Below are 53,794 nucleotides of genomic sequence, written 5' to 3' on the forward strand. Positions count from 1 at the left end.
CCGAACAGGACAGTGAAACGACTCAGCGCCGATGATAGTGCGGGTTCCCGTGTGAAAGTAGGTCATCGTCAGGCTCTTACAGCCCAGAAAACCCCAGTCAGCAATGACTGGGGTTTTTTGCTTTGCAGAAATGGGAATTAGATGCCGAAGAAAATCCAGCCGGATTTAAACGCGCAAATAAACACCCCCCAACAAGACGAAAAAAAGCCCGATGAATCCATCGGGCTTTTTAATTGCACGCCGAGTTGAATATCAGTGCTTCAGCCAGTCCTTCAACTCGTCCGCATGCTCTTCTTCATCCGAAAGGATGTCTTCGAGCATCCGACGCGTTGTCGGGTCCTTGTCGCCGATCAGGGCGATCATCTGACGGTACGACTCCACGGCGATACGCTCCGCAATCAGGTTTGCGCGGACCATCGATTGCAGATCGGTCGAGTCGTCATACGCTGCATGGCTGCGGTCTTGAAGATGGTTCGGCGCGAAGTCCGGCTCACCGCCGAGTTGCACGATGCGCTCTGCAATGCGATCGGCATGGCCTGACTCTTCGTTGGCATGCACCAGGAATTCGTCTGCAATTGCAGGCGATTCGACGCCGTTGGCGGTGAAGTGGTGGCGCTTGTAGCGCAGCACGCACACCAGCTCAGTGGCCAGCGCATCGTTCAGCAGCTTGACCACGTCGTCGCGCCATGGCCCATAGCTGGGCGTGACGGCGCCGTCATCGAGGCTCTGGCGGGCAGCGTCCAACCCGCTTTGATCGAGCACCAGACGCTCGTGGCCGGCGCCCTGGGCAGCAGAAGAAGCATTGGCTTTCATGGAAGGTCCTTTCGTGAGGGGCTTTGGTTCTTTTGCATCAACGTGCTGACAACGTCAGCCATGTCGGATGTTTTCAGTACCGCTGCGAGCACGGCCGTAACCGACAGCAATCGCCACGGTTTGACGAGCACCACCACGGCGCCCGTGGCTGCGGCAATCGCCATCAACTTCGCGGGCTTTTTGCGCGCATAGCGTTCCAGCAGCGGCCGCGCCAATTGCCCGACCGCGTGTGCAGGGTGACGCCGCCACCAGCGTTGAGCAACGCTGCGCCCCATCGAAAACCAAACGTTGGCACCGATGCCGGGTGCATGCCCGTCGTGTTCGCCAAGCGGAGGTAGCGCCATCGAGGCGTCTCGCTGCGCGTATTCCAGCGCGTCGTCGGCGTTTTGCGCAGAAGTCCGCTGATTGTCGTCGTAAGCCTCTGAACCGCCATGAAGTTGGCGGACCAAAGCGCGCCGAGACAGCGCAAGGCGCTGTTTGGGCGTCAGGGCAGAAGAGCGGTCAGTGCTGGTCATGGTGCGCTCCTGCTTCATGCAAGGCCTGCAGATCGGCATTGACCTGTGAGCGCAGGTCATCGAATCCGTGGGTCGGGCTGGGTCGTGTCGCATACCAGGCGCTGAGGCCCGCAATGACGATCGCCACACCAGGCACCGCGACCAGCACCCAGTGAAAACTACCGTGCAGAACACCGAGGAGCACGGCAACGCCGATCAGCCCCAGTGCCAACATGGCGCTGGCGGCTGCCAGCACCCCCGCGACGATGCGCTTGACCAAGCCACGGCCTGCCTGAGAGGTTTCCTCTCGAATCAGAGCCGCGTAGTTGGCAATGTGATCGGCGACGAGTTCGGGATGCCCGAGCACCGTGGAAAAAATGGGATGAAGCATGGTGCCGGGGATCAGTGGAACAACGGTGACTCAGCGGATCAGTAGTCGTCCCGTGTGCGGCGGCTGGCCAGCACGATCAGCGCGGTGATGGCCGCGCCGGCTGCGGCTGCCAGCAGCACCGAACGCACCGGCTGGTCGGAGATGTAGCGGCCGGTCACGTCTGCGGCGGCTTCCAGGCGGCGCTGTGCGCGTGCGCTGGTGGTCGACGCTGCGTCCAGGCCGCGCTGCACGGCTTGCTGCACGCGGGCTGCGAGTTGTTCGACAGCGGGTTCCGCGTCGCGGCGCAGGTCGCGGACCTTTTCGCCGGCTGCGTTCACAGCGTTCTGTGCGTAAGCGCGGGTGGATTCCACCGCGTCGTTGGCGGTCTGGCGTGCGTCGTCTGCGAGTTGCGAGGCGGTCTTGTTCGTGTTCATGTGAAAGTCCTTTTCGGGAAGATGAAATGCGGGAGCCTGTGGATCGTAACGACGCTACTTGCGTCGGAGCAAGCCGGCAACAAAGCTGGCAATGGCAAGGATGGCGAAGATCACGAAAAGGATCTTTGCAATCCCGACAGCGCCGGCAGCGATGCCGCTGAATCCGAGCAATGCGGCGATCAGCGCGATGACCAGAAATACCACGGTGTAGTGCAACATGCGGAACTCCTTCGAGGGTTGCCTCGTTGTCTTTGAAACGGCGCATTCGGGATCTCTTGGGAGAAATTCCTCAGCACAGGAGCAACCTTAAATGCGACCCCGCCGGGGACCTGTCAGCGGTCGGTGGCGGGGTGCGTAGGAGGAGGCCGAGTGGCCCGGGCGGCGCGGCGTGAAGCAGTTCCGCCGCGTTCCGACAAAGCGTGCGGCGTGATGAAGAGGCTTGAAGATCAGGCGCCCGCGGCCGCCTTGACCACGGGCAGCATGGCGCTCAGCAGCGTGCCCTTGCCGGGCGTGGAAGATACCGAGAGCTTGCCGCGTGCCGCTTCCACGCGGTGGCGCATGCCTGCCAGGCCGTGCGTCGACGGGCGCATGCGCTGCGTATCGAAGCCTTTGCCGTTGTCGGCGACTTCCACGATCACATGGTTCTCGTAGTTCTTCATCACGATGGTGGCCTCGCTGGCCTCCGCGTACTTGCCGATGTTGGTCAGGCTCTCCTGCACCATGCGGTAGATGGTGAGCTGGCGCGACTCGTCCATCGTCACCGGCTCCAGCGCCATTTCTATCTGCAGGCCCGAACGCTCGGCGAATTCGCGACCCAGGATTTCCAGCGACGCCACCAGCCCCAGGTTCGACAGCGACGAAGGGCGCAGGTCCTCGATGATGCGGCGCTTCAGCGCAATGCCGCTGTTGAGCAACTCGGTCAGATGCTGCAGGCGCTGAATGGCGTCGGGTGCATCTGCCAGCCGCGACTTCAGTCGTGCCACGTCGAGCTTGGCCGCCGTCAGCAGCGAGCCCAGTTCGTCGTGCAGTTCGCGCGCGAGAAAGCCGCGCTCGGTTTCGCGCACGTCCTGCAAGTGGGTGGCCAACTCGGCCAGAGAGGCGGTGCGCTCGCGCACCTCGTCTTCCAGGGCGTTGCGTTCGCGCTGCAAGGTTTCCTTCTGGCGCTCGCCGATCAAGCGCAGCGCATGGGTCTGCCGCAGGTACAGAAAGAAGGCGATCAACGCGGCCAGCGCCACGATGGCGGTGCCCGCGCGCGCCAGCCGCAGCGACTTCAGCACCTGCGCCTGGCTCTGGTGCAGGGTGGTGTTGCTGATCTTCACCAGCTCTCCGGCGGTGTTGCGGATGGCGTCCATTTCCTCGCGGCCGACGTCCGTGGTCATGACGAACTTCCAGGCGTCCTCCTTGCCGTCCTGGCGCAGCCGCACGCTCATGTCCATCTCGGCCACCTTGCGCAGCACGTGCTTCGACAGTTCGGTGAGCTGGGCGAGCTCGGTCTGGCGCCCGGCATACAGCTGGCGCAGCGCGGCGATGTGGCCGTCGACCTCCTTCACCGCCGTGTCGTAGGGTTGTCGGTAGCTGGGTTCACCGGTGAGCAGATAGCCTCGCTGACCGGTCTCGGCGTCCAGCATGTTCTGCAGGATCTGGTTCAGCGTGCCGTGCACCTGCTGCGCCTCTTCGATGTCGGCCAGGGCGCGGCTGGACTGCCGATAGCCCGCCTCGTTGATGCCGACGAGGGCCAGCGCGGCAAGTGCCGCGAGCAGCAGGCTCACGGCCATTTTTTGAGGGGCTAACCAGTGCATGAAACTTTCGAGGCTGCTTGTGACGCAAGTTCGTGAATAATTGACAACTATCAGGGACCCGGAATGTTGCCGCCCGGATGTCCGCAACACAACGACGAAAGTAACAGATGATCAAAATTGGAATTGTGGACGACCACGCCATCGTGCGATCGGGCCTCCGGCAGTTCTTCTCCGAGCACGTGGACCTGCGCGTGGCGGGCGAAGCTGCCAGCGGGCGCGAAGCCATCGAGTTGGTGCGTACCACGGAGCTGGATGTGCTGGTCATGGACCTTTCGATGCCCGGGCAAAGCGGTATCGACGCGCTCGCCATGATTCGCGCCAAGGCGCCGGACGTGGGCATTCTCATCCTGAGCGGCTACCCGGAAGAACATTACGCGATGAACCTGATTCGTCAGGGCGCGAGCGGCTACCTGAACAAGGAGTGCGATCCCATCGAGATCGTGAACGCCATTCGCACCATTTCGTTGGGCCGTCGCTACATCACGCCCGCCGTGGCTGAACTGCTGGCCCGCCAGCTCGACCGCAAGGACGACGCCGCGCCGCACGAGCAGCTGTCCGAACGCGAGTTTCAGGTTTTCCTGAAGCTGGCCAAGGGCGAGACCGCCGGCGACATTGCCAAGACGCTGTCGCTGTCCGTGAAGACCGTGAGCACGTACCGCACGCGCCTGATGGAAAAGATGAACCTTTCTTCCAACAGCGACCTGACGTACTACGCGCTGAAAAACAAGCTGATCGACTGAAGCGGACGCTGGGAGCGGGAAGGGGCCCTCAGCGGCATGCACTCGGGCCCGGTCGGTGCGCCGGCCGCGGTGCGAGTCGAAAATCCAGCAGCCCATCGATTTCGCGCGCCGCGTGGTCGGTCTCGGCATGGTCGACGACCGCGCTGTGCGTGCGCTCTTACGGGTGGGCAATAGGGGTTTCACGGATCTTGAGCTTGTCTTCGACAGCGTATGTCTGCAATCTGAAATCCATGCCGAACCGCGCTTCTTCTGACGTTGGCTGGTGCCTCCGCAGCTTTCCACCGCGGGAAATGACTGCCGGCGAAGCTTGCATTCATTCCGTCGCGCATCATGCAAGCTTCGTGGGCTGGGCGCTGTAGGCGGGTTCCGACGTTTGCACCTGAATTGCATTGCAGCCCTGTCCGTAGGCAATGCCCCACGGCCCGTGCGGTCGATGGACGACCCTGATGGCGCCTATCGTGGGTTAACAAGCACACCATGGCAACGAACCTATTCCGCACCCGGCCGCTTTGGCAAAAACTGCTTGGCTCCGTCGTGCTGCTGTTCGCGGCGCTGGTCCTCGTATTGATGTTTTTTCCGTGGGACGTGCTGCGCGAGCCGCTCAACCGCTATGTGAGCGAGAAGACCGGGCGCAAGTTCGAGATCACGCGTCGCCTGGACGTCGGCCTGGGTTGGCGTCAAGCCACCGTCAAATTCGATGGCATCGAGTTCGCCAACCCCGACTGGGCACGCGACCCCTATCTGGTGAAGGCCGATCGCGCGGAATTCGACATCCGCATCTGGCCGCTGCTGGCCAGCAAGATCGTGATTCCGCGCCTGGCGTTGTTTTCGCCCGCTGTGGGCCTGCAGATGGAAGCCGATGGCCGCCGCACCTGGGCGCTTGGCAAGGACACGTCCGACTCGGGAACAGTGCCCGACATCGGCCTGATCCAGATCGACACCGGCGTGGTCGATTTTCTGGCCAAGCATCTTGGCGTGGACATCCATGCCGACCTGAGCTACGACACCAACCGCGGCGAGATGCCGCTCAACTACCGCATCAAGGGCCGCTACAAGGGCCAGCCGCTGACCGCCAATGGGCGCACCGGCAACGTGCTGCAGATCAACGCAGTCGGCGCGCCGCCGTTCCCCATAGAGATCAACGCCGCGGCAGGGCAGACCCAGCTGAAGGCCGCAGGCACCGTGGCCCAGTTGTCGGACCTTGATGGCATCGATGCCAAGTTCGACATCAAGGGGCAGACGCTGGGCGCCTTGTTCCCGTTGCTCGGCATTGCGCTGCCACAGACCTCGCCTTACGCGCTGAGTGGAAAGCTGGACAAGCGCGGCAAGCTGTGGGAGGCCACGGCCCTCAAGGGCAAGCTGGGCCTGTCCGACATTTCCGGCGACATGCGCTTCGACCAGGCCGGCCAACTGCCGCGCCTGGCAGGCGACCTGCGCTCGCGCGTGATGAACATGGACGACTTGGGCCCGCTGATCGGCCTGCCGCCCACGGCGCGCACCGCCAACACCGTGGAGGGCGTTGCCCCGCCGCCCACCGTCACGCAAGTCAAGCGCCCGGGCGGCAAGGTGCTGCCCACCGCGCCGCTCGACTTCGAACGCCTGCGCGCCATGAATGCCGACGTGAAATACACGGCTGACAAGATTCAGAACGTGCGGGACATTCCGCTCGACCGGGGCAGCGTGCAGGTCAAGCTCGCCGACGGCGTGCTCACGCTCGACCCGCTCGACCTGGGCGTGGCCGGCGGCAAGCTGGCCGGTGCAATCCGTATCGATGCTTCAAAGAATCCGGCAGACATCCGGGCCTCGCTCGATGTGCGCGCCATGCAGCTGGCGCGCCTCATTCCCAAGCTGGAGACCACCGGAAACAGCGTGGGGCGGCTGGACGGGCGCATCAACCTTTCGGGCTCGGGCACCACGGTGGCCAACTGGCTGGGTGGTGTGTCGGGCGATGTGGCGGTCATTTCGGGGAGCGGTCAGTTTGGCAACCTGTTGCCGGTGTTCGCCACGCTCGTGGGCGGCGACATCATCAAATTCCTGCTGCGCGGCGACCGCAATGTCGAGCTGCGTTGCGCGGCGATTGCCTTCGACGTCAACAAGGGTCTGATGACGGGGCGCACCCTGGTGGTAGATACGACCAATGCGCTGTTCACCGCCACCGGGCAGGCTAACCTGGCCACCGAGGGGCTGGACTTCGTGGTTCGGCCTGAGCCCAAGAGCAAGAGCATCCTGTCGATTCGCACGCCGCTGGTGGTGAGTGGGACTTTTGGCGCGCCCCGGGGCGGTGTGCAGGTCGGGCCGCTGGCCGAGCGCGGGCTCGCTGCGTTGGCACTGGGCGCCATCAACCCCTTGCTGGCGCTGGCCGCAACCATCGAAACCGGTCCCGGCGCCGATGCCGATTGCACGGGCGTGCTGGCGGGCGCGAACAAGCCGACCGCCGGCGCGGCCGCCAACGGCGCTGCCCGGGCCAAGGGCGCCAAGCAGGCTGCCAAGCCTTAAGCGGCAGCTGCTGAAAGGGACGCGGGCAAAGAAGGGCGCTGTGCGCAAACCCCGCACTGCGGGTCGCGCGCCACGCGCAACGTGTCGAACGAGGTGCTGCGCCCGTCGAACATCAACAGCTTGCCCGCCAGCGACGGGCCGATGCCCGCCAGCAGCTTGAGCGCTTCGCTCGCCTGCAAGGTGCCGATGGTGCCGACCACCGGCCCGAAGACCCCCAGCACCGCGCAGCGCGTTTCCTCGAAGGCCGCATCGGGCGGGAACAGGCAGGCGTAGCAGGGCGAAACGGCGTCGCGGGTGTCGTAAACGCTCAACTGCCCATCGAAGCGGATTGCTGCGCCCGCCACCAGCGCCTTGGCATGCATCACGCAAACGCGATTCACCGCGTGGCGGGTCGAAAAGTTGTCGCAGCAATCGACCACCACATCGGCCTTTGCGACCAGGCGTGACAGCAGTGCCTCGTCCGCCCGCACGGCGTGGGTTTCGATGGAAATACCGGGATTGATGTCGCGCATGGCCTGCGCGGCAGATTCGACCTTGGAGTGCCCGACCCGCGCATGCGTGTGCGCGACCTGTCGCTGGAGATTGGTGAGATCGACCTCGTCGTCGTCGACCAGCGTGATGTGGCCGACACCCGCTGCCGCGAGGTACAGGGCCACCGGCGAGCCCAGCCCGCCGGCGCCAATGACAAGAACCCGCCCGGCACTGACGCGCTCCTGGCCGTCGATGCCGAACTCTTCCAGAAGGATGTGGCGCGAGTAGCGCAGCAGCTCGCTATCTTCCATGCGCCACCGGATCAGTTTTCCTTCTTCTCTTCCTTGTTCTCGACGATCACCTGCGTCTTGCTGACCAGCACCGGCTGGCCCTTCAGGCGGTTGATGGCCTGCACCAGCGGAAAGTCCTTGTCGGTGCCGAACTCAGGCGTCTTGCGGTCCTGTGGCGGCTTCTTGGCCTCTTCCTCGAGGCGTTTGCGGGCTTCGTCACGGGCCTTTTCGCGTTCCGGGTCCTTCACTTCGGGGCCCTGGCCGCTGGCCAGGTGCTTCTCGAGGTCGGCCTCGCGCATGCGCAGGGCGGCAAACGGGCTGCCTTCGGCGCTTTCGTCGACCAGCACGTTGGGCACGATGCCCTTGGCCTGGATCGAGGTGCCGCTCGGCGTGTAGTAGCGCGCCGTGGTGATTTTCAGGCCGGTGTCGGGGCCGAGCGGGCGCACCGTCTGCACCGAGCCCTTGCCGAAGGTCTGGCTGCCCATGATCACGCCACGCTTGTGGTCCTGCAGCGCGCCGGCCACGATTTCGCTGGCCGAGGCCGAGCCTTCGTTCACCAGCACCACCAGCGGCACGGTCTTCAGCGCGGCCGGCAGGCTGCGCAGCGGGTCGCTGCCCGAACGGCGCTGGTAGAACTCCGGCGCCGCCTTGTAGACCGACTTGCTTTCGGCCAGCTGGCCATCGGTGGTGACCACCGTGACGTTCTCGGGCAGGAAGGCCGAAGACACCGCCACCGCCGCGTCGAGCAGGCCGCCCGGGTCGTTGCGCAGGTCGAGCACCAGGCCCTTGAGGTTCGGGTCTTCCTTGTAGAGCTCGTCGATCTTCTTGACGAAGTCGTCGACGGTGCGCTCCTGGAACTGCGACAGGCGAATCCAGCCGTAGCCGGGTTCGATCATCTTGCCGCGCACCGACTGCGTGCGAATTTCTTCGCGCGTGATCGTCACCGGGAAGGTGCGGCTCTCGTCCTTGCGGAAGATGGTCAGCAGCACCTTGGTGTTGACTTCGCCGCGCATGCGCTTGACCGCCTCGTTCAGCGACAGGCCGCGCACGGCGGTGTCGTCGATCTTGGTGATCAGGTCATTGGGCTTCAGGCCGGCGCGAAACGCCGGGGAGCCTTCGATGGGAGAAACAACCTTGATCAGGCCGTCTTCCTGCGAAATCTCGATGCCCACGCCGACGAATCGGCCGGTGGTGCCTTCGCGGAATTCCTTGAAGGACTTCTTGTCGAAGTACTGGGAATGCGGGTCGAGCCCGGCAACCATGCCGGAGATGGCGTCGGAGATGAGCTTTTTCTCATCGACCGGCTCCACGTAGTCGCTCTTGACCATGCCGAAGACGGCAGCGAGTTGCTGCAATTCCTCGAGCGGCAGTGGCGCAAGCGATCCGCGTGCGACTGTCTGCAACGAGACGGTGGTCAGGACGCCAGCTACGGCGCCGGCGGCGACCCAGCCGGTGATCTTCAATTTCTTGCCCATCATGAGTGGTTGTCCTTGTCGGCGGCTGTCGAACCAATATACACAGCTTGGAAGCAAATTGCCTGCCGGGGTTCCACGAAGTGGCCGGCAGAAAGGGGTTTCTTCAGCCTTTACCTTGCGAAGCCACCGCGGCGGCGGCCCGTTCGGCGGCCGCGGCATCGCCGAGGTAGTAGTGGCGAAGCGGCTTCAGGTCGTCGTCGAGCTCGTAGACCAGCGGAATACCGTTCGGAATGTTCAGGCCGACGATGGCGTCGTCCGAGATGCCGTCGAGGTACTTCACCAGCGCGCGGATCGAGTTGCCGTGGGCCGCCACCACCAGGCGGCGCCCGGTGCGGATGGCCGGCGCCATCGATTCGTTCCAGAACGGCAGCACGCGGGCGACCGTGTCCTTCAGGCATTCGGTGAGCGGAATCTGCTCGGGCGACAGCTTGGCGTAGCGCACGTCACCGCGCTCGCTGCGCGGGTCGGTGGTTTCCAGCGGCGGGGGTGGGGTGCCGTAGCTGCGGCGCCACACCAGCACCTGCTCGTCGCCGTACTTCTTGGCGGTCTCGGCCTTGTTCAGGCCCTGCAGGCCGCCGTAGTGGCGCTCGTTCAGGCGCCAGGAGTGCACCACGGGCAGCCAGGTGCGGTCGAGCTCGTCTAGCGTGTGCCACAGGGTGCGGGTGGCGCGCTTGAGCACGCTGGTGTAGGCGACGTCGAAGTCGTAGCCCTCGGCCTTGAGCAGCCGGCCGGCCTGCTTGGCCTGCTCCACGCCGGTCTCGGTCAGGTCGACGTCGGTCCATCCAGTGAAGCGGTTTTCGAGATTCCAGGTGGATTCGCCGTGACGGATCAGTACCAGTTTGTGCATGTGGGAGGCCTTTGGCTGCGCTTGCGAAACCTCGCATTCTAAAATCCCCGGTTTGCCATTCAAGGAACCCTCGTGAAATTGATCGAATTCGTCACCGCGAACTGGATGTTGATCCTGATCGCGCTCAGCTCGGGCGCCATGCTCGCCTGGCCGCTGGTGCGGGGCGCGGGCGGCGGAACGCTCACCGCGCAGGGCGCCGTGCAGCTCATCAACCGCGAGCGCGCCGTGCTGGTCGACGTGCGCGAGCCGGAAGAGTTCGCCACCGGCCACATGATCGGCGCGAAGAACGTTCCGCTGAAGCAGCTCGAAGAAAAGCTCGCCGCCGCCGTCAAGAACAAGAACGTGCCGCTGCTGCTTGTGTGCGCCACCGGCGCGCGCGCCCAGCGCGCCGTGGCCACCGCCAAGAAGCTCGGTTATGAGCAGGCCCAAGCGGTCGCTGGCGGGCTGAAGGCCTGGAAAGACGCTAACCTGCCGGTTGAAAAAGCCTGAGTCTTCCCAAGGTAAAGAGCATGCAAGCCGTCAAGATGTACACCACCGCCGTCTGCCCGTACTGCACCCGTGCAAAGCAGATCCTGAAGTCCAAGGGCGTCGAGCAGATCGAAGAGATCCGCATCGACACCGACCCGCAGGCCCGCGCCGCCATGATGGAAATCACCCAGCGCCGCACGGTGCCGCAGATCTTCATTGGCGAGACGCACGTCGGCGGCTGCGACGAACTGATGGCGCTGGACAGCCGTGGCGGCCTGGTTCCGCTGCTGCAAGGTTCCTGAAACACAAAGCAACCGGCGTCACGGAAGTGGCCCGGTCACCGGGCGATAATCGCCCGCTCTTCCATCTGCAGCCCGCTGCGGGAACCTCTCCCCGGCGGGCATTGTTTTGATCCTCGAAAGTTCAGCCATGGCCGACCAGCAAGCCCAAGATCCCATTTTTCAGATCCAGCGCGTCTACCTCAAGGACCTGTCGCTCGAGCAACCCAATTCGCCCGCGATCCTGCTGGAACAAGAGCAACCCACCGTCGACATCCAGCTCGGCGTGGACGCCCAGCCCGTGGCTGACGGCATCTTCGAGATCACCGTGTCGGCCACCGTGCAGACCAAGATCGGCGACAAGACCGTGTTTCTGGTCGAAGCCAAGCAAGCCGGCATCTTCGAGATCCGCCACCTGCCCGAAGACCAGATGGGCGCCATCCTGGGCATCGCCTGCCCGCAAATCGTGTACCCGTACCTGCGCGGCAACGTGGCCGACGTGATCCAGCGCGGCGGCTTCCCGCCCGTGCACCTCGCCGAAATCAACTTCCAGGCGATGTACGAGCAGCAGCAAGCGCAGGCCGCCGGCCAAGCCGCCGCGCCGACCCTGACGCAGTAAACCGGCACAACGCCGCCAACGCACGATGAAGATCTGCGTTCATGGCGCCGGTGCCTGGGGCACGGCCGTCGCAGTCAACGCGGCGGCCCGCCACGAGGTCACGCTCTGGGCGCGCAACGCCGCCCAGGCCGACGCCATGTCGGCCGCGCGTGAAAACACCCGCTACCTGCCCGGGCTGGCCCTGCCGGCCTCGCTGGCCGTGCGCGCGGGCGACATCGCCTTGGCGCAGGTCGGCGCCGACCTTGTCATCGTCGCCACCCCCATGGCGGCCTTGCGCGAACAGCTGGTCGCACTGCGTGGCACCGCCGCGCAGGTGGCGTGGCTGTGCAAGGGCGTCGAGCCCGCGCTGGACACTTCCCCCGCATCCTTCGGCCTGCTTGCCCACGAAATATGGGCGCAGGTTGCGCCCGGCTTGAGAGCCGGCGTGCTCAGCGGCCCCAGCTTCGCGCAAGAGGTCGCCGAAGGCCGCCCCACCGCATTGGTTGCCGCCAGCCCGCATGCCAGCGTGCGCGATGCGCTGGTCGACGCCTTCCACGGACCCGCATTGCGCGTGTACGCCAACGAAGACATCGTGGGCGTCGAAGTGGGCGGCGCGGTGAAGAACGTGCTGGCCATCGCCACCGGCCTGTGCGACGGCCTTGCGCTGGGCCTGAACGCCCGCGCGGCGCTCATCACCCGCGGCCTGGCCGAAATGACACGCTTCGGCCTTGCGCTGGGCGCGCGCGCCGAGACCTTCATGGGCCTCTCGGGCCTGGGCGACCTGGTGCTGACTTCCACCGGCGACCTGTCGCGCAACCGCAAGGTCGGCCTGCTGCTGGCCCAGGGCCGCACGTTGGCGCAGGCCGTCGATTCCCTGGGCCATGTCGCCGAAGGCGTGTACTGCGCCCGCACCGTGGTGCAGCGCGCGCGCGGCCTCGGCATCGAGATGCCGATTGCCGAAGGCGTGGTCGCCTTGCTCGACGGCCGCGTGAGCCCGCAGGACGCCGTGGCCGCGCTGACCGGGCGCGACCCGGTGCCGGAGTCGGTCCAGCCCGGCGCCTCGGCTTCTCCCCGCCAATCCCCCTAAAAAAAACGCAGAGACAAAGAGAACCATGAGCCCTCGCTTCGATTTTTCAGCGTCGGCCGTGGCCGCGCTGGCCCAGTCCGACGCCGCGCGCGCCTTGCAGGAAGACGTTGCCGACGGCGACCTTACCGCCTCGCTGGTCGACCCCACGCGCACCGCGCGCGCCCGTGTGCTGGCACGCGAAGCCGCCGTGGTGTGCGGCGCGCCATGGGTCGAGGCCACGCTGCGGCAACTCGACCCGAACGTGCGCATCCGGTGGCTCTGTGCCGAAGGCGAGCGCTGCACCGCCGAGCAGACCGTGCTGGAGATCGAAGGCGCCGCCCGCGCACTGCTGACGGCCGAGCGCACGTCGCTCAACTTTCTGCAGTTGCTGAGCGCGGTCGCCACCAAGACCGCGCTGTATGCCGACGCCATTCGCAGCACCCGCGCGCGCATCGTCGACACGCGCAAGACCATTCCGGGCCTGCGCCTGGCGCAGAAGTACGCGGTGCGCACCGGCGGTGGGCTGAACCACCGCATCGGCCTGTACGACGCGGTGCTCATCAAGGAAAACCACATTGCCGCAGCCGGCGGCGTGGCGGCCGCCTTGCGCGCCGTGGCGCCGGTGGCTTCGCAGGCCGCCTTCGTCGAGGTCGAGGTCGAAACCCTGGCCCAGCTGCACGAGGCGCTGGAGGCTGGCGCGCGCATGGTGCTGCTCGACAACATGGACCTGCCCACGCTGCGCGAGGCCGTGCGCATCAACGACGCGGCGGGCGACGCACGCAAGGCCGTGCTCGAAATCTCAGGCGGCGTGACGCTCGACGGCTTGCGCGCCCTGGCCGAGACCGGTGTCGATCGCATCTCGGTCGGCGCGCTGACCAAGGATGTGAAAGCCATCGACTATTCGATGCGCTTTCAGTAGCCAGAAAACGAGAAGAACACGCCCCATGACGACCGCTGCAGTCATCGACGTCGACTACGAACAACCCGCCGAGCAAGGCACCACGTGCGACACCCGCCACGCCTGGGCCCGCGTGCCGCCCGCGCCGTCGCCCGACGAGCGCGCCGCGCTGAAAGAGCGCATTCGCCGTCTACTGCGCGAGCACAACGCGGTGAAGGTGTCGCACTTCTACGTGCACCCCGACCTGCAGGACCTGGCCGAGGAAACCGGCGGCATCGTGAGCGACTCGCTGGAGATGGCGCGCTTCGGCCGCGACCATGCCGCGCAAACGCTGGTGGTGTCGGGTGTGCGCTTCATGGGCGAGACCTCGAAGATCCTGTCGCCCGAAAAGCGCGTGCTGATGCCCGATCTGGACGCGAACTGCTCGCTCGACCTGGGCTGCCCTGTCGAACAGTTCAGCGCCTTCTGCGACCGGCATCCGGACCGCACCGTGGTGGTCTACGCCAACACCAGCGCGGCCGTGAAGGCGCGCGCCGACTGGCTCGTCACCTCCAGCTGCGCGCTCGACGTGGTGAACGCGCTGCATGCGGCAGGGCAGAAGATTCTGTGGGGGCCTGACCGCCACCTGGGCGACTACATCCAGCGCCAGACCGGCGCGGACATGGTCAGCTGGAACGGCGCCTGCATCGTGCACGACGAGTTCAAGGCGCTGGAGCTCGAACTGCTCATGAAGCAACACCCGCAGGCCAAGGTGCTGGTGCACCCGGAGTCCCCGTCGGACGTGATTGCGCTGGCCGACGCGGTGGGCTCCACCTCGGCCATTCTGAACGCCGCGCAGCGCCTGGACGCGAGCGAATTCATCGTGGCCACCGACACAGGCATGCTGCACAAGCTGCGCACCCTGAACCCCGGCAAGACCTTCATCGCCGCGCCCACGGCGGGCAACGGCGGCACCTGCAAGAGCTGCGCGCATTGCCCGTGGATGGCGATGAACGGGTTGGTGGAACTGGCGAATGCGCTGGAGACGGGGGCGGGAGAAATCCACGTCGATCCGGCGCTGGGGCTGCGGGCAAGGGTGCCGATCGACCGCATGCTGGCGTTCACGGCAGGGTTGAAGAATGGGCAGGCGGCTGGGAGCTTGGTAGCGGGCATCGGCGCGGCCTGACCCCGTGTTGCTCCCTCCCCCGGAAGGGGAGGGAGCAACCTCAGAACTCCACCGTGCAACTGTCCCCCAGCGCCTCCCGCCACACCCGCACCCGCGCCAGCGACCCCCGCAGATCCGGCAGCGCATCGGCAATGAACACGCACAGGTTTTCCAGCGTCGGCGGGTGCAGCCCCGGCACATCGTCCAGCAGGTGATGGTCGAGCTGCTCGCGCACGTCGTCCAGCCGGCGGCGCAGCAGGCCCAGGTCGATCACCATGCCCGTTTCGGGATCGCGTTCGCCCGCGAGCCACACCTCCGCGTGGTACGTGTGGCCGTGAACACGGCGGCTGCCTTCGACTTCGATCTCGCGCTTCAGCGTGTGAGCGGCGTCGAAGAAAAAGCGTTGGCTGATGGTGAATCGCATCGTCGAAAAACTCAGGAAAAAAGGGGTGGCCGCTTCAGCGGATTCCAGTGATCTTGTGGGTCTGCACGCTCAGGCGCCATGCGGGTTGCCGCATGCATTCGGCAATGCACAGTTCGGTATTGGCCAGCCGGTCGGGTCCGTCCATCGGCTGCAAAAAGCGGTGGGTGAACTCGCCGGTGCGCGCCACCGTGTCCAGGTCGAACGCGGTCTGCGGCCACACCAGCTTGAGCTCCTGCCCGCGCTGCTGCACCCACGGCGCGCCGGCCTTGGGGCTGATGCACAGCCAGTCGATGCCTTCGGGCGCCTCGACGGTGCCGTTGCTTTCCACCGCAATGCGAAAGCGCCGCGCATGCAGCGCGTCGACCAGCGCCGTGTCCACCTGCAGCAGGGGTTCACCGCCGGTCAGCACCACCAGCCGGTGGTCGGCGTCGCCCGCCGGCCATTGCGCGGCGATGGTGTCGGCCAGCAGGTCGGCGGTCTTGAACTTGCCGCCCAACGTGCCGTCGGTGCCGACGAAATCGGTGTCGCAGAAGCGGCAGACGGCGGTGTCGCGGTCGGCCTCGCGGCCGCTCCACAGGTTGCAGCCGGCAAAACGGCAGAACACGGCCGGCATGCCGGCCTGGCCGCCTTCGCCTTGCAGGGTGTAGAAAATTTCCTTGACGCTGTAGCTCATAAAAATGTCACGACGCCGTGGGCGCCTCGATCTCCAGGTTGTCGATCAGCCGCGTGCTGCCCAGGCGCGCCGCGGCCAGTGCCACGAGCGGCTCGCCGCGCAAACCGGGGGAGGGCTCCCGCAGGTCGGCGCGGCGCCGCAGCACAAGATAGTCCGGTTGCCAGCCGCGCTGCGCCAGCGTCTGCATTGCCCGCGCTTCGATCGCGGCCAAATCGGTCTCGCCCGCACGCACCGCCTCGGCCATGGCCTTGAGCGCCTTGGACAACTGCACCGCCTCGGCGCGCTCGTCCCGGCTCAGGTAGCCGTTGCGCGACGACAGCGCCAGGCCGTCGTCGGCGCGAAAGGTCTCGCCGCCGACGATCTCGATGGGCATCGCAAACTGCCGCACCATGTGGCGGATTGCCATGAGCTGCTGGTAGTCCTTCTTGCCGAACACGGCCACGCGCGGCTGCACGCATTGAAAGAGCTTCATCACCACCGTGCACACGCCGACGAAGAAGCCCGGCCGGAAGTGCCCTTCCAAAATGTCGGCCAGCGCCGGGTCGGGGTGCACCTTGCAGGTCTGGGGCTCGGGGTAGAGCACCTTCTCGGTGGGCGCGAACAGCACGTCGCAGCCGGCGGCGCGCAGCTTTTCGCAGTCGCTGTCCCAGGTGCGCGGGTAGGTGTCGAAGTCTTCGTGCGGCAAGAACTGCAGCCGGTTCACGAAGATGCTCGCTACCGTGGCGTCGCCCAGCGGCTTGGCCTGTTTGACGAGCGCGATGTGCCCGTCATGCAGGTTGCCCATGGTGGGCACGAAGGCCGGACGCTTGCTGGCGGACAGGCGACCGCGCAGTTCTTCGACGGTGGTGGCGATGTACATGGGAGTGGGTTCCTTTGATCCTTACCAGGCATGAAGCCGGTCGTCGGGAAAGCTGCCGTCCTTGACGGCGCGCACATAGGCCTGCAGCGCGGGCAGCACGCCCGGCGCGTCGGCCATGAAGTTGCGCACGAACTTCGGCATCTTCCCAAGGTTGATGCCCAGCATGTCGTGCAACACCAGCACCTGGCCGGCGGTGGCCCGGCCGGCGCCAATGCCGATGGTGGCGCAGTGCTTCAGTTCGGCCGTGAGCTCGGCGGCCAGCGCGGCCGGCACCATCTCCAGCACCAGCATGGCCGCGCCCGCGTCCTGCAGCGCGTGGGCCTGCTGCTTGAGCAGCGCGCCGGCTTCGTCGCCCTTGCCCTGCACGCGGTAGCCGCCCAGCGCATGCACCGTCTGCGGCGTCAGGCCGAGGTGGGCGCACACCGGAATGCCACGCGCCACCAGAAAGCGCACGGTGTCGGTGGTCCAGCCGCCGCCTTCCAGCTTCACCATGTGCGCGCCGGCCTGCATCAGCACCGTGGCGCTGCGCAACGCCTGCTCGCGCGACTCCTGGTAGCTGCCGAAGGGCAGGTCGGCAATGAGCCAGGCCGTGCCCTGCACGCGGCGCAGACCGCGCGAGACGCTGTCGGTGTGATAGCGCATGGCCTCCAGGCTCACGCCCACCGTGCTGTTCAGGCCCTGGCAGACCATGCCGAGCGAGTCGCCCACCAGCAGGCAGTCGATGCCCGCCGCGTCTGCCATGGCCGCGAAGGTGGCGTCGTAGGCCGTGAGCATGGCGATCTTCTCGCCGCGTGCATGCATCTCCGCCAGGCGCGGCAGGCTCACGGGCTTGCGCGAGGCGGGCAGGGAGGCCGGCGGCAGCGTGCCATAGGGCGACGCACCGGACGTGCTTGACGTGCTGGCGTTGGGGCTTGTGTTCGACATGGTTGGGTTTCTCCCTGCGGGCGTCGGTGGCCGGGCATCCTTGAGTGACAAAACGAAAGCGGGTGGGTCGTCAGCCGCCGGGCGGCACCAGCACCGTGGGTGCCAGCGGTGACAGCACCGTCGGTGCCGTGGGCTCGGCAAGCGAGGGATAGTCGCGGCTGAAATGCAGGCCCCGGCTCTCGTGGCGGGCCTGGGCGCAGCGCACGATCAGCTCGGCCACCTGCACCAGGTTGCGCAGTTCGAGCAGGTCGCGCGTGACATGGAAGTTCGCATAGAACTCCTGAATCTCCGCCTGCAGCAGCGCGATGCGATGGCTCGCGCGCTCCAGGCGCTTGTTGGTACGCACGATGCCCACGTAGTCCCACATGAAGCGGCGCAGCTCGTCCCAGTTGTGCGAGATCACCACTGCCTCGTCGGCGTCCGTCACTCGGCTGTCGTCCCAGGCGGGCAGCACGGCGGGTTCGCGCGCAGGCGCTTCGGCAATGGCGCTGGACGCCGCGCGCGCGAAAACCATGCACTCGACCAGCGAGTTGCTGGCCAGCCGGTTGGCGCCGTGCAGGCCGGTGCAGGCGGTCTCGCCGATGGCGTACAGGCCCGGAATGTCGGTGCGCCCGCTCAAGTCGCTGAGCACGCCGCCGCAGGTGTAGTGCGCGGCCGGCACCACGGGAATGGGCTCGCGCGTGATGTCGATGCCCAGCTCGGCGCAGCGCGCCAGGATGTTGGGAAAGTGTTCCTGCAGAAACGCGGCCGGCTGGTGCGAGATGTCGAGGTACACGCAGTCGAGCCCGTGCTTCTTCATCTCGAAGTCGATGGCGCGCGCCACCACGTCGCGCGGCGCGAGTTCGGCGCGCGCGTCGTGTGCGGGCATGAAGCGCGTGCCCCCCGCCGATTCAGGCAATTTCAGCAGCCCGCCTTCGCCGCGCACCGCTTCGCTGATCAGGAACGACTTGGCATGCGGGTGGTACAGGCAGGTCGGGTGGAACTGGATGAACTCCATGTTCGACACCCGGCAGCCCGCGCGCCACGCCGCGGCAATGCCGTCGCCGGTGGCGGTGTCGGGGTTGGTGGTGTACAGGTAGACCTTGCCCGCGCCGCCCGTCGCCAGAATGGTGTGCGGCGCGCGAAACGCCAGCACCTCGTCGGTGTCGCCGTCCAGCGCGTACAGGCCCACGCAGGCCGGGTCTGCCAGCCCGAGCTTGGTGCCGGTGATGAGGTCGACCAGCGTGTGGTGCTCGAACAGCGTGATGTTCGGTGTGCGGCGCACCCGCTCGATCAGCACCTGCTGCACGGCGGCACCCGTGGCGTCGGTCACGTGCACGATGCGGCGCTGGCTGTGGCCGCCTTCGCGCGTCAGGTGCAGGTTGCCGCCTTCTTCGGAAAACGGCACGCCCAGTTCGCGCAGCCAGCCGATGGCCTCGGGCGCATGCTCGACCACGAAGCGCGTGGCCTCGGGGTCGCACAGGCCGGCGCCGGCCACCAGCGTGTCCTGCACATGCGCGTCGAAGCTGTCGCCCGCGGCCAGCACCGCCGCAATGCCGCCCTGCGCCCAGGCGCTGGAGCCGTCGTTCAGCGCGCGCTTGGTCAGCACGGCCACGCGGTGCGTGGGGGCCAGGTGCAGCGCGGCCGACAGGCCGGCCAGGCCGCTGCCGACGATGAGAACGTCGAAGTCGCGCACGGCGGAGTTCACGGGCGGGCAGGAACCGGTTGAATCAGGTCGGCGCGTAGGCCAGCCGGACGTAGATGGGGGCGAAGGCTTCCGCCTGCGTGATGTCGATCAGCGTCTCTTTCGCGAGTTCGAGCATCGCAATGAAGGTGACGATCAGCACCTGCGAGCCGCGCGAGGGGTCGAACAGCTTTTCGAACTCCACGAAGCGCTGCCCCTGCAGGTGGCGCAGCACGATGCTCATGTGCTCGCGCACGTTGAGCTCTTCGCGCGAAATCTTGTGGTGCTGCACGAGCTTGGCGCGCTTCATGATGTCGGCCCACGCGTCGCGCAACTCGACCACGTCCACCTCCGGGAAGCGCGGCTTGAGCGACTGCTCGATGTACACCTGCGCCTTCCAGAAGTCGCGCCCGTAAGTCGGCAGGGCGCTGATGGCGGCGGCCTGCAGCTTGGTCTGCTCGTACTCCATCAGGCGGCGCACGAGCTCCGCGCGCGGGTCTTCCGCCTCTTCGCCGTCGGCCACCTTCTTGGGCGGCAGCAGCATGCGCGACTTGATCTCGATCAGCATCGCGGCCATCAGCAGGTATTCAGCCGCCAGCTCCAGATTGGTCTGGCGAATTTCGTCGACGTAGCTCAGGTACTGCCGCGTGAGCCCCGCCATCGGAATGTCGAGAATGTTGAAGTTCTGCTTGCGGATCAGGTAGAGCAGCAAGTCCAGCGGGCCTTCGAAGGCCTCCAGAAACACCTGCAGCGCCTCGGGCGGGATGTACAGGTCCTTCGGCATCGCGAACAGCGGCTCGCCATACAGCCTGGCAAGCGCGACCTGGTCGACCACGTCGGGCATGGCGACCACCAGCGCGCCGGTGTCCTCGTTTCTGCTCATTGGGCGGCCGCTATCAATTCAATAGCGAGTTGCGCAATGTGGACGTGCGTGTCCTGCCAATTCGGCATCGACAATTACTTGGATTGCGTCTGGTAGACGTACGGCTGCATGGGCACGCTGCCTTCGCTGTACTCGTTCAGCAGGCTGCGGTCGAGGTGCTTGTCCCACAGAAGGGCGCGGCCGGCGCGTTGTTCGGCTTCCAGCGTGGGCTTCTTTTCCTTCATCTCTTCGATGAAGTTGGTGATCTCGGAGGAGTAGTGGGGGCGACGGAAGATGGACATAGACTGGACCTTTATGGCGCGAATTTTACCGGGGACGGCATGACGCAACGGCGAGGGTGGCAGATTGGCATGGCAACGGCGTTGCTGGCGGTGGTCTTGGGGCTTGCCGCATGCGATTCCAGGAACATCAGCGAGCTCGAAGAAGGCGTGGCCACCGAGGCCGATGTGCGCGCCCGTTTCGGCCAGCCCGAGAACATCTGGGACGCGCCCGGTGGCCGTGTCTTCGAGTACAACCGCCAGCCCGCGGGCCAGAAGAACTACATGATCACCATCGGTGCCGACGGCAAGATGAGCGCGCTGCGCCAAGTGCTCACGCCCGAGAACTTCGCCAAGGTGAAGCCCGGTCTGATGATGGAAGACTTGCGCAAGCTGCTCGGCAAGCCCGCCAAGGTCACGCCCTATGCGCTGAAGCGCGAGACCGAATGGGAATGGCGCTGGGTGCAGCCGCCCAACTCGCCGATGGTCTTCACCGCCACGCTGAACGACGACCAGCGCGTGGTGCGCAGCGGCTCTTCGCCCGACCGGGGCACCGAGGCGCCCTGAACGGGCGACAACGCGGCTACTGGCTGTCGGGAATTACCGCGTCGGCCGCCGCGCCCACCGCCTTGCCGGTGATGCGCACGGTGCCGATGGCCGCATCGGCCGCCAGGCCGACCGCACTGGCGCCCACGCTCACCGCGGTGCTCGCCACGGTCACGACCGCGCAGCCGCCCAGCAGGGCGAACACGCCGGACAGAGACAGCATCAAAAGGGCGCGGTGCGGCGTGGTCATGGCGGGTGTCCTTGCAGGTCAGCGAACGCACATGCCCGGCGTGGCGCCCGGCCAGGGTTCGAGCACGTGGATGCCCGGGTGGGCCTTTTCGTCGCCATGGCTGGCGGCCAGCACCATGCCTTCGCTCACGCCGAACTTCATCTTGCGCGGCGCGAGGTTGGCGACCAGCACGGTGAGCTTGCCCACGAGCTGCTCGGGCTGGTAGGCGGAGGCGATGCCGCTGAACACATTGCGGGTCTTTCCTTCACCCGCGTCCAGCGTCAAACGCAGCAGCTTGGTCGAGCCCTCGACCTTCTCGCAGGCCACGATCTGCGCGATGCGCAGGTCGATCTTGGCGAAGTCGTCGATGGTGATGGGGGGCGCGATGGCTTCGCCGCCCGGCAGCACTTGAGCTTCAGCGGAAGCAGGCGCGACTGCTGCGGGTTCGGGCGTGTCGAACAGCTTGTCGACCAGCTTGGCGTCCGCACGCTGCATCAGGTGCTTGTAGTCGCCGATGGCGTGGCCGGCCGGCAGCGCCTGTGCCGCGTCGCTCCAGTGCAGCGGCGCGATCTTCAGGAAAGCCTCCACGTTCACCGCCAGCGCCGGCAGCACCGGCTTCAGGTACAGCGTGAGCAGGCGGAAGGCTTCGATGCACACGGTGCACACATCGTGCAGCCGCGCCTCGGCGCCTTCTTTCTTGGCCAGCTCCCAAGGCTTGTTCTGGTCGACGTACTCGTTCACCTTGTCGGCCAGCGCCATCACTTCGCGCAGCGCGCGAGCGTAGTCGCGGCTGTCGTACAGCGAATGGACCTGGGCCGAGGCATCGCGCAGGGCGGCCAGCAGCGCCGCGCCGTCGGCCGACACTTGGCCCAGCTTGCCTTCGAAGCGCTTGCCGATGAAGCCCGCCGCGCGGCTCGCGATGTTGATGTACTTGCCCACGAGGTCGCTGTTGACGCGCGCCACAAAGTCCTCGGGGTTGAAGTCGATGTCCTCGTTGCGGCCGTTGAGCTTGGCCGCGATGTAGTAGCGCAGCCACTCCGGGTCCAGCCCGATCGACAGGTACTTGAGCGGGTCGATGCCGGTGCCGCGGCTCTTGCTCATCTTCTCCCCGCTCACCGTGAGGTGGCCGTGCACGTACACCGCGTCGGGCGCCTTGCGGCCGCTGAAATGCAGCATCGCGGGCCAGAACAGCGTGTGGAAGGTGATGATGTCCTTGCCGATGAAGTGCACCTGCTCCAGGTCTGGGTCGGCCATGTACTCGGTGTACGAAATGCCGTCGCCGCCCAGCTCGATGCAGCGCTTGTCCAGCAGGTTCTTCAGCGACGCCAGGTAGCCCACGGGCGCGTCCAGCCACACGTAGAAGTACTTGCCCGGCGCATCGGGGATCTCGATGCCGAAGTAGGGCGCGTCGCGGCTGATGTCCCAGTCGCCCAGGCCGCCCTTGCCTTCGTCGTCCTTGTAGAGCCACTCGCGGATCTTGTTCTGCACCTCGCTCTGCACGTGGCCGGGGGCGGCGGTCCATTCCTTCAGGAAGGCCTCGCAGCGCGGGTCCGACAGCTTGAAGAAGAAGTGGTCCGAGCTGCGCAGCTCGGGCTTGGCGCCCGACAGGGCCGAGTAGGGGTTGATGAGCTCGGTGGGCGCGTACACGGCGCCGCACACCTCGCAGTTGTCGCCGTACTGGTCCTTGGCGTGGCAGTTGGGGCACTCGCCCTTGATGAAGCGGTCGGCCAGGAACATGCCCTTTTCAGGGTCGTAGAACTGCTCGACGCTCTTGGTGCTGATCAGGCCGTTGGCGCGCAGGTCGCGGTAGATGTCTTGCGCCAGCTGGTGGTTCTCGGGTGCGTCGGTCGAGTGCCAGTTGTCGAAGGAGATGAAGTAGCCGTCCAGGTAGGGCTTGCGGCCCGCGGCAATCTCGGCCACGAAGGCCTGCGGCGTCACGCCGGCCTTGTCGGCGGCAATGGTGATGGCGGCGCCGTGGGCGTCATCGGCGCACACGAAGTTGACCTCGGCGCCATTCATTCGCTGGTTCCGCACCCAGATGTCGGCCTGGATGTATTCCATCATGTGGCCGATGTGGAACTTGCCGTTGGCGTACGGCAGGGCGGTGGTAACGAAGAGCTTGCGCGGGGCGGACATCGGGGAGGGCGCTTTCGGGAGTGGAGCTGACGGAACCGCGCATTTTAGGTGGCCCGCCCGGCGTGCGGGTTTGCTGGCAGCATCGCCCCCATGCCGCATGCCATCGACCTTGCCGACTACATCGCCGGATTTGCCGGCTCGCCCCTGGCGCCATGGGCCGCCTCGCTGCCCTGGGAACTGCCGCTGCATGCACCCGACATCGTGCGCCGCTTGCTGGCCGGGCTGCCGGCCGATGACTACCTTGTCGACGGCGAGGTGGCCGTGCACCGCAGCACGCGCGTCGAGCCCGGCGCGGTGCTGAAGGGCCCGCTGATCCTCGGGCCCGGCTGCTTCGTGGCCGCGGGCGCCTATCTGCGCGGCGGCAACTGGGTCGATGCGCACTGCAGCATCGGCCCGGGCGTGGAGCTGAAATCGTCCTTCGTGTTTGCCGGCACGGCGCTTGCGCACTTCAACTTCGTCGGCGACTCGGTGCTGGGCGCGGGCGTCAACATGGAGGCCGGCAGCATCGTGTGCAACCACCGCAACGAGCGCGCCGACAAAGAGATCTTCGTGCGCAGTGGAGCGCGTGGCGCGCTGCAGCCCACGGGCTGCGAGAAGTTCGGTGCGCTGATCGGCGATGGGGCGCGGATTGGTGCCAATGCAGTGATCGCGCCCGGTGCGTTGCTCGCGCCGGGCCGCGTCGTGAGCCGCGCTTCGCTGCTCGATCAGGAGATGCCCGACGACCTGCCATGAGCCGGAAAAACAGCGAAATTCACATGGCATGATTTCCGCCTCAAACAACAAGGAGGACTCCATGCACAGCACCAAGTCATTTGGTTTCAAGGCCATTCTGGGCGCGGCCATCGCGGCCGCGGCAACCACCAGCGCCATTGCCGCTGCACCCTCTTTTGCCGACTGCTTCCAGCTCAAGCCCGGTGTGGCCTACACGCTGAGCGATCGCTCGAAGATCCAGATCGTCAAGGCCCGGTTCGCGGGCAAGGCCGCCATGGGCGTGGTGAGCACCGATGGCGGCGTCAAGACCACGAAGTTCTTCGACGAAACCGGCCGGCAGCGGCTGGGCTCCGAGCAGTACGGTGTCGCGGCGCTGGGCGGCAACGCCGGCAAGGTGGTCATCAAGGAAGTCTTCGCGGCGCCGTTCCCCGAAGTGCCGGCCGATGTGAAGCCGGGCGCCACGTTCAAGCTGGCCGGCAAGGGCGTGAAGACGACGAGCGCAGGCAAGGAGGCCTTCGATTTCGACAAGAAGTACCAGTCGGAGCACGTTTTCGTGGGCTTCGAAAACCTGGAGCTGAACCCGAACTACAACGCTCGCACCTTCGAAAACGTCTGCCATGTGCGCTCGCGCGGCGACGACAACTCGGTCGACTCCTGGTACGCGCCGCAGTACGGTGTCATCAAGATGCAGGTGAAGACCGCCAAGGGCGAGTCGCTCTACAGCTACGAACTCGACGGTCTCGAAGAACGTTGAGGCTTGGGCGGAACGCCGGCCGGAAATCGGCCGCTTCGCCGGGCGCATAAGGTCTTGATCCCGCCGCGCTGGCACGCCGTGGGATGATTCCCGGCGGAGACCGCTCGGCGAGTGTTCGCTGCGCTTGCCGTACGTGATGCACATGACGCAGGACGACGGGTCCCCACAAGTTCTTTCGCCAACCGACCTGAGCGCCCAACCCATGACCACTCCCATTCCCGCAACACTGATACCCGGTGACGGCATCGGCCCGGAAATCGTCGACGCCACGCTGGCCGCGCTCGACGCGCTGAAGGCCCCCTTCACCTGGGACACCCAGATCGCCGGTCTCGGCGGCGTCAAGGCCTCGGGTGACCCGCTGCCGGCCGCCACGCTCGACAGCATCCGCCGCACGCGCCTCGCGCTGAAGGGCCCGCTGGAGACGCCCTCGGGCGGCGGCTACCGCTCCTCTAACGTGCGGCTGCGTGAAGAGTTTCAGCTCTACGCCAACCTGCGCCCCGCGCGCACCATCATTCCGGGCGGCCGCTTCGAGAAGATCGACCTGATGATCGTGCGCGAGAACCTCGAGGGCCTGTACATCGGCCACGAGCACTACGTGCGCATCGACGACGACCCGCATGCCGTGGGCATGGCCACCGGCATCAACACGCGCCAGGGCTGCCGCCGGGTGCTCGAGTACGCGTTCGAGACCGCCATTGCCACCGGCCGCAAGAAGGTCACGCTGGTGCACAAGGCCAACATCATGAAGGTGCTGACCGGCCTCTTCCTGGAAACCGGCCTGCAGCTCTACGAAGAAAAGTACAAGGGCAAGTTCGAGCTCGACTCGATCATCGTGGACGCCTGCGCCATGAAGCTGGTGCTCAACCCCTGGCAGTTCGACATGCTGGTGACGACCAACCTGTTCGGCGACATCCTCTCCGACCTGGTGGCCGGCCTGGTCGGCGGCCTGGGCATGGCGCCCGGCGCCAACATCGGCACCGACGCGGCCATCTTCGAAGCCGTGCACGGCTCGGCGCCCGACATTGCCGGCAAGGGCATCGCCAACCCCACCGCGCTGCTGCTGGCCGCCGCGATGATGCTCGACCACACCAAGATGCCCGAGCTGGCCACGCGCCTGCGCACGGCCATCGACCAGACGCTCAATGTCGACAAGGTGCGCACCGGCGACCTGGGTGGCACGGCGAACACGGCGGCTTTCACCAAGGCGTTGGTCGGCCGCATCAACGGCGGCTGAGGCACAGGGGAACCCGCTGCGGGGCTGAAAATTTTCAGCACAGCGGAAGCGAAAAGGGCGACGCGCGCGGCTACAGTGCTGGCCGCGCACGCGCCTGATTTGATGAGTCGGGCGGTGCAGAAAAATCAATCAAATCAATGCAAGCCTGGAGGGGTTTCCCAATGAAGAAGTTTCTTGTTGCCACCGTGGTGGCCGTTGCCGCGCTCAATCTCGTCGGTTGCGCGTCCGTGAGCATGGGCAATGCCGAACAGGACGCGGCCGTGAAGAAGTTCACCGCGCCCGCCGCAGACAAGTCGGCCCTGTACATCTATCGCAACGAGTCGATGGGCGGCTCGGTGAAGATGGATGTGAACGTCGATGGCAAGCCCATCGGCCAGACCGCCTCGAAGACCTTCCTGTACAAGGAAGTCGCGCCGGGCAAGCACACCATCACCTCGACGGCCGAGAACACCGACACCCTGGTGGTCGACACCCAGCCGGGCATGTCGTACTACATCTGGCAGGAAGTGAAGATGGGCGTCATGTACGCGCGCAACAAGCTTCAGCTGGTGGACGCAACCACCGGCAAGAAGGGTGTGCAGGAAACCAGCCTGGCCGTGACCAAGTAACGGCTGTCGAATGACACCGGTGGCGCAAGGCCATCGCTGAACACGTGTACGCTGCCGGGGCCATGCTCCGGTGGCGTTTCTTTTTTCAGCTGCCATGTCCTCGACCTCCCTTCCCGTTCTGTCCCTTGTCGAAACCCGTGTCCTCGGCGTGCTGGCCGAAAAGCAGCGCACCGTGCCCGACAGCTACCCGCTCACGCTCAATTCGCTGGTGTCGGGCTGCAACCAGAAGACCAGCCGCAACCCGGTGCTCGAGCTCACCGAGTCGCAGGTGCAGGCCACCATCGACAGCCTGAAGGGCTATAGCCTCGTGGCCGAGACCAGCGGCGGGCGCGCCTTTCGCTACGAGCACAACATCGACCGCGTGCTGCGCATTCCGTCGCAGTCGGTCATCCTGCTCACCGTGCTGATGCTGCGCGGCCCGCAGACCGCGGGCGAGCTGCGCATCGCCTGCGACCGCATGCACAACTTTGCCGACATCTCGTCGGTCGAGGGCTTTCTGAACGAGCTGGCCGAGCGCCAGGCCGGCGCGCTGGTGGTCCGGCTGGCCCGCTTGCCCGGCGCGCGCGAAAGCCGCTGGGCGCATCTGCTGAGCGGCGCACCGGCGGAAGAGGTCGCGGGGCCGGGCGGTGCTTCGTCCGATGCGCCATATGCCGCGCACGACGTGTCGCTGGGCGAGGTCGCGGCGCTGAAGGCCAATGTGGCGCGGCTCGAGACCGAGGTCGCGTCGCTCAAGGCCTTGCTGGGCCGCGTCTGCTCGGAGCTGGGGATTTCGGCGGAAGACTGAAGACCCGCTCTTGGCTGGTTGCCAGCCGGGGGCGCGCTGCGGTATCTTGCGCGGCATATGACGCACACCTGCCCGCGCTGCAAGCAACCCGGCATCAGCAACCTCGCCAAGCGCTGGTCCAGCCGCGCCGTGCCGGCCCAGTGCACGGTTTGCAGCGGTCTGTCGCATGTGCTGAAGAGCACGGACAACGGCATCTGGGCGGCCGGTGTCGTGATTCTGGTGGTGTCGCTGATAGGCGCGCTCGGGCTGAATTCGGCGCTGTTTTTCGTGAGCGGACTGGTGCTTGCGGTGGCGCTCAACATCCGGGCATGGCGGCGCGCAAAGATGTACCCGATCTCACAGGAAGCCGTGGCGAACGCCAGCAAGGTGGGTTTGGCCATGCTGGGCGTCTACGCTTTTCTCGGGCTCTTTCAGTAGCGACAGCGCCCGCGCGCTGGCATGTGCTCGCACCACTTCACACGGTCTTCACGCTGACCGCACAGTGCGCGCCTACCTTCGGACCCCATTGCAGACTCAATGGAGCACCGAGCATGGACAACGGACACACCGCAGCGTGGAGCGACCACGCGCCCTTCGACGACATCACCCGGCGCGCACTCGCGTGTCTTGCGGCGCTGGCCGGCACAGCCAGCCTGTATGCCTTCTTCTGGTGGGCCGCTTCGGCCACCGGCTTCTTTCTGTTCGACGGCTACCGCCACACCTGGCAAGGCCTGGGCACGGCGATCGCGTTTCGCGACATGGGCACCGTCTACTACCTGGCAAGCTGGGTCGTCTCGGTGTTCGGTGGCCTGTTCGGCTGGGCCGCGCTCATCGGGTTCGCGGTGACGCACCGCCGCGGCTGGGATGCCGTGGCGCCGTGGATCAAGGTCGGCTGCGCCGTCGGCTTGGCCGCCGGGCTGGCGTTCGAGCCCGGCCGGCTGATGGCGCTGGGCCCCATCGTCTGCGCATTCGCGCTGCTGTTGCGTTCGATGCTGGTGCCCGCGGGCGACCCTGCGGTCAGCCCGCAGGCGCGAGCCACCGGTACAGGCGCACCAGCAGCCCACCGCCCACATTGAGCGCAAAGGCCCACAGCGCCTGCCCCGGCACCACAAAGCTCAGTGCCATGGTGAGCAGGCAGGACGCCAGCAGCAACAGCAGCGACACGCGCCGGTCCAGCCAGTGGGCGTCGCGCACCGGGTCGGGCAGCAGCGACATCAGCACGAACGCGATCAGCGCAATGGCGCCGATGTTGGCCGCGTACAGCACAGTGGCCGTGGCATGCGAGGTGAACCGGCCCATCAGCACCGTGGAGAACGGCACCAGCGTCACGAACAGCAGATAGAACAGGCTCCACTTGGCATAGGGCTCGCCCACGGTTTCGCCGCGCGAGCGCGCCTTGATGAGCGACAGCCAGCTCACGCCCAGCACGTAGAAGCTCAGCAGGTACGGCAGCAGCTTGGGGCTCAGCGCGGCCAGGGCGCGCAGCAGCGAGGCTTCGTCCGCGCCCACCGCGGTTTCCTCCGGAATGTGCAGGTCGAGCACGAGGAGGGTCATGGCCACGGCAAAGATGCCATCGGTCAGTGCGTCGAGGCGGTTCTTGGGGTACATGTCGGGTGCTCAGGCGGGGGGTGAAACGGGCACGTCGAGGCCGAGCTTCACCGGGTCCATGGTGACCAGCGTGCGAAAGCGCTTGACGTTGTTGCTCTGAAAGAAAAGCTGCCGCGTGAGGGCCGTGTACTGCGCCATGTCGCGCACCACGAAGACCAGAATGAAGTCCCACTCGCCGGTCACGTAGTAGCACTGCTGCACCTGCGGGCAGGCCTTGAAGCTGCGCTTCATGGCGTCGAGCAGGTCGATCTGCTCGCTCTCGGTTTCCACCTCGGCCACGATGGTCAGCGGGTGGCCCAGCGCGGCGGGAGACAGCACCGCGCCGTATCGCTGGATCACGCCCTCGTCGCGCATGCGCTTGAGCCGCCGGTTCACGGCCGCGGTCGACAGATGCACCCGCTCGCCCAGCTCGCTCTGCGGCATGCGGCTGTCGGCCTGAATCAGTTGCAGCAAGCGAAGGTCCAGGGCATCGAGGGGTGTCATTGGCGGGCGAGTGACGCAAAGACGTTGCGTTGAACGGGCTGATTTTGCGCACCTGTCCCGCCGGGTTGTCAATAGCATCTCGCCATGACCTTCCTTGACGCACCCCTGCGCGACACGCTCACCGGCTGGCGTCGCCAGTTGCACGCCATGCCCGAGACCGGCTTCGAGGAGGCCAGGACCTCGGCCTTTGTCGTGCGCGTGCTGAAGGCCCTGGGGCTCGATGTGCACACCGGCATCGGCGGCACCGGCCTTGTGGCCAACCTGAAGGTGGGTGAAGGCAAAGGTGTGATCGGCCTGCGCGCCGAGATGGACGCGCTGAACATCACCGAGCTGCCCGCCGACCGCGCTTACGCCTCGGCCACGCCCGGCAAGATGCACGCCTGCGGCCACGACGGCCACATGTCGATCGTGCTGGGCGCGGCGCAGCTGCTGCGCGAGCGGCAGGACTTCGACGGCACCGTGCGCTTCATCTTCCAGCCCGCCGAAGAGCATGGCCGCGGCGCCAAGGCGATGATGGACGACGGCCTGTTCACGCGCTTTCCGGTGGACGAAATCCATGGCCTGCACAACATGCCCGGCATGCGCGCTGGCAGCATCGCCATGCGCGCGGGCGGCATCATGGCCAGCGAGGACAACTTCGTCATCCACGTGAAGGGCCGCGGCACGCATGCCGCACGGCCGCACATGGGCGTCGACCCGATCGTGATTGGCGCGCAGCTGGTGCTGGCGCTGCAGACCATCGTGTCGCGCACGCTCGACCCCGGCGCGCAGGCGGTGGTGTCGTGCACCGAGTTCATCACCGACGGCATTCGCAATGCAATTGCGTCGAACGTGGTGATCAAGGGCGACACCCGCAGCTACGACCCCAAGGTGCAACGCATGCTGGCTGCGCGCATGCGCGAGATCAGCGAGGGCGTGTGCCGCATGCACGGCGCCGGGTGCGACTTCAGCTACACGCACGAGTTCGCGCCCACCGTGAACTGGGCGCATTGCGTGTCCACTGCGGTGGCCGCGGCCACGGCCGTCGTGGGCGCGGAGAACGTCGACGCCAACGTGGCGCCGATGATGATTTCGGAAGACTTCGGCGCCTTCCTGCAGGTGGTGCCGGGCGCCTTCGTGTTCCTGGGCAACGGCGCCGAGGGCGAGGCAGGTGGCACGCCGCTGCACAACGCCAGCTACGACTTCAACGACGAGGTGCTGGCGACGGGCGCGCGCTACTTCGCGGAAATTGTTCGCCTGCGCCTGCCGCGCTGAATTGCCGCACGCATCGCCACGACCCCCGCCAAGACACTCACCCCGGACACCCATGCTGGTCATCAACAAGAACGCCGTGCGCGCCGCCTACCCGCGCGAACTGCAGCGCATCCTGTGCATTGCCGAAGCGCGACGCACGCGCGACTGGCTCTCTGCGTGGCCGATGCTCGCAAAGCAACCCACGCCGCTGTGGTCGCTGCCCGACACCGCGCAGGCGCTGGGCGTAGCCGGCGTGTGCGCCAAGGACGAGTCGAAGCGCTCGACGCTCGGCAGCTTCAAGGCACTGGGCGCGCCGGCCGCGCTGGTGCGGCTGGTGCTGCGCGCGCACCCCGCGTGGGACCCGAAGGCCGTGCTGCTCGGCGCCCACGCCGCCGCGTTGCGTGGGCAGGTCGTCATCAGCGCCACCGACGGCAACCACGGCCGCGCGCTGGCCGCGGCCGCCCAGGGCGCGGGCATGCGCTGCGTGATCGTGCTGCACAGGCAGGTGAGCCTCGAGCGCGAAAGCGCCATCGCCGCCTTCGGCGCCGAGATCGTGCGCACGCAGGGCAACTACGACGCCTCGGTCACGCACGCCGCGGCGCTGGCGCAGGCCCACGGCTGGCAGGTGGTGTCGGACACCTCGTACGCGGGCTACGAAGACATTCCGCGCGACGTGATGCAGGGCTACGGCACGCTGGTCGACGAGGTCTTTGAACAGGGCGAGGCGCCGTTCACGCACGTGGTTGTGCAGGGCGGCGTCGGTGGCCTGGCCGCGGGCGTGGCCAGCTATTTTTGGGAGCGCCAGGGCACGCAGCGCCCCACGCTCATCGTGGCCGAGCCGCGCCAGGCCGACTGCCTGCTGCAGAGTGCGCTGAGTGGCCAGCCCGCCCACGCCACGGGCACGGTCGACTCGGTGATGGCCGGGCTGGCCTGCGGAGAAAGCTCGCCGCTGGCCTGGCGCTTTCTGCAGCCGTCGGTCGACGTGTTCATGACCATCGAGGACGACGATGCCATCGACGCCATGCGCCGGTTGGCGCGGGGCTCGGCGCGCGACGTGCCCATCGAGAGCGGCGAGTCCGGCGCGGCGGGCCTGGCCGCGCTGCGCGTGCTGGCGCTGTCGCCGGCGCACCGCGCGCAAGCCGGGCTCGATGCCCACTCCCGCGTGCTGCTGATCAACACCGAGGGCGCGACCGCCCCGCTGGTGTACCGCCAACTCACCGGCCTGGACGCGCGGGAGGTGCGGCGCCGGCAGGCGGACTGGCTGTTGGCGCAGGGCACGGTCGCGCGCTGAAGCCCCGTCAGGCCGCCTGCCAGCCGAAGAAGCGCAGCACCTCGTCGCGCTGCTTCATGGTGTCGGCGCGCCCCAGCGCCATCAGCTCGCGCGTGTAGCCCGATTCGAACAACAGGTAGCTGGCCAGCGCGCCGCCCTTCACGTCGGCCGCCACCTTGGAGCCGCCCAGCAGATGGCGCACCGCGCCGGGCAGGGCGTCCACATGGCGCGCCGCAATCACGTCCAGGCGCTGCGAGGGCGAAATGACGAGCAGGTCGAGCGGGCGCAGCGCGCTGGACGCGCGCGCCGCCTCGGGAATCAGCGCCAGCGTGTGGTTGATGCGGCGCAGGCGTTCGATGTCCACCGCCAGCGCGTCCAGGAAGATGCTGGAGAGCGCGTGGCCCGCGATCTGTGCCATGGTCGGGTAGCCGCTGTGGGTGTTGGGCGCCTCGGTGTCGCGGGGCTCGTGCATGCGGCCCGCGCCAATCACCACGATGCGCTGCGCCCCCAGGTGAATGGCCGCCGCAATGGGTGCCGACTGGCGCATCGAGCCATCGCCGAAGTACTCGGTGTGGCCCTGCTGCATGGGCAGGGCGGTGGCCGGAAACACGAAGGGAATGGCCGAGGAAGCCAACAGGTGCGTGTGCGTGATGCGGTCGCGCACCGACAGCCGCTGTGAGCGCACCCAGGGTTCCATTGGCACGGCCGCCTCGAAGAAGGTGACGTGCTCGCCCGAGCTGTAGCTCGACGCGGTCACGGCCAGGGCCTGCACATGGCCTTGGGCCATGAGCTGGGGCAGCCGATCGAGCGGCACCATGCGCTGCAGCAGCTCGGCCAGCGGCTGGTTGTCGAGCAGCGACTTTGGCTTGATGCGCATCCAGTTGGCCGCGAAGCGCCCCAGCCCGAGCAGCATGCGCCAGCGCGCGCCGCTGCCGATGACCGAGAGCGAGTCGGCGCGGTACACCTGCTCGGCGCGGAACTGGCCCCACACCTGCGCAATCTGCGCGACCGCGTGATCGAAGTCGTCGCTCCCGCAGGCGAGCGCGGCCGCGTTGATGGCGCCGGCGGAGGTGCCGGTGATCACCGGAAAGGGGTTGCCGGTGCCGGCGGCGCCGGCCGCGCGGCGAATGTCTGCAATGGCTTCCAGCACGCCCACCTGGTAGGCGGCCCGGGCGCCGCCTCCGGTGAGCAGAAGGCCGGTGACGGGGCTTGTCTCGGGCATTTTGTTATTCGTTGTGTGGCTTGTCGGGCGTGTCGGGGCTATTCGGAGGCCGCTCGATGCGGGCCTGGAGAGCGCCTTAGACTACCGGCCAATCAGGAGTTTGATCAATGGCAATCACCCCAGAAGGGTTCATGGACGCGCTCAAGGCCGTCGCAGACCCCAACACCGGCAAGGAATTCGTGGCGAGCCGGTCGCTCAAGAACCTGCAGATTTCAGAGGGCGACGTGTCGTTCGACCTCGAGCTTGGCTACCCGGCCAAGAGCCAGCACGCGGCGATCCGCAAGGCGCTGGTGGCCGCTGCCAAGACGGTGGCGGGCGTGGAGAACGTGTCGGTCAACATCGTCACCAAGGTCATCAGCCATGCGGTGCAGCGCGGCGTGCAGCTGATGCCCAACGTGAAGAACATCATTGCGGTGGCATCGGGCAAGGGCGGTGTGGGCAAGAGCACCACGGCCGCCAACCTGGCGCTGGCGCTGGCCTCCGAAGGCGCCACCGTGGGCCTGCTGGACGCCGACATCTACGGCCCGAGCCAGCCCATGATGATGGGCATCACGGGCCGCCCCGACAGCGCCGACGGCAAGACGATGGAGCCGATGGAGCGCCATGGCGTGCAGGTGATGTCGATCGGCTTTCTGGTCGACCAGGACCAGGCCATGATCTGGCGCGGCCCCATGGCGACGCAGGCGCTGGAGCAACTGCTGCGCCAGACCAACTGGAAAGACCTGGACTACCTGATCGTGGACATGCCCCCGGGCACGGGCGACATTCAGCTCACGCTGAGCCAGCGGGTGCCGATGACGGGCGCGGTGATCGTCACCACGCCGCAGGACATTGCGCTGCTCGACGCGAAGAAGGGCATCAAGATGTTCGAGAAGGTCGGCGTGCCGATTCTGGGCATCGTGGAAAACATGGCGGTGCACATCTGTTCGAACTGCGGTCATGCGGAGCACATCTTCGGCGTGGACGGCGGCAAGAACATGGCGGCCGAGTACCAGATGGAATACCTGGGCGCGTTGCCGCTGGACATCAAGATTCGTTTGCAGGCGGACAGTGGGGCGCCTACCGTGGTGTCCGACCCTGACGGCGATGTGGCGGGTATCTACAAGGCTGTGGCCCGTCGCGTGGCTGTGGGCATTGCCGAGACTGCCAAGGACTTTTCTTCGAAGTTTCCGACGATCTCTATCAGCAAGAACACCTAGCCTGGGGATGGGGCCTCGCTGTTTTTGTCATGGCTTGGGGCTTGTGGGGCGCTGTTGTTCAGGGCGCGCTCACGAGGCCGGGGTACCTTGCTCCGCGAATGTCCCCCGGCCTGCGGCCTCCTCCTTTATTTCGCTGCGCAAGGCACCCCACCCTCCTGAGCGTTATACGGAGCGGTCGTTGATCGGCGAGCACCCAGAGCGTGCCCAGGTGCACAGGGCGTCGGGTACTCCCCGCAGCGAAATAAAGGAGGAGGGGCGAAGCCCCGGGGGACATTCGCGGAGGGGAGTACCCGGCGGCCTGTGCACGCGCCCCGAACAACAGCGCAAACAACACAAGCAGGAGCCAACGCCATGAACCTGCTCGCCTCGATGCGCTACCTCGTAGCCCTGAACGAGCACAAGCACTTCGGCCGCGCGGCACAGTCCTGCCACATCACGCAGCCCGCGTTGTCGAACGCACTGCGCGCACTGGAGAGCGAGTTCGGTGTGGTCATCGTCAAGCGCGCCCGCGTGTACGTCGGCCTCACCCACGAGGGCGAACGTGTGCTGGCCACCGCGCAACGCATGCTGCGCGAGAACGAAGTGCTGCTGCAGGAACTGCGCAGCGAAAAAGGCGACCCCCACGGGCGCCTGCGCATGGCCGCCGTGCCCACCGCCATTCCCCTGCTGTCGCGCTTTGCCGCCATGCTGCAGCAGCGCCATGCGGGCATCGTGCCGGCCGTGCTGTCCATGAGCTCGCAAGACCTGGAGACCGGCCTCGAAAGCCTGTCGGTCGACCTTGCCCTGGGCTACACCGAGCGCATGCACCTGCCGGGCATCAAGCTCACGGCCTGGCCGCAGAGCATCGAACATTACTTTTTGCTGCGGCGTGCCAGGAAGGCCTCGGCCGACCAGTTGCGCATCGGCAAACCCATGACCTGGGCCGAGGCCGGCACGCTGCCGCTGTGCCTGCTCACGCCCGACATGCACAACCGCGCCATCGTCGACCAGGCACTGCGTGAGGCCGGCATGCATGCCGTGCCGGCCATCGAGACCAACTCGGTGCTCACGCTGGCGCTGGCGGTGAGCGTGGGCAACGTCAGCAGCGTGCTGCCCGGCGGCATGGTGGCGGCGGTGCGCAGCCACCGCGAACTGGAGGCGCTGCCGCTGGTGGCGCCCGAGGTGCGCACGCCCATCGGCTTCATGACGCAGGAAGGCGTGCGGCCCTCGCGTGCGCTGGAGGCCGCCCTGGTCTTCATGAAAACGCCGGAGTGGCAGGCGCAGGTGCAGCAGCACAGCGGCACGCTGGGGGAGTGACAAGGGTGAGGGGGCGGCCGGGCGCGCCCCGGGCCGTCTACTGGTTGAATCGCTCCACGCGTTCCACGCGTTCCACGCACTTCACGGTCACCGGCCCGAAGGCTGCGCCGCGAAGACTTCGATCGCGGCCAGCCGGGCCACCGAGCGGCCCGGCTTCGCGTCGCCGGCCATCACCAGCCGGGCCATGCCGTTGCGGCCCAGCGGCGCGCCGTTGAGGCTGTAGGCGACCAGCGCCGTGCGGTTGCCTGCGTCGGGTGCGATCTCCGCCAGCGAGACCACCGTGCGGTAGCCGTCGCTGCCGACCAGCACCGCATACATCGAGAGCACCGGGTTGCGCGCCGCGGTGTCGGGCTTCAGGCCCACCGCCGCATCGTTCAGCAACGCCCACAGGCTCACGCCCGTGAAGCTGTTGCCGCCGACCGCCTGCGTGCTCGCGGGCAGTGCCTGCAGTGCGGACAGGTCGAAGGTGGCGCGTTTCATGACGGCACCGGAGACGGTGAAAGCGGGCGATACGCCTGCGCTGGCGGCGGTGTCGGCACTGGCCGAGCCGCCGTGCATCGCAGGCACCGCGGCCATTGGCGGAGTGCCGGCGCAACCGGCCAGCGCCACCACCGTTGCCAGCGCGGTGGCCCACGCGCCGCGGCGCGGCCAACGCGAAGACGAGAACAGGGGGCGGTGCTTCATGGGAACTCCTCGCTGCCCCGGAGCAGGGGCGCCGTATTTATTCTTGCATAGCGACTGCCGCACGCCACAGGTCGACAATGGCGGCCTGCATTGGTTTACGCTTGGCGCCCACATGAAATCCAAAGTCCAGTTCCGCCTGCGCGTCTACCGGGACGACACCATCGCCATTGGCCCCGGCAAGATCGCCGTGCTCGAGGCCGTGGCCGAGACCGGCTCCATTTCCGCGGCCGCCCGCCTGCTCGGCATGTCGTACCGCCGTGCCTGGATGCTGATCGACGAGATGAACCATGCGCTGGCGTCGCCTGCCGTGAACACCGCCGCCGGCGGTTCGCGCGGCGGCGGCACCGCGCTCACGCCGGTGGGCGAAGACATCGTCAAGCACTACCGCGCCATCGAAAACGCCGCGCGCCTGGCCACTGCGGCCGACATCCGCGCGCTGACCCGCCTGCTGGCGCCATGAGTTCCGAAGCCGCCGATGTCGTGTGCCGCCCGGTCGGCATCGTGCGCAGCCGTTTCACCGAAGCCGCGGGCATGCCGATTCAGACCGCCGGCGCGCCGGAGGAGATCGGCAGCCTCGAGGTGTTTGCCGAGTTTGCGCCGGGGCTGCGCGACATCGAGGGCTTCGACTACCTGATCCTCATCACCCACCTGCACCAGTGCGCGCACGAGCGCCTGGAGGTGGTGCCGTTTCTGGACACCACATCGCACGGCGTGTTCGCCACGCGCGCGCCCACCCGGCCCAACCGGCTGGGCCTGTCGATCGTGCGGCTGGTGTCGGTGGCGGGCAGCACGCTGCACTTCAGCGGCAACGACATGATGGACGGCACGCCCGTGCTCGACATCAAGCCCTACGTGCCGAAGTTCGACGTGCGCCAGACCGAGCGCGTGGGCTGGTTCGGCGCCAAGCTCGATCAGCTGCCGCGCATCCGCTCCGACGACCGCATGGGCTGATCGGGGAAGGCGGCCAGGGCGGTCAGGGCGCCCGGTCAGCGGGACTTGGATGGTGCGCTGCGCACCCCACATGTGGCGCCGCCTGCACGTCACTGCGCCAGCAGATCGCCATTCGGGTCGTCCCAAACGGCCTGGCGGCGCAGCACCTCGCCGATGTCGCTGGCATCGGTGTCGGCCACAAAGAAGCACTGGCTCTGGCCGTCGGGCCCGGTAATGGAGAGCACGAAGCCGCTGGCGTCCATCGACCGCTCGATGCGCCACTCGCGCACCTGCGTCACGTGGCGCAGTTCCGGGCGGCCGGAGATCGAGCGAACAACGGTGTCGTGGGCGGATGGGCGCATGGGGACTGTCTCTTACGCTGTATTCCTCAGTATATGAAGACTCATGGCTTTGCGCATCCCCCGTGAGAACCTTGGGCCTCAGCGTGTAACAATCCCGCCGTATTTTCATGAACACGACGCACTCGCTCATCGCATCGACCGACTGGTTCCCGCTGGTCCTGTCGCTCAAGGTCGCCGCCGTCGCGACGGTGCTCGCGCTGGTGGTGGGCGTGGCGCTGGGCTGGGTGTTCGCGCGCAAGCGCTTCTTCGGGCGCAGCGTGCTGGAGGCGGTGTTCATGCTGCCGCTGGTGCTGCCGCCCACGGTGATCGGCTACGCCATCTTGGTGGCCGCCGGGCGCCGCAGCCCGCTGGGCGCGTGGCTGCGCGAGCACCTCGACTACACCATCATCTTCAGCTGGCACGGCGCCGTGGTGGCCTCGGCCGTGGTGGCGCTGCCGCTGGTGCTCAAGTCGGCCAGCGCGGCGTTCTCCAATGTCGACCGCTCACTCGAAGCAGCGGCCAGCACGCTGCGGCAGTCGCCGCTTTCCGTCTTTCTGCGCGTCACGCTGCCGCTGGCGTGGCCTGGCATTCTGGCCGGCACCTTGCTGGCGTTCGCGCGTGCCATGGGCGAGTTCGGGGCGTCGCTGATGGTGGCGGGGTCCATTCCCAAGCAGACGCAGACGCTGTCGATGGCCATCTACGACGCGGTGCAGTCCGGGCATGACGACCTGGCGCTGTTGCTCGTGATCGTGACGTCGGTGCTGTCGATCACCGTGCTTGTCGTGTCGAACCGCTTTTTCTCGCTTCGCTGATTTCGTGCTTCATTCATTCTTATAAGGAGTTGCCATGCGTTCATTCCGTCTCTTGTCCCTCGCATCCCTGGCCGTGGCGCTGGCCTTGCCATTGGCCGCAGCCGCCCAGCAGATCACCGTGTCCGCGGCCGCGAGCCTGACCGACGCGTTCAAGGAAATCGGTCCCAGGTTCGAGGCTGCCAAGTCGGGTTCAACGGTGCGCTTCAACTTCGCCGCCTCGGGTGTGCTGCTGCAGCAGATCAGCCAGGGCGCGCCTGTCGATGTGTTCGCCAGCGCCGACCAGGATACGATGAACCGTGGCGTCGAGCAGAAGCTCGTCGACACGCCCACGCGCAAGGACTTCGTCACCAACAGCCTGGTGCTGATCGAACCGGCGAAGGACGCGGTGGGCCTGAAGACGTTGCAGGACCTGAGCGGCGCTGGCGTCAAGAAGATCGCCGTGGGCAAGGTCGCCACGGTGCCGGTGGGCCGGTACACCAAGCAGGTACTCGACGGCGCCAACCTGTGGACCTCGCTCGAACCCAAGTTCGTGCAGGCTGACAGCGTGCGCCAGGTGCTGGACTATGTGAGCCGCGGCGAGGTCGAGGCGGGCTTCGTTTACCGCACCGACGCGGCAGTGGCTGGCGACAAGGTGAAGATCGCCTTCACGCCCACCGGCCACACGCCAGTGACGTACCCGATTGCTGTGGTGTCCGATAGCAAGCAGAAGGCCCTGGCTGGTGACTTCATTGCTTTCCTGTCTACGCCTGCCGCGCAGGAAGTGCTCACGCGCTACGGGTTCGGCAAGCCCTGAGCCTGCTTGCAGATGAACGCCTGTTCTTCGTTTATTTTCGGTGGGCGTGAGGTGCGCTGTTGTTCAGGGCGCGCCCACGAGGGCGGGGTGCCTTGCTCCGCGAATGTCCTCCGGCCTGCGGCCTCCCCCTTTATTTCGCTGCGCAAGGCACCCCACCCTCGTGAGCGTTGCAAGCCGCGGTGGTCGATCGCACGATCACCGGGAGCGTGTCCACGTGAACAGGGCACCGGGTACTCCCCGCAGCGAAATAAAGGAGGAGGGCGAAGCCCGGGGGACATTCGCGGAGGGGAGTACCCGGTGGCCTGTGCACGCGCCCTGAACACAAAACCAGGGCAATCCGCATGATCGACGTCGACCTGAAACTCTCGGTCGCCGACGGCCGCCGCCGCTTCGACTTGGCAGTGCGCTTCGCGACCAACGTTCCCTTTGCCGCGCTCTACGGCCCTTCGGGCGCCGGCAAGTCGCTCACCCTGCAGGCCATCGCCGGCCTGCTGCATCCCACGTCGGGCCACGTGCGGCTCGACGGCCGCACCCTGTACGACTCGGCCCAGCGCATCGACGTGCCCGCGCCGGCACGCCGCGTCGGCTACCTGTTCCAGGACTACGCGCTGTTCCCGCACCTGAGCGTGCGCCAGAACGTGTCCTTCGGGTTGACCGCCTGGTACCGCCGCAAGCCGCCCGCGAAAGATGCCGAACGCGTGCAGGCACTGCTCGAGAGCTTCGGCCTTGCCGCCCTGGCCGACAGCCGGCCACAGAACCTGTCGGGCGGGCAGCAACAGCGCGTGGCACTGGCCCGCGCGCTCGCCTGCGAGCCGCAGGTGCTGCTGCTCGACGAACCCTTTGCCGCGCTCAACCCCATGCTGCGAGCAGAACTGCGCAACGAACTGGCCCAGGTGCGCAAGCAGTGGGGCATTCCGGTGCTGATGATCACGCACGACATCGAAGACGTGCTCGCGCTGGCCGATGTGGCCTTCGTCTACAGCAACGGCCAGGTGGTGCGCGAGATCGACCTGCACAACGCACAGAGCCGCGACTTCGCGCTGCGCGACATCGCCGGGGTGCAGCAAATTGAAGACACACCGCTGCGCAGCAAATTGCGCGGTTTGCTCATGCAGGACGCGCGCGGCGCCTGAGCTTCATTTCCGTTTTGAATCGCCGCATATCCCGATTCAATTTGACGCCGCCCCCTCGCGCGCGAACACTCGGCGCATGAGCGAGCAGAAGATCGAGTTTTACAAGGGCCCCGCTGGCGGCTGGGGCGCGTTGCGCAGTGTCACGAATGCGCTGCTGCGGCAAGACATTGCCATCAAGGGCGCCAAGACGTTGCTGTCGGCCAACCAGCCCGACGGCTTCGATTGCCCCGGCTGCGCCTGGCCCGACCGCAACCACGCCTCCACCTTCGAGTTCTGCGAGAACGGCGTGAAGGCCGTGGCCGCCGAAGCCACCGCGCGCCGCGCCGGGCCGGAGCTGTTCGCCAAGCACACCGTGGCCGAGCTGGCCCAGCAGAGCGACTTCTGGCTCGAAGACCAGGGCCGCCTCACGCACCCCATGGCCTACGACGCCGCCAGCGACCGGTACGTGCCCATCGAATGGGACGCCGCCTTCGAGCGCATCGCGCTGCACCTGAACGCGCTGCCCGACCCGAACCAGGCCATCTTCTATACCTCGGGCCGCGCGAGCAACGAGGCCGCGTTCTTGTACCAGCTGTTCGTGCGCGAGTACGGCACCAACAACTTTCCTGATTGCTCGAATATGTGCCACGAGCCCAGCGGCAGCGGCATGCGTCCGCAGATCGGCGTGGGCAAGGGCACGGTCACGCTCGAAGACTTCGAGAAGGCCGACGCCATCTTCATCTTCGGCCAGAACCCCGGCACCAACCATCCGCGCATGCTGGGCGAGCTGCGCATGGCCTCCAAGCGCGGCGCGCGCATCGTGAGCTTCAACCCGCTGCGCGAGCGCGGCCTGGAGCGCTTCGCCGATCCGCAAGACAAATTGGAGATGGCCACCCTGGGCTCCACGCCCATCAGCTCGCACTACTTTCAGCTGCGCGTGGGTGGCGATTTTTCCGCCGTCAAGGGAATGATGAAGCACGTCATCGAGCGCGAAGACGCAGCCGTGGCGCGCGGCGAGCCGTCGGTGCTCGACCATGAATTCATCGCCACGCACACCACCGGTTTCGAGGCGCTGGCCGACGACCTGCGCGCGGAGTCGTGGAGCCTCTTGGTGCAGGAGTCGGGCCTGAGCGAGGCGCAGATTCGCGCCGCGGCAGACGTGTACCTGGGTGCCAAGCGGGTCATCGCCTGCTGGGGCATGGGCATCACGCAGCACCAGCATTCGGTGGCCACCATCCAGATGATCGGCAACTGGCTCATGCTGTGCGGCCACATGGGCCGCGAAGGCGCGGGCGCCTGCCCGGTGCGCGGCCACAGCAACGTGCAGGGCGACCGCACCATGGGCATCTGGGAGAAGCCGCCGGCCGAGCTGCTCGATCGGCTGCAGCAGGTGTTCGGCTTCGAGCCGCCGCGGCGCAACGGTGTGGACACGGTCGAGGCCATTCAGCTGATGCTCGACGGCAAGGGCAAGGTGTTCTTTGCGCTGGGCGGCAACTTTGCCGCCGCCACGCCCGACACCTACCAGACCTGGAAGGGCCTGCAGCAGTGCGATCTCACGGTGCACGTGACCACCAAGCTCAACCGCAGCCACGTGATTCACGGGCGCGAGGCCCTCATTCTTCCGTGCCTGGGCCGCACCGAGATCGACATGCAGGCCGGCGGCGCGCAAGGCGTGACGGTGGAAGACTCGATGAGCATGGTGCACATCTCCATGGGCATCAACCCGCCCGCGTCGGAGCACCTGCTGTCGGAGCCCGCCATCGTGGCGCGCCTGGCGGCCGCCACCATCGGTGCGCGCAGCAAGACGCCGTGGCTCTGGCTCATCGAAGACTACGCGCGCATCCGCGACAAGATCGAAGCGGTGTTCGACGACTTCAAGGACTTCAACACCCGCGTGGCGCACCCCGGCGGCTTTCGGCTGCGCAATACCGCGAGCGAGCGCGTGTGGAACACGGCCTCGAAAAAGGCCGTGTTCTTCACGCATGCCGTGCCGCTGGACACCCACGCGCACCGCGCCCGCGCACGCTACGCGAAGAAGGGCGACACCATCGTCTTCACGCTGCTCACCACGCGCTCGCACGACCAGTACAACACCACCATCTACGGCATGGACGACCGTTACCGCGGCGTGTTCGGCCAGCGCCGCGTGGTGTTCATCCACAAGGACGACATCCGCCACCTGGGGCTGAAGGACGGCGACTGGGTCGACATTCAGACCGTGTGGAGCGACGGCCAGGAGCGCCGCGCCGACCGCTTCAAACTGGTGGCCTACGACATTCCGCGTGGCAACCTCGCCGCGTACTACCCCGAGACCAACCCGCTGGTGCCGCTGTCGTCGGTGGCTGAAAACGCGGGCACGCCGACCTCCAAGTCGATTCCGGTGGTGCTGTCGTTGCACGTGGCAAGCGCACCTGATGCACACGCCGCGGCCAACCCCGCCGACGTTATCGACGCTGCCGCTACCGTGGCTGCATGACAGCCCCTGCCTTCGACGCCGATGCATTTGCCATCGCGATCCTGCGTGCGCTGGCCGAGGCACAGGGCGAGGGCGGCATGTCCTTGCCGCGCCTGGGCAAGCGGCTGGGGCAGGGCGCTAGCGTGGTCATGCGCCACCTCACGCTGATGGGCGATGCCGCCATCGGCGGCGTGCGCGGACCGGGCTGGGTGCGCGTGGTGCAGCTGGACGACCGCTGGGTCGCGCACCTCACCGACGCGGGCCGGGCCTGGGTCGCGGCCCTGCCGGCTGACGAAAGCGCCGGCTGAGCGGACAATGGCCGCGGCCATGCAAGACCCCACGACCGCCCACTCCGACGCCGATTCCCTGCCGCCGCTCTCGCGGCATGCCGTGCACGTTTTCGGCGAGCGCGGCCTTTCGCCCGAAGGCGTGGTGCGCGACGACACCCTGGCCGCCGAGGTGCCGGTGGCGCTGGTGTTCAACGGCGTTTCGCACGCGGTGATGATGGCCACGCCACAAGACCTGGAAGCCTTCGCGCTGGGTTTTGCGCTGAGCGAAGGCATCTTGGACGCAGCCGCCGATTGCCGCGGGATCGACGTGCACACGGTCGACGCCCGCGACGCCGGCCTGCCCGAAGGCATGCCCGGCATCGAGGTGCAGCTGGACATTTCCACGCGCAGCTTCGAGCGCCTGAAAAACCGCCGCCGCAGCCTCGCGGGCCGCACCGGCTGCGGCGTGTGCGGTGTCGAAAGCTTCGCGGGGCTCGACCTTGCGCCGCAGCGCGTGCCGCCGCGCGACTGGATCGAACGCATCGACCTGGCCACCGTGCTGCGCGCCTTCGCTGCCATGGCGCCGCGTCAGGTGCTCAATGCCGAAGCCGGTGCGATCCATGCGGCTGCATGGGCCACGGTCGAGGGCGAACTCACCGATTTGATGGAAGACGTCGGCCGCCACAACGCGCTCGACAAGCTGCTGGGCAAGCTCGCGCGCGCCGGCCGACTGGAAGAGCCCGGCTTCGTGCTGATGTCCAGCCGTGGCAGCCACGAGCTTGTGCGCAAGTGCGCGCGCCTGGGCATTGCGGCAATGGCGACCATTTCGGCGCCCACGTCGATGGGCGTGCGCATGGCCGAGCTCAGCGGCCTGCGGTTCTGGGGCTTGTGCCGCGCGCCGCGCGGGGTGCTTTATGCGGATGGGCTCGCGGCGGGTTCGCCGAGCGCCAGCACCCCATCGGCCACAGCCTCGATGCCCTGATCCGACAGATCGGTCGCCACCACGCGCTGGCGTTGCGCCCACGCGCGAAAGTGCAGCTCCTGCGACTTCTCGTAGTGCGGGTCGTAGTGCAGCGACATGAGCTCGGCAAACAGGTGCGGCAGGTCGGCCTCGTGCGCCCATTGCTGCCAGCGCGTGACCGTCTCCTTGCCCTGCAGTTCTTTCAGCACGCCCATCTTGTCGGCGAGCGCGTTGCGGTCGTCGCCCAGGTAGGCGTAGTCGCGCAGCAGGTAGGCCAGACGGGCCTCGGGCGTGGCCGAGACCTCGATGCAGGGCGCCGCGCGCATCTGCGCGACCAGCGACAGGGGCAGCGACAGCCGGCCGATGCGCGCGCTCTCGCCTTCGACGTACAGCGGCCGTGAGAGGTCGACGGTTTCGAGCACGGCGGCGATGCGGGTCTCGAAGTGCTTCTGCGACGGCTGGGCCACGCCGGGGAGCGCGCCGAGCAGGGAGCCTTTGTGGTCGGCGAAGTCTTCCAGGTCGAGCACCTGCGCGCCGCGCGCGGCCAGGGCATGCAGCACGCGGGTCTTGGCGCTGCCGGTGGCGCCGCACACGATGCGCAGGTCGAGCTGGGGCGTGAGTGCGTCGATCTGCGAGATCACGTGTCGGCGAAAGCTTTTGTAGCCCCCTGCAAGCTGTTGGGCGTCCCAGCCCACGAGGCGCAGCCAGGTGACCATGGAGCCGCTGCGCATGCCGCCGCGCCAGCAGTAGACGAGTGGTTTCCAGCTTTCGGGCCGGTCGGCCAGGGTGTCGTGCAGGTGCCGTGCGATGTTGGCCGCGACCATGGCGCCACCGATGCGCCGTGCCTCGAAGGGGCCGGTCTGCACGTAGATGGTGCCGACGATGCGTCGTTCGTCGTCGTCGAGCACCGGGCAGTTGATGGCACCCGGAATGTGGTCGAGCGCGAACTCGGCGGGGGAGCGGGCGTCGATCAGTGTGTCGAAGGCGTGGCGATCTTGGACCCGGACGGGTTGGCGGTGACTCATGGCAGGGACCTCATGTTTCCATTGTCGCGGGTGGTGCGTTGGGTTTGGGTGTGTTGTGCTGTTCGGGGCACTTTGTTCAGGGCACTTTGTTCGGGGCGCGTGCACAGGCCGCCGGGTGCTCCCCTCCGCGAATGTCCCCCGCTTCGCTCCTCCTTTATTTCGCTGCGGGGAGCACCCGACGCCCTGTGCACTTGGGCACGCTGCTGGTGATCGCACGATCAACCCCGGCGCTGATGACGCTCACGCCGATGGGGTGCTCCCCGCAGCGAAATAAAGGAGGAGGCCGCAGGCCGGGGGACATTCGCGGAGGGGAGTACCCCGTCGGCGTGAGCGCCGCCCTGAACGACCATCTCAAGCAGACAGCTAAGCGTAAGCAGGCCCCAGGCCTTTGCGCAGCCGAGCGCTCGCAAAGTCCACCAGCGTGACCAGCCCGAACATCGCGATCAATACCGTCATCGCCTGCTGCTGCTGGAATATCGACAGGTGGAAGTACAGCAACTGACCCAGCCCGCCACCGCCCACAAAACCCAGTACCGCCGCCATGCGGATGTTCATCTCCCAACGGTAGAGCGTGTAGGCCACCCACTGCGGCAACACGATCGGCAGGCTGGCATAGCTGAACGCGGTGACCGGCCCGGCCCCCGAGAGCGTCAGGGCATGTTCGGGCTCACGCGGTGCGTTCTCCAGCGCTTCGGCGAACAGACGGCCCAACACGCCGGTGGTGTGCAGCGACAACGCCAACGCACCAGCGAACGGGCCGATGCCCGCGGCCAGCACCATCAACGCGGCCCACACCAGCTCGGGCACGCTGCGCAAGAAGTTGAGGGCAAAGCGCGCCACATGGCGCGGCAGCCAGCCCGCACGACCGGAGGCCGGGAGCGCCAGCACCGCGCCTGCCAAAGCCGCCAGCACCGTGCCCAGGGCCGACACTGCCAGCGTCTGCAACGCACCGTTGCCGACCTTGGTCAGGAAATCCGGCGACACGTCGGGCGGGAAGAACTCGGCGATGAACTTGCCCATGAGCCGCAACGACTCCGATGAGCCGAGCGCGCGAAAGTCGATGCCCAGGTAGACGAAGCTTGCGACCACCGCCACGCCGATCAGCAGCAACGCGATGCGACAGCGCCAGCAGGGCGGCGGGCGCGGGGGCAGCGTCGTCATGCGAGCAACTTCCGCAAGGTGTTGCTCATCAGGTCGGCCAGCAGCACCAGCGCCAGGAACACCAGCAGGATGCTGCTGGCCTCGCCGCCGTTGAGCATCTTCATCGACTGGTCCATCAACTGGCCCAGCCCGCCCGCGCCCACGAAACCCATCACCACCGAGGCGCGCACCGCGCATTCCCAGCGGTACACGGTGTACGAGGCCAGCTCTTGCGCCGTGTTCGGCAGCAGGCCGTAGCACAGCGCCGCAAAACGGCCGCTGCCGCTTTCGAGCAGCGCGCGCGCGGGGCGGGTGTCGGTCGACTCCAGGATCTCGGCGTACACCTTGCCCAGCATGCCGCCGTAGGTGATGGCCAGCGCCAGCACGCCCGAGGCGGGGCCGAGCCCGAGGGCGCGCACGAACAGCAGCGCCCACACGATTTCTGGAATGGCGCGCAGCACCATCAGCAACCAGCGCGCGGCCTGGCGCACCACGCCGGCCTGCACGCGGCCAGGGCCCGGGCCGATGCGCGAGATGGACAGCGCGCGCGTGGTCACGAAACCCAGCGGCGCGCCGATGAGCAGCGCCAGCGCAGTGCCGGCTGTGGCCATGGCCAGCGTCTCCAGCGTGGCCTTCAACAGCAGGGCGAGGAACGCGGGCGATGCGTCGGGCGGGAAGAAGCCCGCCAGAAAGCCGCCGATCACCGAAAGGTTGCCGCCCGCGAACAGCGCCCACGGCTTGAATTCGGACAGCGCCAGCATCGGCCACGCGATGACCAGCGCGACGGCCCAGGCGGCCAGCCTGGTCGTGGCTTGCGGGTCGCGGCGTGGAGCGAGTGCGGCGTTCAAGGGCAGTCCGGCCGATGAAAGGCCGCTTCCGTCGCCGCACCCGGCGGCAGGGGCCGTTGTGTGGCGATACCGCCTTCGCTGGCATAGAGCGCATCGAGCATGGCGGGCGTGACCTGCGCGGCAGGCAGGTCGAACATCACTTGCGCATTGCGCATGCCCACGATGCGCGGGAACCAGCGCAACGCCAGGTCCACCGCATGCAGCGAGGCCACCAGCGTGGCGCCGGTGGATTCGCTTTGCGCGACGAGTTGGCCGATGGCCGCGTCCGACAGCGTGGGGTCGAGCGCGGACACCGGCTCGTCGGCCAGCAGCAGCGCAGGGCGCTGGTACAGCACGCGCGCAATGCCCACGCGCTGCAGCTGCCCGCCCGAGAGGCGGTCGCAGCGCTCGAACAGGCGCTCTTCCATGCCGAGCCGCGCCAGGGCTTCATGCGCGCCGGCGATGTCCGACGGATGAAACAGCGAACCGAGCGCACGCAGCGTCGACCATTGGCCCAGGCGTCCGGCCAGTACGGCCGTGACCACGCGCAGGCGCGGCGCAATGGGCGGTGCCTGGTGCACGGTGCCGATGCGCGCGCGCAGCTTCTTCAGCGCGGCGGCGCCCAGTTGCCAGGGGCGCTCGCCCAGCACCTTGGCCGTGCCTTCCGACGGGCGCAGCGCCGCGCCGAGCACGCGCAGCAGCGTGGTCTTGCCGGCGCCCGAAGGGCCGATGACGGCAATGCGTTCGCCGCCGCGTGCGGCAAGGGTGACTGCGGCCAGGGCGCGCTGGCCGTTGGGGTGCACCACGCCGATGGCTTCCAGGGAGAAGCTCACGTTGGGTGGCTTTCGGAGGCTGCGCCCTCACCCCAGCCCTCTCCCGCGAGCGGGAGAGGGAGCAATGCAGGGCGTGACTTCGGCTGTTGGCCCCCTCTCCCGCCTGCGGGAGAGGGTTGGGGTGAGGGTGCCCCCGAGGGTGCCCCCACTGTCACCAGGATCACTTGATCAAACCCGCCGACTTGCCCGCCGTTTCGATTCCGTCGTAGTTCGACGACTTCGTGGGAATGAACTTGCTCGCGCGCTGCAGCGCCATGATTTCCTTGTGCGCCGGGTTCGTCGGGTCGAGCTTCAGGAAGGCGTCGGTCAGCTTCTTCTGCAGCACCGGGTCCATGCCCGGGCGCACGGTCCAGTTGTAGTCGAAGTAGGTCGGCGTGGTCGCCAGCACGCGCACCTTGGCGGCGTTGGGGTTCTTCGACTCCACCAGCTTGTCCCACACCGACGCGTTGAGCACGCCCGCTTCGGCGCGCGATGCGGCCACGAAGGCCACGGTGGCGTCGTGCGCGCCGGAGAACGCGACGGTCTTGAAGTCTTTCTCGGGGTTGATGCCGGCCTGCAGCAAGAAGTAGCGCGGCATCAGGCTGCCCGAGGTGGACGAGGGCGCGCCAAAGGCAAAGGTCTTGCCCTTCAGGTCGGCCAGCGTCTTGGCGGGGCTGTCGATGGGCACGATGAACTTGCTGGTGAACACCTCGTCTTCGGCGCGCTGCACGATCGGCACCGCGCCGCCGTTGGTGCGAATGCGCGCCTGCACGTAGGTAAAGCCACCCAGCCAGGCCAGGTCGATCTTGTTGGTGGCCAGGCCTTCGACCACGGCGGCGTAGTCGGTCACGGGCGTGAACTGCACGTCCATGCCGGTTTCCTTCTTCAGGTAGTCGCCCAGCGGCGTGAACTTGCGCTGCAGCTCGGTGGGTGCCTCGTCGGGAATGGCCGAAACGCGCAGCACGCCTTGGGCAAAGGCGCCGAAGCTGGCGGCGGAAAAGGCGAGCGCAAGCGCCACTTGGGTGAGAGTCTTCTTCATGGATGTGCCTCGAGGACGTGCGGGATAGGAAAGGACGCGATTGTAGAAAGCGGAGCCGCTTCGATAATCCACCCATGAATCCAACGCTCATGAACCCACTGGCGCCATTGCGCCTCACGAGTTTTTCGCACGGCGGCGGCTGCGGCTGCAAGATCGCGCCCGGCGTGCTGTCGCAGATATTGAAGAACCACGCCGGCGGCATGATCCCGCCCGAGCTCATGGTGGGCATCGAAACCGCCGACGACGCGGCCGTCTACAAGCTCAACGACGAGCAGGCGCTGATTGCCACCACCGACTTCTTCATGCCCATCGTGGACGACCCGTACGAGTTCGGCCGCATTGCCGCGACCAACGCCATCAGCGACGTGTACGCCATGGGCGGCCGGCCGATCATGGCGCTGGCGCTGGTGGCCATGCCGATCAACCAGCTGCCGGTGGAAGTCATCGCCGAGATCGTGCGCGGCGGGCAGGACGTGTGCCGCGCGGCCGGCATCCCGATTGCGGGCGGCCACACCATCGATTCGGTCGAGCCGATCTACGGCCTGGTGGCCATGGGCCTCGTGCACCCGAAGCGCGTGCGGCGCAATGCAGATGCCAGGGCGGGCGACGTGCTGGTGCTGGGCAAGCCGCTGGGCGTGGGTGTGCTCTCTGCTGCGCTCAAGAAGGAGCAGCTGTCCGAGACCGGCTACCGCCAGCTCATCGAGAACACGACCAAGCTCAACACGCCGGGCATGGCGCTGTCGGCGCTCGACGGCGTGCATGCGCTGACCGACGTGACCGGCTTCGGCCTGGCGGGCCATACGCTGGAGCTGGCGCGCGGCGCAAAGCTCACGGCGGTGGTCGAGTGGTCGAAGGTGCCGTTGCTCGACAACGTGGTGGCGATGGTGGCGGGCGGCTTCGTCACCGGTGCGTCGGGGCGCAACTGGGCGGGCTATGGGGCAGACGTCGAACTGGCCGCCGGCCTGCCCGCCACCGCGCAGGACTTGCTGAGCGATCCGCAGACCTCGGGCGGGCTGCTCGTGAGCTGCGCGCCGGAGGCGGTCGATGCGGTGCTGAAGATCTTCCGCGACGAAGGCTTCGCGCAGGCAGCGGTCATCGGGCATGTCGAGGCAGGCGAGCCGTCGCTGCGCGTGGTGCCCTGAGTCCCCCCATCCCAACCTTCCCCCGGGAGGGGAAGGAGCAAGACAAGAAATACGGCGGAAGGGGAAAGGAGTCGAACCTTTCCGGCGACGACTGGCGCCACCCACCGGGTTTGAAGCCCGGCCGCCCCACCAGGGACGATCCCCTCCCATGACTGTCTTCGTCGTTCAAGGCCTCGCCTCGAACAACGACGTGTCGGGCCGCAGCAGGTGCGCGTCTTTCACGCGCCGCGTCAGCCCCACGCGGTCAAAAAACTCCAGCAACTGAATCGCGCGCTTGCGGCCCAGCCCCGTTGCGTCGCGAAAGCTCGCGGCCTGCAGGCCTTCGGGCGCTTCGAGGCATTCGCGCGCCATGGCCGCGAGCCGCTCGACGGTGGCCAGCGGATAGTACAAGTCCTTGACCACCTGAAAGGCCTCGCCGCGCCGCGCGAGGCTTGCAAGCGTCTGGCGTACCAGCGGCTCGCTCACCGCGCAGTCCTTCGCCAGATCGCGCACCCACGGCGGATCGAAGCCGCCGTCGGCCAGCCGGGGCAACAGCTTCTGCGCGAGCTTGTGTTCGGCTTCGTTCAGGCGTGCCGCATGGTCGGGCAGGTGCAGCCAGGTGCCGCTGCGCACCAGCGCGCCGCGTGCGACCAGCGCGTCGAGCGCATGGCGCCACAGCGCGTCGCCGGTGCGCGGGCCCGCAAGGCGCTTGAGGCGGCGGGCATCAGGCCCGACCTCGTCGGGCGCGCCCCGATGAAAGTCCGACAGCCGCGCGGTGATCTGCGCTTCCAGCGCATTCAGGTGCGACGGCGCGATGGCCGTTGCGTCGATGCGCACGGCATCGCCGGGCAGCGGCAGCGCGGCCTCGTTCGCCAGCGACAGTGCGCGCGCGAGCCGTGCGGTGTCCAGGCCCAGCGGCGCGTTGTCCAGCACCGCAGCCACGCGCGCGGCGCGCTCGTCGATGGACCACGCCGCCAGCGTGCGCAGCCGTTCGGGCGTGCGCCGGTAGCGCACCGGCGCGAACGGGTCGAGCACGCGCACACCGGCCACGGTGCGCGTGGCTGAGGCATCGCGCAGCACGCCCCGGTCGCCGTGCCATGCGCCGACGCTGTCTTTCAGCACGAGCTGTGCAATGGCTGTGTCGCCGGGCGCCAGCGCATCGCGGTCGAGCAGCGCGACCGATGCCATCACATCGCTCGCGCCAAGGTGGGCATGCACCGTCGTGCCCGAGCGCAGCGGCTTGGCCTCGTCGGGCCACAGCGTGAGCAGCACGTCGATGCGGTCGGTGGCGAGCGCGATGGCCGGCGTGCAGACCCAGTCACCGCGGTGCATCTCGTCCTTGCCGACACCGGCCAGCGCCAGGGCGCAGCGCTGGCCCGCATGGGCCGACTCGGCCTTCTGGTTCTGCGCATGGATGCCGCGCACGCGCACCGCATGGCCGCTGGGCACAACGCCCAGTTCGTCGCCGATGCGCACGCTGCCGCTGAAGACCGTGCCGGTGACGACGGTGCCTACGCCCGAGAGCGTGAAGGAACGGTCCACCGCCAGCCGGAACGCAAGACCGTCTTCGCGCGCGCGCTCCGTGCGCGCCATGTCGAGCAGCCGCTCGCGCAGCGCCTCGATGCCCGCGCCGGTCGTGGCCGACACCGGCAACATCGGCGCGTGCGCCAGCGGCGTGGGCGCTAGCAAGGCGGCGATGTCGGCTTGCACCTGGGCCAATCGCGTGGCCTGCGTGGCCTCGTCGAGGCGGTCGATCTTGGTGATGGCCACCGTGGCCTCGCGCACGCCCAGCAAGGCCACCACGGCCAGGTGCTCGCGCGTCTGCGGCATCACGCCATCGTCGGCGGCCACCACCAGCAGCGCATGGTCGATGCCGGTGGCGCCGGCCAGCATGGTGTGCAGCAGGCGCTCATGGCCCGGCACGTCGACGAAGCCGAGCGACACGCCGTCGGGCGCGTGCAGGTAGGCATAGCCCAACTCGATGGAAATGCCGCGGCGCTTTTCTTCGGGCAGTCGGTCGGTGTCGACACCGGTGAGCGCGCGCACCAGCGTGGTCTTGCCGTGGTCGATGTGGCCTGCAGTGCCGATGATCATGGCTTGCGGTTTTGCTCCTTCCCCTTTTGGGGGAAGGTTGGGATGGGGGCGGGCCTTCGAGCAGGCGCTGCATGTTTGTGGAGGCCGTCGTGCCCCCACCCCGGCCCTCCCCCAGCGGGGGAGGGAGAAATACGGGGGAGGGCGGTGGGCGTCATTGCAGGCGCTCGCGCAGCAGCGGCAGTTGGGCGACGAACGCCGTGCTGTCTTCCAGGCAACGCAAGTCCAGCAGCAAACGGTCTTCCGCGATGCGGCCGATCACCGGCAGCGGCAGGCCGCGCAATGCAGTGGCCAGCGCATCGAGCGCAGTGCCCAGGCCCTTCTTCGACGTGCCTGCCGGTGCGAGCGCCAGGCCGGCAGAGGGCAAGCGTTCGACCGGCAGCGAGCCGGAGCCGATCTGCCCCAGCAGCGACACGACCTCCACAGTGAAGCGCGGCGACACCGCCGCCTGCACGGGCGAGCGCAATGCATTGGCCATCTCGCGGATCGCCTCGGCCGGCCGCGTCAGCAGCCGCAGCGTCGGCAGGTCCTGCACCAGCCGCTCGGGCCGCAGGTACAGCGACAGCGTGGCTTCCAGCGCGGCCAGCGGCAGCTTGCTCATGCGCAGCGCGCGCTTCATCGGAAACGTGCGGATGCGGCCCACGGCCTTCTTGCTGCCCACGATGAGCCCGGCCTGCGGCCCGCCCAGCAGCTTGTCTCCCGAGAAGGTGACCACATCGCAGCCCGCCGCCAGCATCTCCTGCGGCAGCGGCTCGCGCGGCAGCCCGTAGTGCGCCAGGTCGACCAGCGAGCCGCTGCCCAAGTCGGTGGCCAGCGGCACGCCACGCGCATGCGCAATGCCGGCAAGCGTGGCCTCGTCGACCGCGGCGGTGAAGCCCTGCACGGCGTAGTTGCTGGTGTGCACCTTCATCACCAGCGCGGTGTGTTCGTTGATGGCGCGCTCGTAGTCCTGCGGGTGCGTGCGGTTGGTGGTGCCGACCTCGACCATGCGCGCCCCCGCGCTGGCCATGACGTCGGGCATGCGGAAGGCGCCGCCGATTTCGACCAGCTCGCCGCGCGAAACGATCACCTCGCGCTCGCGCGCCAATGCCGCGATGGTCAGCAGCACGGCGGCCGCGTTGTTGTTGACCACGGTGGCGGCCTCGGCGCCGGTGATGGTGCACAGCAGTTCTTCCACCAGCGAATCGCGGTCGCCGCGGTTGCCGGTGGCCAGGTCGTACTCCAGGTTGTTGGGCGAGGTCATCACCGCAAGCAGCCGCTGCAGCGCCGCATCGGCCAGCAATGCGCGGCCCAGGTTGGTGTGGATCACGGTGCCGGTGAGGTTGAGCACGGCGCGCATGCGCGGCGCGAGGCGGGCCTGCACGCGCGCGGCTAGCGCGTGGGCCAGCGCGTCGTGTTGAACCTCCGCTTTGGGCAGCGTGCCTGCTACAGCCGGCGCGCGAAGGCCGTCCAGCAGTGCGCGTGCTTCCTTCACCACCAGCGTGTGGCCATGCTCGGCCAGCAGGGCAACCGGCCCCGCGAGGCGCAGCAGTTGATCGACAGAAGGCAGATCCTGGGGCCTTGCCGTCGAGCCGTGAACCACGGACTCTTTCGGCGCTGGCATCAGCCGCCTCCGCCGTCGTTCGCGGTCTCGGTTTCGGTCTCGGGGTCACCGAACAGCAGCATCAGGTTATGGCCGCTGCGCTGGTGGCCGGCGTCGGACACCAGCAGGTCGAGCGTGACGCTG

Annotated in this window: 60 protein-coding genes and 1 tRNA gene (1 of these 61 cut by a window edge); 29 read left to right on the forward strand and 32 right to left on the reverse strand. The window is 67.3% G+C overall.

Translation table 11 applies throughout. The features are described from left to right. Positions 1–252 precede the first annotated feature (252 nt). From VLK31_RS16600 to VLK31_RS16625, 6 genes are all read right to left on the reverse strand, one after another. Positions 253–813, reverse strand: coding sequence for a bacterioferritin (locus VLK31_RS16600; RefSeq protein WP_409169520.1), 561 nt, complete (start codon positions 811–813; stop codon positions 253–255). After that, on the reverse strand, positions 810–1,328 hold the full coding sequence (locus VLK31_RS16605; protein WP_409169521.1) for a hypothetical protein: 519 nt from the start codon (positions 1,326–1,328) through the stop codon (positions 810–812). The genes VLK31_RS16600 and VLK31_RS16605 overlap by 4 nt, the downstream gene beginning before the upstream one ends. Further along, positions 1,315–1,698 carry a hypothetical protein gene (locus VLK31_RS16610; protein ID WP_409169522.1) on the reverse strand — a complete coding sequence of 128 codons (384 nt, stop codon included), beginning with the start codon at positions 1,696–1,698 and terminating at the stop codon, positions 1,315–1,317. The genes VLK31_RS16605 and VLK31_RS16610 overlap by 14 nt, the downstream gene beginning before the upstream one ends. 38 nt (positions 1,699–1,736) lie before the next feature. Further along, a complete protein-coding gene (locus VLK31_RS16615; RefSeq protein ID WP_409169523.1) occupies positions 1,737–2,111 on the reverse strand; it encodes a hypothetical protein in 375 nt (124 codons plus the stop codon). A gap of 54 nt (positions 2,112–2,165) precedes the next feature. After that, positions 2,166–2,330 carry a DUF1328 domain-containing protein gene (locus tag VLK31_RS16620; protein WP_409169524.1) on the reverse strand — a complete coding sequence of 55 codons (165 nt, stop codon included), beginning with the start codon at positions 2,328–2,330 and terminating at the stop codon, positions 2,166–2,168. A 227-nt stretch (positions 2,331–2,557) separates the two neighbouring features. Next, the gene (locus tag VLK31_RS16625) at positions 2,558–3,886 is read right to left on the reverse strand and encodes a CHASE3 domain-containing protein (RefSeq protein ID WP_409169773.1); all 1,329 of its coding nucleotides are present in this window, start codon (positions 3,884–3,886) and stop codon (positions 2,558–2,560) included. 131 nt (positions 3,887–4,017) lie between these two features. On the opposite strand from VLK31_RS16625, the gene VLK31_RS16630 reads away from it, so the two are divergent. Beyond that, complete coding sequence (locus VLK31_RS16630) at positions 4,018–4,650, forward strand: response regulator transcription factor (protein ID WP_007837167.1); 633 nt, start codon at positions 4,018–4,020, stop codon at positions 4,648–4,650. A 477-nt stretch (positions 4,651–5,127) separates the two neighbouring features. Further along, positions 5,128–7,146 (forward strand): AsmA family protein, encoded by a 2,019-nt coding sequence (locus VLK31_RS16635; RefSeq protein WP_409169525.1) that lies wholly within the window; start codon positions 5,128–5,130, stop codon positions 7,144–7,146. Here VLK31_RS16635 and VLK31_RS16640 read toward each other — a convergent pair. From VLK31_RS16640 to gpmA, 3 genes are all read right to left on the reverse strand, one after another. Then, positions 7,143–7,928: a HesA/MoeB/ThiF family protein gene (locus tag VLK31_RS16640; RefSeq protein ID WP_409169526.1), complete on the reverse strand. Its 786-nt coding sequence runs from the start codon at positions 7,926–7,928 to the stop codon at positions 7,143–7,145. The two genes, VLK31_RS16635 and VLK31_RS16640, sit on opposite strands and share 4 nt — an antisense overlap. Before the next feature lie 11 nt (positions 7,929–7,939). Continuing rightward, positions 7,940–9,382, reverse strand: a complete 1,443-nt coding sequence (locus VLK31_RS16645) for a S41 family peptidase (RefSeq protein WP_409169774.1) — start codon at positions 9,380–9,382, stop codon at positions 7,940–7,942. A 103-nt stretch (positions 9,383–9,485) separates the two neighbouring features. Then, on the reverse strand, positions 9,486–10,229 hold the full coding sequence (gene gpmA, locus VLK31_RS16650) for a 2,3-diphosphoglycerate-dependent phosphoglycerate mutase (RefSeq protein ID WP_409169527.1): 744 nt from the start codon (positions 10,227–10,229) through the stop codon (positions 9,486–9,488). Between the two features lie 105 nt (positions 10,230–10,334). Here gpmA and VLK31_RS16655 point away from each other — a divergent pair, with 105 nt between their 5' ends. From VLK31_RS16655 to nadA, 6 genes are all read left to right on the forward strand, one after another. Next, positions 10,335–10,718, forward strand: a complete 384-nt coding sequence (locus VLK31_RS16655) for a rhodanese-like domain-containing protein (protein WP_409169775.1) — start codon at positions 10,335–10,337, stop codon at positions 10,716–10,718. A 20-nt stretch (positions 10,719–10,738) separates the two neighbouring features. After that, complete coding sequence (gene grxC / locus VLK31_RS16660; protein ID WP_409169528.1) at positions 10,739–10,999, forward strand: glutaredoxin 3; 261 nt, start codon at positions 10,739–10,741, stop codon at positions 10,997–10,999. A gap of 127 nt (positions 11,000–11,126) precedes the next feature. After that, positions 11,127–11,594, forward strand: coding sequence for a protein-export chaperone SecB (secB, locus tag VLK31_RS16665; RefSeq protein ID WP_409169529.1), 468 nt, complete (start codon positions 11,127–11,129; stop codon positions 11,592–11,594). 25 nt (positions 11,595–11,619) lie between these two features. Continuing rightward, positions 11,620–12,660 (forward strand): NAD(P)H-dependent glycerol-3-phosphate dehydrogenase, encoded by a 1,041-nt coding sequence (locus VLK31_RS16670; protein ID WP_409169530.1) that lies wholly within the window; start codon positions 11,620–11,622, stop codon positions 12,658–12,660. Positions 12,661–12,685: 25 nt separating this feature from the next. Continuing rightward, positions 12,686–13,558 (forward strand): carboxylating nicotinate-nucleotide diphosphorylase, encoded by an 873-nt coding sequence (nadC, locus tag VLK31_RS16675; RefSeq protein ID WP_409169531.1) that lies wholly within the window; start codon positions 12,686–12,688, stop codon positions 13,556–13,558. A 25-nt stretch (positions 13,559–13,583) separates the two neighbouring features. Beyond that, positions 13,584–14,702 (forward strand): quinolinate synthase NadA, encoded by a 1,119-nt coding sequence (gene nadA, locus VLK31_RS16680; protein WP_409169532.1) that lies wholly within the window; start codon positions 13,584–13,586, stop codon positions 14,700–14,702. A gap of 40 nt (positions 14,703–14,742) precedes the next feature. On the opposite strand, the gene VLK31_RS16685 is transcribed toward nadA, so the two are convergent. The 7 genes from VLK31_RS16685 to VLK31_RS16715 all read right to left on the reverse strand — a co-directional run bounded on the left by VLK31_RS16685 (position 14,743) and on the right by VLK31_RS16715 (position 20,388). Continuing rightward, entirely contained in the window at positions 14,743–15,105 is a 363-nt protein-coding gene (locus VLK31_RS16685) for a 6-pyruvoyl trahydropterin synthase family protein (RefSeq protein ID WP_409169533.1), read from the reverse strand. A gap of 34 nt (positions 15,106–15,139) precedes the next feature. Beyond that, positions 15,140–15,778, reverse strand: coding sequence for a 7-carboxy-7-deazaguanine synthase (gene queE, locus VLK31_RS16690; protein WP_409169534.1), 639 nt, complete (start codon positions 15,776–15,778; stop codon positions 15,140–15,142). Between the two features lie 7 nt (positions 15,779–15,785). Further along, positions 15,786–16,637 (reverse strand): pantoate--beta-alanine ligase, encoded by an 852-nt coding sequence (gene panC / locus VLK31_RS16695; protein ID WP_409169535.1) that lies wholly within the window; start codon positions 16,635–16,637, stop codon positions 15,786–15,788. A gap of 21 nt (positions 16,638–16,658) precedes the next feature. Next, a complete protein-coding gene (gene panB, locus VLK31_RS16700) occupies positions 16,659–17,561 on the reverse strand; it encodes a 3-methyl-2-oxobutanoate hydroxymethyltransferase (protein WP_409169536.1) in 903 nt (300 codons plus the stop codon). 70 nt (positions 17,562–17,631) lie between these two features. After that, on the reverse strand, positions 17,632–19,236 hold the full coding sequence (gene nadB, locus VLK31_RS16705) for an L-aspartate oxidase (protein WP_409169776.1): 1,605 nt from the start codon (positions 19,234–19,236) through the stop codon (positions 17,632–17,634). 34 nt (positions 19,237–19,270) lie between these two features. Next, on the reverse strand, positions 19,271–20,107 hold the full coding sequence (locus VLK31_RS16710; RefSeq protein ID WP_409169537.1) for a segregation and condensation protein A: 837 nt from the start codon (positions 20,105–20,107) through the stop codon (positions 19,271–19,273). A gap of 74 nt (positions 20,108–20,181) precedes the next feature. Continuing rightward, positions 20,182–20,388 (reverse strand): DUF3460 family protein, encoded by a 207-nt coding sequence (locus tag VLK31_RS16715; RefSeq protein WP_409169538.1) that lies wholly within the window; start codon positions 20,386–20,388, stop codon positions 20,182–20,184. Between the two features lie 69 nt (positions 20,389–20,457). On the opposite strand from VLK31_RS16715, the gene VLK31_RS16720 reads away from it, so the two are divergent. After that, positions 20,458–20,931 (forward strand): outer membrane protein assembly factor BamE, encoded by a 474-nt coding sequence (locus VLK31_RS16720; RefSeq protein WP_409169777.1) that lies wholly within the window; start codon positions 20,458–20,460, stop codon positions 20,929–20,931. Between the two features lie 16 nt (positions 20,932–20,947). On the opposite strand, the gene VLK31_RS16725 is transcribed toward VLK31_RS16720, so the two are convergent. After that, positions 20,948–21,160 carry a hypothetical protein gene (locus tag VLK31_RS16725; protein WP_409169539.1) on the reverse strand — a complete coding sequence of 71 codons (213 nt, stop codon included), beginning with the start codon at positions 21,158–21,160 and terminating at the stop codon, positions 20,948–20,950. 18 nt (positions 21,161–21,178) lie between these two features. Next, the gene (gene metG, locus VLK31_RS16730) at positions 21,179–23,275 is read right to left on the reverse strand and encodes a methionine--tRNA ligase (protein WP_409169540.1); all 2,097 of its coding nucleotides are present in this window, start codon (positions 23,273–23,275) and stop codon (positions 21,179–21,181) included. A gap of 90 nt (positions 23,276–23,365) precedes the next feature. On the opposite strand from metG, the gene VLK31_RS16735 reads away from it, so the two are divergent. The 7 genes from VLK31_RS16735 (at position 23,366) to VLK31_RS16765 (ending at position 28,421) form a co-directional block, all read left to right on the forward strand. Further along, positions 23,366–24,007 (forward strand): LpxA family transferase, encoded by a 642-nt coding sequence (locus tag VLK31_RS16735; protein WP_409169541.1) that lies wholly within the window; start codon positions 23,366–23,368, stop codon positions 24,005–24,007. 61 nt (positions 24,008–24,068) lie between these two features. Further along, the gene (locus VLK31_RS16740; protein WP_409169542.1) at positions 24,069–24,740 is read left to right on the forward strand and encodes a hypothetical protein; all 672 of its coding nucleotides are present in this window, start codon (positions 24,069–24,071) and stop codon (positions 24,738–24,740) included. Positions 24,741–24,942: 202 nt separating this feature from the next. Continuing rightward, positions 24,943–25,974: an isocitrate/isopropylmalate dehydrogenase family protein gene (locus VLK31_RS16745; protein ID WP_409169543.1), complete on the forward strand. Its 1,032-nt coding sequence runs from the start codon at positions 24,943–24,945 to the stop codon at positions 25,972–25,974. Positions 25,975–26,135: 161 nt separating this feature from the next. After that, on the forward strand, positions 26,136–26,582 hold the full coding sequence (locus VLK31_RS16750) for a DUF2846 domain-containing protein (protein WP_409169544.1): 447 nt from the start codon (positions 26,136–26,138) through the stop codon (positions 26,580–26,582). Between the two features lie 94 nt (positions 26,583–26,676). Continuing rightward, positions 26,677–27,366 (forward strand): YceH family protein, encoded by a 690-nt coding sequence (locus tag VLK31_RS16755; RefSeq protein WP_409169545.1) that lies wholly within the window; start codon positions 26,677–26,679, stop codon positions 27,364–27,366. 57 nt (positions 27,367–27,423) lie between these two features. After that, the gene (locus tag VLK31_RS16760; protein ID WP_409169546.1) at positions 27,424–27,783 is read left to right on the forward strand and encodes a hypothetical protein; all 360 of its coding nucleotides are present in this window, start codon (positions 27,424–27,426) and stop codon (positions 27,781–27,783) included. A 113-nt stretch (positions 27,784–27,896) separates the two neighbouring features. After that, the gene (locus VLK31_RS16765) at positions 27,897–28,421 is read left to right on the forward strand and encodes a hypothetical protein (protein ID WP_409169547.1); all 525 of its coding nucleotides are present in this window, start codon (positions 27,897–27,899) and stop codon (positions 28,419–28,421) included. Here VLK31_RS16765 and VLK31_RS16770 read toward each other — a convergent pair. Together VLK31_RS16770 and VLK31_RS16775 are read right to left on the reverse strand one after the other, a co-directional pair. Then, positions 28,363–28,953, reverse strand: a complete 591-nt coding sequence (locus tag VLK31_RS16770; RefSeq protein ID WP_409169548.1) for a TMEM175 family protein — start codon at positions 28,951–28,953, stop codon at positions 28,363–28,365. The two genes, VLK31_RS16765 and VLK31_RS16770, sit on opposite strands and share 59 nt — an antisense overlap. Positions 28,954–28,962: 9 nt before the next feature. Then, the gene (locus VLK31_RS16775) at positions 28,963–29,436 is read right to left on the reverse strand and encodes an Lrp/AsnC family transcriptional regulator (protein WP_409169549.1); all 474 of its coding nucleotides are present in this window, start codon (positions 29,434–29,436) and stop codon (positions 28,963–28,965) included. Between the two features lie 84 nt (positions 29,437–29,520). Here VLK31_RS16775 and VLK31_RS16780 point away from each other — a divergent pair, with 84 nt between their 5' ends. Both VLK31_RS16780 and VLK31_RS16785 read left to right on the forward strand, forming a co-directional pair. Continuing rightward, positions 29,521–30,690, forward strand: coding sequence for a M20 aminoacylase family protein (locus VLK31_RS16780; protein ID WP_409169550.1), 1,170 nt, complete (start codon positions 29,521–29,523; stop codon positions 30,688–30,690). Positions 30,691–30,742: 52 nt separating this feature from the next. Then, positions 30,743–31,960 carry a diaminopropionate ammonia-lyase gene (locus VLK31_RS16785; protein ID WP_409169551.1) on the forward strand — a complete coding sequence of 406 codons (1,218 nt, stop codon included), beginning with the start codon at positions 30,743–30,745 and terminating at the stop codon, positions 31,958–31,960. A gap of 7 nt (positions 31,961–31,967) precedes the next feature. On the opposite strand, the gene VLK31_RS16790 is transcribed toward VLK31_RS16785, so the two are convergent. Next, positions 31,968–33,161: a patatin-like phospholipase family protein gene (locus VLK31_RS16790; protein ID WP_409169552.1), complete on the reverse strand. Its 1,194-nt coding sequence runs from the start codon at positions 33,159–33,161 to the stop codon at positions 31,968–31,970. A gap of 107 nt (positions 33,162–33,268) precedes the next feature. Here VLK31_RS16790 and apbC point away from each other — a divergent pair, with 107 nt between their 5' ends. Together apbC and VLK31_RS16800 are read left to right on the forward strand one after the other, a co-directional pair. Then, positions 33,269–34,360 carry an iron-sulfur cluster carrier protein ApbC gene (apbC, locus tag VLK31_RS16795; protein WP_409169553.1) on the forward strand — a complete coding sequence of 364 codons (1,092 nt, stop codon included), beginning with the start codon at positions 33,269–33,271 and terminating at the stop codon, positions 34,358–34,360. A 351-nt stretch (positions 34,361–34,711) separates the two neighbouring features. After that, positions 34,712–35,656 carry a LysR substrate-binding domain-containing protein gene (locus VLK31_RS16800; protein WP_409169554.1) on the forward strand — a complete coding sequence of 315 codons (945 nt, stop codon included), beginning with the start codon at positions 34,712–34,714 and terminating at the stop codon, positions 35,654–35,656. 87 nt (positions 35,657–35,743) lie between these two features. On the opposite strand, the gene VLK31_RS16805 is transcribed toward VLK31_RS16800, so the two are convergent. Next, complete coding sequence (locus VLK31_RS16805; protein ID WP_409169555.1) at positions 35,744–36,340, reverse strand: molybdopterin-dependent oxidoreductase; 597 nt, start codon at positions 36,338–36,340, stop codon at positions 35,744–35,746. Positions 36,341–36,452: 112 nt separating this feature from the next. On the opposite strand from VLK31_RS16805, the gene VLK31_RS16810 reads away from it, so the two are divergent. Together VLK31_RS16810 and tsaA are read left to right on the forward strand one after the other, a co-directional pair. Next, positions 36,453–36,800, forward strand: a complete 348-nt coding sequence (locus VLK31_RS16810; protein ID WP_116910874.1) for a winged helix-turn-helix domain-containing protein — start codon at positions 36,453–36,455, stop codon at positions 36,798–36,800. Further along, on the forward strand, positions 36,797–37,291 hold the full coding sequence (gene tsaA, locus VLK31_RS16815) for a tRNA (N6-threonylcarbamoyladenosine(37)-N6)-methyltransferase TrmO (protein WP_409169556.1): 495 nt from the start codon (positions 36,797–36,799) through the stop codon (positions 37,289–37,291). The genes VLK31_RS16810 and tsaA overlap by 4 nt, the downstream gene beginning before the upstream one ends. A gap of 89 nt (positions 37,292–37,380) precedes the next feature. Here the strand turns inward: tsaA and VLK31_RS16820 are convergent, their stop codons facing one another. Beyond that, positions 37,381–37,632, reverse strand: a complete 252-nt coding sequence (locus VLK31_RS16820; protein ID WP_409169557.1) for a hypothetical protein — start codon at positions 37,630–37,632, stop codon at positions 37,381–37,383. Positions 37,633–37,739: 107 nt separating this feature from the next. Between VLK31_RS16820 and modB the strand changes: the two genes are divergently transcribed. From modB to fdhD, 6 genes are all read left to right on the forward strand, one after another. Further along, a complete protein-coding gene (gene modB / locus VLK31_RS16825) occupies positions 37,740–38,423 on the forward strand; it encodes a molybdate ABC transporter permease subunit (protein WP_409169558.1) in 684 nt (227 codons plus the stop codon). Positions 38,424–38,457: 34 nt separating this feature from the next. Next, positions 38,458–39,216 carry a molybdate ABC transporter substrate-binding protein gene (gene modA, locus VLK31_RS16830; RefSeq protein ID WP_409169559.1) on the forward strand — a complete coding sequence of 253 codons (759 nt, stop codon included), beginning with the start codon at positions 38,458–38,460 and terminating at the stop codon, positions 39,214–39,216. Between the two features lie 341 nt (positions 39,217–39,557). Then, a complete protein-coding gene (locus tag VLK31_RS16835) occupies positions 39,558–40,349 on the forward strand; it encodes an ABC transporter ATP-binding protein (protein ID WP_409169560.1) in 792 nt (263 codons plus the stop codon). A gap of 76 nt (positions 40,350–40,425) precedes the next feature. Then, a complete protein-coding gene (locus VLK31_RS16840; protein WP_409169561.1) occupies positions 40,426–42,804 on the forward strand; it encodes an FdhF/YdeP family oxidoreductase in 2,379 nt (792 codons plus the stop codon). Then, positions 42,801–43,091 (forward strand): hypothetical protein, encoded by a 291-nt coding sequence (locus VLK31_RS16845; RefSeq protein ID WP_409169562.1) that lies wholly within the window; start codon positions 42,801–42,803, stop codon positions 43,089–43,091. Before VLK31_RS16840 ends, VLK31_RS16845 begins: the two co-directional genes overlap by 4 nt. Positions 43,092–43,110: 19 nt before the next feature. Next, positions 43,111–44,034, forward strand: coding sequence for a formate dehydrogenase accessory sulfurtransferase FdhD (gene fdhD / locus VLK31_RS16850; protein WP_409169563.1), 924 nt, complete (start codon positions 43,111–43,113; stop codon positions 44,032–44,034). Here the strand turns inward: fdhD and mnmH are convergent. The 5 genes from mnmH to VLK31_RS16875 all read right to left on the reverse strand — a co-directional run bounded on the left by mnmH (position 43,965) and on the right by VLK31_RS16875 (position 48,856). Continuing rightward, entirely contained in the window at positions 43,965–45,038 is a 1,074-nt protein-coding gene (mnmH, locus tag VLK31_RS16855) for a tRNA 2-selenouridine(34) synthase MnmH (RefSeq protein WP_409169564.1), read from the reverse strand. The two genes, fdhD and mnmH, sit on opposite strands and share 70 nt — an antisense overlap. A gap of 363 nt (positions 45,039–45,401) precedes the next feature. Beyond that, positions 45,402–46,199: a phosphonate ABC transporter, permease protein PhnE gene (gene phnE / locus VLK31_RS16860; protein ID WP_409169565.1), complete on the reverse strand. Its 798-nt coding sequence runs from the start codon at positions 46,197–46,199 to the stop codon at positions 45,402–45,404. After that, a complete protein-coding gene (locus VLK31_RS16865; protein WP_409169566.1) occupies positions 46,196–47,026 on the reverse strand; it encodes a PhnE/PtxC family ABC transporter permease in 831 nt (276 codons plus the stop codon). Before VLK31_RS16865 ends, phnE begins: the two co-directional genes overlap by 4 nt. Further along, on the reverse strand, positions 47,023–47,838 hold the full coding sequence (locus tag VLK31_RS16870) for a phosphonate ABC transporter ATP-binding protein (protein WP_409169567.1): 816 nt from the start codon (positions 47,836–47,838) through the stop codon (positions 47,023–47,025). Before VLK31_RS16870 ends, VLK31_RS16865 begins: the two co-directional genes overlap by 4 nt. A 160-nt stretch (positions 47,839–47,998) precedes the next feature. Beyond that, entirely contained in the window at positions 47,999–48,856 is an 858-nt protein-coding gene (locus tag VLK31_RS16875; protein ID WP_409169568.1) for a putative selenate ABC transporter substrate-binding protein, read from the reverse strand. A 74-nt stretch (positions 48,857–48,930) separates the two neighbouring features. Here VLK31_RS16875 and selD point away from each other — a divergent pair, with 74 nt between their 5' ends. Continuing rightward, positions 48,931–49,998, forward strand: a complete 1,068-nt coding sequence (selD, locus tag VLK31_RS16880; RefSeq protein ID WP_409169569.1) for a selenide, water dikinase SelD — start codon at positions 48,931–48,933, stop codon at positions 49,996–49,998. Between the two features lie 55 nt (positions 49,999–50,053). Here the strand turns inward: selD and VLK31_RS16885 are convergent. From VLK31_RS16885 to fdhE, 4 genes are all read right to left on the reverse strand, one after another. Beyond that, a tRNA-Sec gene (locus VLK31_RS16885) sits at positions 50,054–50,146 on the reverse strand. A 17-nt stretch (positions 50,147–50,163) separates the two neighbouring features. Further along, positions 50,164–52,071 (reverse strand): selenocysteine-specific translation elongation factor, encoded by a 1,908-nt coding sequence (selB, locus tag VLK31_RS16890; RefSeq protein ID WP_409169570.1) that lies wholly within the window; start codon positions 52,069–52,071, stop codon positions 50,164–50,166. 151 nt (positions 52,072–52,222) lie between these two features. Further along, positions 52,223–53,671 (reverse strand): L-seryl-tRNA(Sec) selenium transferase, encoded by a 1,449-nt coding sequence (selA, locus tag VLK31_RS16895; RefSeq protein ID WP_409169571.1) that lies wholly within the window; start codon positions 53,669–53,671, stop codon positions 52,223–52,225. Then, on the reverse strand, positions 53,671–53,794 hold the 3' end of the coding sequence (gene fdhE / locus VLK31_RS16900) for a formate dehydrogenase accessory protein FdhE (protein WP_409169572.1). 914 nt of this gene lie beyond the right edge of the window; only the last 124 of its 1,038 coding nucleotides appear in the window; its start codon lies off the right edge, out of view; its stop codon occupies positions 53,671–53,673. The genes selA and fdhE overlap by 1 nt, the downstream gene beginning before the upstream one ends.

The sequence above is a fragment of the Variovorax sp. H27-G14 genome (assembly GCF_046156345.1).
In the GTDB taxonomy this organism is placed as follows: Bacteria; Pseudomonadota; Gammaproteobacteria; order Burkholderiales; family Burkholderiaceae_C; genus Variovorax.

Bases quoted from the DNA above. Each gene is read 5' to 3' on its own strand.
- VLK31_RS16755 (WP_409169545.1), top strand. From the start codon at position 26,677: ATGTCCTCGACCTCCCTTCCCGTTCTGTCCCTTGTCGAAACCCGTGTC.
- VLK31_RS16800 (WP_409169554.1), top strand. From the start codon at position 34,712: ATGAACCTGCTCGCCTCGATGCGCTACCTCGTAGCCCTGAACGAGCAC.
- VLK31_RS16785 (WP_409169551.1), top strand. From the start codon at position 30,743: ATGCTGGTCATCAACAAGAACGCCGTGCGCGCCGCCTACCCGCGCGAA.
- nadA (WP_409169532.1), top strand. From the start codon at position 13,584: ATGACGACCGCTGCAGTCATCGACGTCGACTACGAACAACCCGCCGAG.
- apbC (WP_409169553.1), top strand. From the start codon at position 33,269: ATGGCAATCACCCCAGAAGGGTTCATGGACGCGCTCAAGGCCGTCGCA.
- VLK31_RS16600 (WP_409169520.1), bottom strand. From the start codon at position 813: ATGAAAGCCAATGCTTCTTCTGCTGCCCAGGGCGCCGGCCACGAGCGT.
- VLK31_RS16620 (WP_409169524.1), bottom strand. From the start codon at position 2,330: ATGTTGCACTACACCGTGGTATTTCTGGTCATCGCGCTGATCGCCGCA.
- VLK31_RS16805 (WP_409169555.1), bottom strand. From the start codon at position 36,340: ATGAAGCACCGCCCCCTGTTCTCGTCTTCGCGTTGGCCGCGCCGCGGC.
- selA (WP_409169571.1), bottom strand. From the start codon at position 53,671: ATGCCAGCGCCGAAAGAGTCCGTGGTTCACGGCTCGACGGCAAGGCCC.
- VLK31_RS16820 (WP_409169557.1), bottom strand. From the start codon at position 37,632: ATGCGCCCATCCGCCCACGACACCGTTGTTCGCTCGATCTCCGGCCGC.
- VLK31_RS16625 (WP_409169773.1), bottom strand. From the start codon at position 3,886: ATGGCCGTGAGCCTGCTGCTCGCGGCACTTGCCGCGCTGGCCCTCGTC.
- VLK31_RS16780 (WP_409169550.1), top strand. From the start codon at position 29,521: ATGACCTTCCTTGACGCACCCCTGCGCGACACGCTCACCGGCTGGCGT.
- phnE (WP_409169565.1), bottom strand. From the start codon at position 46,199: ATGACGACGCTGCCCCCGCGCCCGCCGCCCTGCTGGCGCTGTCGCATC.
- VLK31_RS16645 (WP_409169774.1), bottom strand. From the start codon at position 9,382: ATGGGCAAGAAATTGAAGATCACCGGCTGGGTCGCCGCCGGCGCCGTA.
- VLK31_RS16745 (WP_409169543.1), top strand. From the start codon at position 24,943: ATGACCACTCCCATTCCCGCAACACTGATACCCGGTGACGGCATCGGC.
- VLK31_RS16775 (WP_409169549.1), bottom strand. From the start codon at position 29,436: ATGACACCCCTCGATGCCCTGGACCTTCGCTTGCTGCAACTGATTCAG.
- secB (WP_409169529.1), top strand. From the start codon at position 11,127: ATGGCCGACCAGCAAGCCCAAGATCCCATTTTTCAGATCCAGCGCGTC.
- gpmA (WP_409169527.1), bottom strand. From the start codon at position 10,229: ATGCACAAACTGGTACTGATCCGTCACGGCGAATCCACCTGGAATCTC.
- VLK31_RS16840 (WP_409169561.1), top strand. From the start codon at position 40,426: ATGAGCGAGCAGAAGATCGAGTTTTACAAGGGCCCCGCTGGCGGCTGG.
- nadC (WP_409169531.1), top strand. From the start codon at position 12,686: ATGAGCCCTCGCTTCGATTTTTCAGCGTCGGCCGTGGCCGCGCTGGCC.
- metG (WP_409169540.1), bottom strand. From the start codon at position 23,275: ATGTCCGCCCCGCGCAAGCTCTTCGTTACCACCGCCCTGCCGTACGCC.
- VLK31_RS16725 (WP_409169539.1), bottom strand. From the start codon at position 21,160: ATGACCACGCCGCACCGCGCCCTTTTGATGCTGTCTCTGTCCGGCGTG.
- selB (WP_409169570.1), bottom strand. From the start codon at position 52,071: ATGATCATCGGCACTGCAGGCCACATCGACCACGGCAAGACCACGCTG.
- fdhD (WP_409169563.1), top strand. From the start codon at position 43,111: ATGCAAGACCCCACGACCGCCCACTCCGACGCCGATTCCCTGCCGCCG.
- VLK31_RS16655 (WP_409169775.1), top strand. From the start codon at position 10,335: ATGTTGATCCTGATCGCGCTCAGCTCGGGCGCCATGCTCGCCTGGCCG.
- VLK31_RS16735 (WP_409169541.1), top strand. From the start codon at position 23,366: ATGCCGCATGCCATCGACCTTGCCGACTACATCGCCGGATTTGCCGGC.
- VLK31_RS16615 (WP_409169523.1), bottom strand. From the start codon at position 2,111: ATGAACACGAACAAGACCGCCTCGCAACTCGCAGACGACGCACGCCAG.
- VLK31_RS16770 (WP_409169548.1), bottom strand. From the start codon at position 28,953: ATGTACCCCAAGAACCGCCTCGACGCACTGACCGATGGCATCTTTGCC.
- VLK31_RS16630 (WP_007837167.1), top strand. From the start codon at position 4,018: ATGATCAAAATTGGAATTGTGGACGACCACGCCATCGTGCGATCGGGC.
- VLK31_RS16875 (WP_409169568.1), bottom strand. From the start codon at position 48,856: ATGAAGAAGACTCTCACCCAAGTGGCGCTTGCGCTCGCCTTTTCCGCC.
- selD (WP_409169569.1), top strand. From the start codon at position 48,931: ATGAATCCAACGCTCATGAACCCACTGGCGCCATTGCGCCTCACGAGT.
- VLK31_RS16610 (WP_409169522.1), bottom strand. From the start codon at position 1,698: ATGCTTCATCCCATTTTTTCCACGGTGCTCGGGCATCCCGAACTCGTC.
- VLK31_RS16750 (WP_409169544.1), top strand. From the start codon at position 26,136: ATGAAGAAGTTTCTTGTTGCCACCGTGGTGGCCGTTGCCGCGCTCAAT.
- VLK31_RS16635 (WP_409169525.1), top strand. From the start codon at position 5,128: ATGGCAACGAACCTATTCCGCACCCGGCCGCTTTGGCAAAAACTGCTT.
- VLK31_RS16685 (WP_409169533.1), bottom strand. From the start codon at position 15,105: ATGCGATTCACCATCAGCCAACGCTTTTTCTTCGACGCCGCTCACACG.
- VLK31_RS16760 (WP_409169546.1), top strand. From the start codon at position 27,424: ATGACGCACACCTGCCCGCGCTGCAAGCAACCCGGCATCAGCAACCTC.
- queE (WP_409169534.1), bottom strand. From the start codon at position 15,778: ATGAGCTACAGCGTCAAGGAAATTTTCTACACCCTGCAAGGCGAAGGC.
- panC (WP_409169535.1), bottom strand. From the start codon at position 16,637: ATGTACATCGCCACCACCGTCGAAGAACTGCGCGGTCGCCTGTCCGCC.
- VLK31_RS16845 (WP_409169562.1), top strand. From the start codon at position 42,801: ATGACAGCCCCTGCCTTCGACGCCGATGCATTTGCCATCGCGATCCTG.
- VLK31_RS16765 (WP_409169547.1), top strand. From the start codon at position 27,897: ATGGACAACGGACACACCGCAGCGTGGAGCGACCACGCGCCCTTCGAC.
- tsaA (WP_409169556.1), top strand. From the start codon at position 36,797: ATGAGTTCCGAAGCCGCCGATGTCGTGTGCCGCCCGGTCGGCATCGTG.
- VLK31_RS16835 (WP_409169560.1), top strand. From the start codon at position 39,558: ATGATCGACGTCGACCTGAAACTCTCGGTCGCCGACGGCCGCCGCCGC.
- VLK31_RS16720 (WP_409169777.1), top strand. From the start codon at position 20,458: ATGGCAACGGCGTTGCTGGCGGTGGTCTTGGGGCTTGCCGCATGCGAT.
- VLK31_RS16605 (WP_409169521.1), bottom strand. From the start codon at position 1,328: ATGACCAGCACTGACCGCTCTTCTGCCCTGACGCCCAAACAGCGCCTT.
- grxC (WP_409169528.1), top strand. From the start codon at position 10,739: ATGCAAGCCGTCAAGATGTACACCACCGCCGTCTGCCCGTACTGCACC.
- modA (WP_409169559.1), top strand. From the start codon at position 38,458: ATGCGTTCATTCCGTCTCTTGTCCCTCGCATCCCTGGCCGTGGCGCTG.
- VLK31_RS16810 (WP_116910874.1), top strand. From the start codon at position 36,453: ATGAAATCCAAAGTCCAGTTCCGCCTGCGCGTCTACCGGGACGACACC.
- VLK31_RS16715 (WP_409169538.1), bottom strand. From the start codon at position 20,388: ATGTCCATCTTCCGTCGCCCCCACTACTCCTCCGAGATCACCAACTTC.
- VLK31_RS16710 (WP_409169537.1), bottom strand. From the start codon at position 20,107: ATGAGCAGAAACGAGGACACCGGCGCGCTGGTGGTCGCCATGCCCGAC.
- modB (WP_409169558.1), top strand. From the start codon at position 37,740: ATGAACACGACGCACTCGCTCATCGCATCGACCGACTGGTTCCCGCTG.
- VLK31_RS16640 (WP_409169526.1), bottom strand. From the start codon at position 7,928: ATGGAAGATAGCGAGCTGCTGCGCTACTCGCGCCACATCCTTCTGGAA.
- mnmH (WP_409169564.1), bottom strand. From the start codon at position 45,038: ATGAGTCACCGCCAACCCGTCCGGGTCCAAGATCGCCACGCCTTCGAC.
- VLK31_RS16790 (WP_409169552.1), bottom strand. From the start codon at position 33,161: ATGCCCGAGACAAGCCCCGTCACCGGCCTTCTGCTCACCGGAGGCGGC.
- VLK31_RS16670 (WP_409169530.1), top strand. From the start codon at position 11,620: ATGAAGATCTGCGTTCATGGCGCCGGTGCCTGGGGCACGGCCGTCGCA.
- panB (WP_409169536.1), bottom strand. From the start codon at position 17,561: ATGTCGAACACAAGCCCCAACGCCAGCACGTCAAGCACGTCCGGTGCG.
- VLK31_RS16740 (WP_409169542.1), top strand. From the start codon at position 24,069: ATGCACAGCACCAAGTCATTTGGTTTCAAGGCCATTCTGGGCGCGGCC.